The sequence below is a fragment of the Pseudomonas sp. I3-I5 genome (assembly GCF_022699445.1).
GTDB lineage: Bacteria > Pseudomonadota > Gammaproteobacteria > Pseudomonadales > Pseudomonadaceae > Aquipseudomonas > Aquipseudomonas fulva.
In genome coordinates this window covers 3,840,646-3,896,052 of record NZ_CP093940.1, presented here as the reverse complement: position 1 = coordinate 3,896,052, position 55,407 = coordinate 3,840,646, and the positions used below count along the sequence as shown (strand labels likewise).

Here is a 55,407-nt window from a genome sequence, read left to right as displayed (position 1 = left end):
ATCGTCAGCAGCGAAGCTGCCCAGACCTACGACGGCTACCTGCAGCGGCGCAGGGAAGGCGAGCCCGTGGCCTACATTCTGGGCCAGCAGGGCTTCTGGAAGATCGATCTGGAAGTGGCCCCGCATACGCTCATCCCGCGCCCGGACACCGAACTGCTGGTCGAGACGGCACTGGAGTTGCAGCCTGCGCTGCCGGCCAGGGTGCTCGACCTGGGGACCGGCACCGGTGCAATTGCCCTGGCCCTGGCCAGCGAGCGACCGGCGTGGCAGGTAACGGCGGTGGATCGCGTGCCCGAGGCCGCCGCGTTGGCCGAGCGCAATCGCCAGCGGCTTGGTCTGGCCAACGTCCGCATCCAGGTCAGCCACTGGTTTGGGGGGCTTGCCGACGAGCGCTTCGACCTGATCGTCAGTAACCCGCCCTACATCGCGGCTTCAGACCCGCATCTGGTCGACGGTGACGTGCGCTTCGAGCCCAGCAGCGCGCTGGTAGCCGGGGTCGACGGTCTGGACGACCTGCGTGTCATCGCCGCCCAGGCGCCGAGCCACCTCACCCCTGGCGGTTGGCTTCTGCTCGAGCATGGTTACGACCAGGCTGATGCCGTCCAGGTGCTGTTGCGGGAAAACGGCTTTGTCGAGGTGAGCAGCCGCATCGACCTGGGCGGTCACCAGCGCATCACCGTGGGGCGCTTGCCATGCTAAGCGACCAGGAGCTGCTGCGCTACAGTCGGCAGGTATTGCTGTCCCAGATCGACATCGACGGCCAGCTGCGCCTCAAGCAGAGCAAGGCCCTGATCGTCGGACTCGGTGGCCTGGGCTCGCCTGTGGCGCTGTATCTGGCAGCTGCCGGCGTTGGCGAGCTGCACCTGGCGGATTTCGATACGGTCGACCTGACGAACCTGCAGCGCCAGGTCATCCATGACAGTGCCAGCGTGGGCATGAGCAAGGTCGACTCGGCCCTGCAACGTTTGCAGGCGATCAACCCGGAAATCGACCTGATCGCCCACCGCCAGGCGCTGGATGAAGACTCACTGGCCGCTGCCGTATCGGCAGTGGACCTGGTCCTGGACTGCTCGGATAACTTCGGTACACGTGAGGCGGTCAACGCGGCCTGCGTGGCGGCCGCGAAGCCCTTGGTCAGTGGCGCCGCAATACGCCTGGAAGGCCAGCTGTCGGTATTCGACCCGCGCCGGGACTACAGCCCCTGCTATCACTGCCTGTATGGCCATGGCAGCGAGGCCGAGCTGACCTGCAGCGAGGCTGGCGTGATCGGCCCCTTGGTGGGTCTGGTGGGCAGCTTGCAGGCGCTGGAGGCCATGAAGCTGCTGGCCGGCTTTGGCGAACCCTTGGTAGGGCGACTGTTGCTGATCGACGCCTTGGGCACGCGCATCCGTGAGTTGCGGGTCAAACGCGACCCTGGCTGCGCGGTGTGTGGCAAGCGCGATGGCTGAGCGCGAGGGGCCGGTCGGGGTGATGGACTCCGGGGTGGGGGGGCTGTCAGTGCTTGCCGAGATTCGTCAACGCTTGCCCAACGAAACGCTCCACTACCTCGCGGATTGTGGCCATGTGCCGTACGGGGAAAAGTCGCCGGACTACATTCGTGAACGCTGCCGCCACATCGCCGCCTTCTTTCATCAGCAAGGCGCCAAGGCGATGGTACTGGCCTGCAACACGGCTACCGTGGCTGCGGTGGCTGATCTGCGCGCGCACTATCCTCGCTGGCTGATCGTGGGCATGGAGCCGGCGGTCAAGCCTGCCGCAGCGGCTACCCGTTCAGGGATAGTCGGCGTGCTGGCCACGACCGGAACCTTGCAAAGTGCCAAGTTCGCCGCCTTGCTCGATCGCTTTGCCAGCAACGTGCAGGTGATCACCCAGCCTTGCCCCGGGCTTGTCGAACTGATCGAAACGGGAGACCTGAACAGCCCAGTGTTACGCACGTTGCTGGGCAGGTACGTTGAACCGCTTCTGGCGGCGGGCTGCGATACCTTGATACTGGGCTGCACGCATTATCCGTTCTTGAAACCCTTGCTGGCTGAAACGGTGCCCTCCCACGTGGCCGTCATCGATACGGGCGCAGCCGTGGCGCGCCAACTCGAACGCCTGCTCGCGGGTGCTGATCTGCTGGCACCCGGCCCGGCTCGGCCAACGCGGTTCTGGACCAGCGGCGATCCACGCGCGTTGATGGATATCCTTCCGGTGCTGTGGCATACCTCTCAAGACGTGGAACGTTTCACGTCCTGAGCACGTTGCACTGCTTGACTGCACGGCGTGTTGAGCCTCGCAGCTAGTGCTGCGGCAGCGGCCAGAGATTCGACGGGTTCAGCGTCTCGAGCACCAGCTCAGGCTCACGTGCAGGCAAGCGCGCCAGAAGCTCCAGCGCCGCTGTGTCGGCGGTCCAGTCTTCAGGCACCGCGCTGGCAGCCGTCACAGGGTTTTTCAGGGACTGCGGCGCTACCACTGTCAGCGCTATGCCGTTGGCGAGCAACGATGAACGCTGCTCCCTTACCCACTGCACGGCGTTGTTCCAGCCGGCAGGAAACTGCGTCGGCGCATAGAGCTGCGTGGCGGAGTAGCGGCTGAAAACCGCCATTATCTGGGGCGTATCGCCCTTGGCCAGCAAGGGCGTGGCGTACTCGAGGCAGTGCTGTGCCGCCTGAAGGTTGGTGGTGATCAGATGCTCGAACAACTCGCTGTCCGAGGTACCAGGAAGCACGTAATCACAGGTGGCGGCATTCAGGATCAAGCCATCCAATGAGCCCCAGGCGTCGCCGATCATGCGGCCTGCCTCGTCAGCATCGGGCTGCTGATGTAATTGGCCTGGAAGCCGCAGCAAGCGATCGCCATGGTGCAAGCACAAGCGATCGAGTTCCTCGCTTGCACCTGCACTGGCGGCGACCCGCTGCCCATTAGCTAAAAGATTGCGGACCAGTGCCAGGCCCAGCCCATCCGTTGCGCCCGTAACCCAAAAACTGCGTGAGCCACCCACGGCATTGCCCTCTATACACGACTAGCGGGGCAACTCCTTGAAAGCCTGGAGCGCCCGCTGTCGACTACTGTGAAGATCGACGATAGGAGTGGGATAGAGATTAGCATCAATCAAGCCGTGGCATTTTCCGGGGTCGTGGATATTTTTGTCGTCAATGCCCTGCAATTCAGGTACCCACTGACGGATAAAGCGGGCCTTGGGGTCAAAACGTTGGGACTGCGACACGGGGTTGAAGATCCTGAAGTAGGGGACCGAGTCGGTGCCGGTGGATGCGCTCCACTGCCAGCCGCCGTTGTTGGCCGCCAGATCGCCGTCGATCAGATGGCGCATGAAGTGACGTTCCCCCAGCCGCCAGTCGATCAACAGGTTCTTGCTCAGGAACATGGCGGTCAGCATGCGTAGCCGGTTGTGCATCCAGCCGGTGGCCAGCATCTGGCGCATGGCCGCATCGATGATCGGGAAGCCGGTTCGGCCCTGCTGCCAGGCTTCGAATTCCTTGGGTGCTTTACGCCACGGCAACGCCTCGGTGTGCGCACGGAAGGCACGATGCCGAGACACCTGGGGATAGCCCGTCAAGATGTGCTTGTAGAATTCGCGCCAGAGCAGCTCGTTGATCCAGGTCTGGACGCCGCTGCTGCCGCTGTCGAACTCGCCTCGGTTGTGGGCCAGCGCGGCATGCAGGCATTGGCGGGGTGAGATGACCCCCGCTGCAAGGTAGGCTGACAGCTGACTGGTGCCCTCGCGAGCAGGAAGATCACGCAACGTCTCGTAATCGTCGATGACCTCGTCGGTGAATCGGGCAAGCCTTGCCTGAGCCTCCTGCTCGCCAGCAGGCCAATGCTTGCGCAGCGCGTCTGCGGGCTTTTCGAAGGGGTCGACATGGTGCGCAATCGGGTCGCTCTTGATTGATGTCGGGGCTTGACGTTTAACCGGTGAGGCCATTGAGGGCAGGCTGCGGTGCAAGTGTTCCAGGCAGTTTTTCTTGAATTGGCCGAACACCTGGAAGTAGCCGCCACTGCGGGTCAGCACCGTTCCGGGCCGGAACAGGAGCTGGTCGAGGTGGCTGTGAACCTGAACCTCGGAGGCTTCGAGCAATTGGCGCGTGGCCGTGTCGCGGCGGGCCTCGTTGATGCCGTATTCCTCGTTCCAGTGAACGCTCTGGACATGATGCTTCCGGCAGACGTCGAGCACAGCCTGAGGCGCATCATCCCAGGTGTCTATCGTGCGTATGAGCAATGGGATGTTGAGCGCATCAAGCGACTGGCGCATCTCGCGCAGGTTGCGTAGCCAGAAATCCACTTTGCAGGCCGCATCATCATGGGCCTGCCATTGACCAGGGCTGATAAGCCACAGGGCCAAGGTTGGGCCACGTTCACTGGCGGCGCTCAGGGCGGTGTTGTCGGTAACGCGTAGGTCACTGCGAAGCCAGGTCAAATGCATGAAATCGGAATCTCTCCAGGCTGGCAGTCACAGGCCTTGCAGTAACTGCAAGGCCGCTTGAGGGGTATCGAAGGTGTGCAGGTGAGGCAGGTCGAGCGAGCCCAGTTGGGCCTGATGCAGCGCCAGCAAGGCTCCCCCGGCAAGGGTGGGCAGCTGCAGGTTCTGGAGCGTGCGCTGCAACGCGCGGGTGTCGATGCGCGGGCCGAGGTTCAGGAGCACCGCGCGCGGCTTCAAGGCCGCAGCTGCACTCTGCAACTGCGCACCGGCCACGGCTTGCTCGAGGATTTCCACCGCAAAGCCATTGCTGGTGAACAGCCATGCGCAGAGCCACAGGCCAGGGTCGAAGCCTCGGTCACTGTCTTCGGCAAGCAGAACCGGTGGGCCCTGTAGCAGCTGATTGTCGTGATACACCCGCGCGCCCAGTTTGCTGCGCAACCACGTATGGAAGAACACCTGCTCAAGCCGGGCGTTGAAGTAATTGCGCCAGCGCAGTTCCAGCAGGTCCAGCAAAGGCAGCAGCAACTGCTCGCATAACGTGACGGCAGGGTAGAGCGCCATGGCCTGGTTCAACTGATGATCCAGCGCCCGTTGCGACAAGTTGGCGATGGCTTCGAGCATCTGGAACTGACGGGTTTGCCAATCCCCGGTGGGTGGGGTGCTGAGTGGCTTGTCCAGCAAATCCCCCACCTGGCTGACCGATGCACCACGCTGCAACCAGGCCAGGATCGCTTCCACTCTCTCGACCTGTTCGACCGGGTACAGTCGATGCCCCTTGGGTGTGCGCTGTGGCTTGAGCAGCCCGTAGCGCCGCTCCCATGCGCGCAGGGTGACCGGGTTGACGCCCGTGCGCCGGGCCAGCTCACCAATTGGTAGAAGAATCTCAGACCGCATTACGTAGTCCCAGGCGTTCAGGATGAGGCTGCAAGTAGGCTTGTTGCAGCAGGTAGGGGTCAGGGTGGTTGCGCAGATGATGCTTGAGCAGGGTCAGCGGTACGATCAAAGGCACGACCCCTTGCTGGTACTGTCCGATCAACGTCTGCAGCTCGGCTTTGTCGGCAGGGGTCAGGGCGTTTTTGAAGTAGCCGCTCAGATGCTGCAACACATTGCCGTGTGTGCCACGGCTGGCACAGCGGCGCAAAGCCTGCATCAGCTCCGAGAAATAGCGGGGGGCGACAACGGCCGTATCGTCGTCCTTGCTCATGCTGCCGAGCATGCGCCCCAAGGTGCGATAAGCCTGCGGGTTGTTCGCCATCAGCAGGTACTTGTAGCGGGAGTGGAAAGCCAGCAGCGCATGGCGACTCAAGCCTTGCTCAAGCAGATGTTGCCAATCGGCGTACGCGTACACGCGGCTGATGAAGTTCTCGCGCAGCACAGGGTCGTGCAGGCGGCCTTCCTCTTCGACCGGCAGGTCTGGCCTTAGCTCGCAAAAAGCCTGCGCATAGGCGCCGCGACCGCGGTTGATGGCCGGGTGACCATTGTCCTGGTAGACCTTGACACGCTCAAGACCGCACGAGGGCGACTTCTGCATGAAGATGTAGCCGCAAACATCATCAAGTTCGGCGGCCATCTGTTTACCGTAATCACGCAGCGGACCCGTATAGTCCAGGTCAGGGTTGCGCGTGCCCACGACTTCAGGATGTTCAGGGTCGCCCACCAGCCGGATTGGATCGCGCGGTACACCCAGGCCAATGGCCATTTCTGGGCACACCGTCGTCCATTCGAAATGTTCTTCCAGTTGGGTGCGGCACAGGTCCGAGGACTTGTGCCCACCGTTGTAACGCACGTTATGCCCGGTCAGGCAGGCACTGATAGCGATGCGCGGCTTGTGGTGAACTGCAGGGTCGTGCATAGCTGCCTCCGTATACCTGTACAACTTATCAGTCATGTACAGGAATATTCCAGCACATAGTGGGTCCGGTGCGAACCCTTAAGGTGTAGATAGCCGATCAGTCCAAGTGTTCAAGTAAACGGCGCGCGGCCTCTTGTCCACTCAACCAGGCACCTTCCACCCGTCCGGACAGGCACCAGTCCCCGCAGGCATATAACCCTTGGTCGGCATCGGCCAGGGCGCCGAATTCGTGATGGCTGCCGGGGCGGGCGTACAACCAGCGGTGGGCCAGGGCAAACGCGGGCTCAGGCACGGCGCAACCGACCAGTTCGGCGAACTCGCCGCGCAGGTGCTCGACGACGTCGTCCTTGGACAGGTCGATGTATTGTCGGCTCCAGTTGGAAGTGGCGTGCAGTACCCACGTGTCCAGCGTCTCGTCGCGCCCCGGCTTGCTGCGGTTGCGTGCCAGCCAGTCAAGCGGGCTTTCCTGGACGAAGCAGCCTTGCATGGGCGTATCCAGAGGGGCCTTAAAGCCCAGCGCCACCGCCCAGGTTGGCTCCATCTGCACCCCGGCGGCCACGGCTGCGAGCTTTGGCGTGGCTGCCAGCAGGGGCGTTGCCTGTGGCGCCGGTACGGCAACCACCACACGGCGGAATGGACCATGGCTGCAGCCCTCGGTGTCCTGCAGGTGCCAGTAGTCCTTGCCGCGAAAGACCTCGGTAATACGGCAGGCGAAGCTTACGGTCATGTCCTTGAGCAGGCCGCGGGTGATGGCGCTCATGCGTGGCACGCCCACCCAGCGGGTCTGTTCATCGGGGGAGGGGGTGAGTGACCCGTCGCGGTAGTGGTACAGCTGTGGTTTCCACTGCGCCGCCCAGCCGGCGGCTACCCAGTGCTGCAGTTCTTCGACGAAGCGGCGGTCACGGGCGGTGAAATACTGCGCCCCCAAGTCCAGTGCACCGGCTTCGCTGCGTTTGCTGGCCATGCGCCCGCCGCTGCCATGGCCCTTGTCGAAAAGGTGCACGGTCTGCCCGGCGCTCTGCAGTGCCTGGGCGGCTGACAGGCCGGCAATGCCAGCCCCGATGATGGCAATAGGTATGGTCATGATGGCCTCTTAAAACCTTGCTATGCGCAGATTACGCTGTCAGGCAAACCTGTACAATCATAAAAATATGTATAAGTATATTCCGCAAGTAACGATTGGTTGGCCTATGTTTATCGGAGAGCATGGGCGCTAGAAAGTGCCTTGATGTTAAAAATAGACCACTGCCTTATTCCATGAGGACACTGCCATGCACATCCTGCTGACAGGCGGCACCGGATTGATAGGCCGGCACTTGTGCCGTCACTGGCTTGCTCAAGGGCATCGGCTCACCGTGTGGAGTCGACGTCCCGAGGCGGTGGCGACGCTTTGCGGCGACGGTGTCAGAGGCATTGCCGAGCTCAATGAACTGGAAGCGGCCGACCCCATTGATGCCGTGGTGAATCTGGCCGGTGCGCCGATTGCCGATCGACCCTGGACGGCCTCTCGGCGCAACCTGCTGTGGTCAAGCCGCATCGCCCTTACGGAGCAATTGCTGGCATGGCTGGGCAGGCGTGAGCAGCGTCCGGGCGTGCTGATCTCAGGTTCGGCCGTGGGATGGTACGGTGACGGCGGCGAACGTGAGTTGACCGAAGACGCCCCGCCGGTGGTCGAAGACTTCGCCAGCCAACTGTGCATCGCCTGGGAGGAAACGGCGTGCCGTGCACAAGCGCAGGGCATTCGGGTGGTGCTGGTGCGTACAGGGCTGGTGCTGGCCAGCGACGGCGGCTTCCTGTCTCGCCTGCGCTTGCCCTTCAAGTTGGGATTAGGTGGGCCGATAGGCAACGGTCGGCAGTGGATGCCCTGGATCCACATAGACGACCAGATCGCCCTGATTGATTTTCTCTTGCAGCGCACCGACGCCAGCGGCCCTTACAATGCCTGTGCACCTGAGCCTGTGCGTAACCGTGAATTTGCCAAGCAGCTGGGCAGGGCGCTGCACCGACCTGCCGTGATACCCCTGCCTGGGTTGCTGCTGAAAGCTGGCCTGGGCGAGATGTCGAACCTGCTGCTCGGTGGCCAGCGCGCCTACCCCACGCGGTTGCTGGCAGCCGGGTTCACGTTCCGCTTCAACGATCTGCAATCGGCGCTGGGCAATTTGTCCAGCCGCCTCTGACATAGGATGCTGCATGACCGATCACGCTTTGCTGCTGGTCAACCTGGGTTCACCGGCCTCCACGTCGGTAGCCGATGTTCGCCGCTACCTCAATCAGTTTCTCATGGACCCCTATGTGGTCGACTTGCCCTGGCCCATCCGGCGCCTGTTGGTGTCGTTGATACTGATCAAGCGTCCCGAGCAGTCCGCCCACGCCTATGCCTCGATCTGGTGGGACGAGGGCTCGCCGCTGGTGGTGCTTACCCGTCGCCTGCAAGCGGCCATGGTCGATCACTGGCCTCACGGGCCGGTTGAAATCGCCATGCGCTACGGTGCGCCAGCCTTGCCCCAGGTACTGGAGCGGCTTGCGGCGCAGGGTATACGCAAGGTCACCCTGGCGCCCCTGTACCCACAATTTGCCGACAGCACAGTAACGACCGTCGTGGAGCTCGCCCGGCAGACCATCACCGAGCAGCAACTGCCGCTGCAGATGCGCGTGCTGCAACCGTTCTACGATGATCCAGACTACATCGACGCATTGGTCGCCAGTGCCCGGCCCTATTTGGAGCAGGACTATGACCACCTGCTGCTCAGCTTCCATGGCTTGCCCGAACGCCATTTGAAGAAACTCTTCCCTAGCGGTACGAAGCATGACCTGCGAGCGCCCGAGTGCTGCGAAGGTGCCAGCGCCCAAGTGCGTGCCGTGTGTTACCGCGGGCAGTGCCTGGCTACGGCCAGGGCGTTCGCGACGAAGCTGGGCATACCAGCGGGCAAGTGGTCGGTCTCCTTCCAGTCGCGGCTGGGCCGGGACAAGTGGATCGAACCCTATACCGAAGCGCGGCTGGACGAACTCGCCCAGGCCGGGGTAAAGAAGTTGCTGGTGATGTGCCCGGCCTTCGTGGCCGACTGCATCGAGACGCTCGAGGAAATCGGCATGCGCGGCAGCGAGCAATTCGTCGAAGCCGGTGGTCAGGAGCTGGTGCTGGTGCCCTGCATGAACGAACACCCGGAATGGGTGAGGGTGCTGGCCAAGCTCTGCGAAAACGCTTGATGGCCCGCCTGGTCTGGCCCCGTCGAGGACGGCGCCAGACCAGGCGACTCAGGCGTCAAGGCAACTGATCATCCTGCTGCTTGTGCTTCCAGGCATCGTTGCCTGGCAGGATGAGGTTGAGCGCGATCGCCACGATAGCGCACAACGCGATGCCCTTCAGGCCCCAGTCGTCGGGACCGTCACCGCTGCCGACCAGCACGCCGCCGATACCGAATACCAGGGTCACCGACACGATCACCAGGTTCCGCGCTTCGGCGAGGTCGACCTTGTGGCGGATCATGGTATTGAGCCCGACGGCTGCGATCGAGCCGAACAGCAGACAGAGGATGCCACCCATCACAGGCACCGGAATGCTCTGCAGCAGGGCGCCGAACTTGCCGATGAAGGCCAGGGTGATGGCGAACACCGCAGCCCAGGTCATGATCTTCGGGTTGTAATTCTTGGTCAGCATCACCGCGCCGGTCACCTCGGCGTAGGTGGTGTTGGGCGGTCCGCCGAACAGGCCGGCTGCCGTCGTGGCGATGCCGTCACCCAGCAGCGTGCGGTGCAGGCCGGGTGTCTTCAGGTAGTCCCGTCCCGTCACGCTGCCCACCGCGATGACCCCGCCGATATGCTCGATGGCCGGCGCCAAGGCCACGGGCACGATGAACAGGATGGCCTGCCAGTTGAAGGCAGGGGCGGTGAAGTTGGGCAATTCCAGCCAGGGCGCCGCTGCAATCTTCGCCGTGTCGACCACCCCGAAAGCGAACGACAGGGCAAAACCCACCAGCACGCCGGCGATGATCGGCACCAGGCGGAAGATGCCTTTGCCGAACACGGCCACGATCAGCGTCGTCAGCAGGGCCGGCATGGAAATCAGCATGGCGGTGCTGTAGGGCAGCAGCACGCTACCATCGCCAGCCTTGCCCATCGCCATGTTGGCCGCGATCGGTGCCATGGCCAGACCGATGGATATGATCACCGGGCCGATCACCACCGGGGGCAGCATACGGTCGATGAAGCCTGTGCCCTTGATCTTCACCATCAGGCCCATGAAGGTGTAGACGAACCCGGCGGCCATGACGCCACCCATGGTTTCTGCCAGACCGAACTGGCCCTTGGCGAGAATGATCGGGGTGATGAAGGCAAAGCTCGATGCCAGGAAAACCGGCACCTGACGCCCGGTCACCAGCTGAAACAGCAAGGTGCCAAGGCCTGCGGTGAACAGCGCGACGTTAGGGTCCAGGCCGGTAATCAAGGGCATCAGCACCAGCGCGCCAAATGCCACGAAGAGCATCTGCGCGCCTGAAACGACCTGACGCCAGAGCGGGTCGTTGTAGCCGTCCTGCATGGTCAGGCGTCCTTTTGCTTGGTGCCGAAGATCTTGTCGCCGGCATCACCCAGGCCTGGGACGATGTAGCCATGTTCGTTCAGGCGCTGGTCGATGGAGGCCGTGTAGATCTGCACATCCGGGTGGGCCTTGTGTACCACGTCAATGCCCTCTGGGGCAGCAACCAGGACCATGGCGCGGATTTCCCGGCAACCGGCCTTTTTCAGCAGGTCGATGGTGGCGACCATCGAGGCACCGGTGGCCAGCATCGGGTCGATGATCAGGGCCAGGCGCTGGTTGATGTCCGGCGCGAGCTTTTCCAGGTAAGTGTGGGCCTCAAGCGTCTCTTCGTTGCGGGCCACGCCCACCGCGCTGACCTTGGCACCCGGCACCAGGCTGAGCACGCCGTCGAGCATGCCGATGCCTGCGCGCAGGATTGGCACGACCGTGATCTTCTTGCCGGCGATCTTTTCCACGGCAACCTTGCCGCACCAGCCGTCGATTTCGTAGGTTTCCAGTGGCAGGTCCTGGGTGGCCTCATACGTCAACAGGGCGCCGACTTCCTGGGCAAGTTCGCGAAAATTCTTGGTGCTGATATCAGCACGGCGCATCAGGCCGAGCTTGTGGCGGATCAGCGGATGGCGGATCTCACGAGTGGGCATAGGGGGGGGGGGCTCCGAAAGGCGGGCAAAAAAACCGCGCTAGATTAATCTATTCAGCCTGTGCTGTCGTCTGATCATTTTGCACGTTAGTCCATAAACGCTTGATCTGTGACGAGCGGATGCGTACCTTTGCCCGCTTTTCCAAAATGCACCTCCTGGAGAGCGCCATGTCCGCCGATCTCGAGCATATCCGTCAAGTCATGCGTGAAGCAGACTGCCTGTACACCGAAGCCGAAGTCGAAGCGGCCATCGCCAAGGTCGGCGAGCAGATCTGCCAAGAACTGCACGACAAGAACCCCGTGGTGTTCTGCGTGATGAACGGCGGCCTGATCTTTGCTGGCAAGCTGTTGACCCACCTGCAGTTCCCGCTGGAAGCCTCGTACCTACACGCCACCCGTTACCGCAACCAGACCAGTGGCGGCGAGCTGTTCTGGAAGGCCAAGCCGGAAGTCTCGTTCATCGACCGCGATGTGCTGATCGTCGATGACATTCTCGACGAGGGCCACACCCTCAGCGCTATCATCGACTTCTGCAAGCATGCCGGCGCCCGCGCCGTGCACACGGCCGTGCTGATCGACAAGGACCACGACCGCAAGGCCAGCCCGGACCTCAAGGCCAACTACGTGGGCTTGCCGTGCATCGATCGTTACATCTTCGGCTATGGCATGGACTACAAGGGCTACTGGCGCAACGCCAACGGCATCTTCGCCGTCAAAGGGCTCTGAGCGCAGCCTGCCTGCCGCCCGCGTGTAGCATGCTAGAGTGCTCCTTCAAGCCAAGGAGCCTCACATGCGTGCGTTCATCCCGTTCCTGCTGGCAGTCAGCCTGCCCCTGGCTGCCGCGCCGATGCACAGCCAATTCCTGCCGCCCGACGACCAGTCCCTGCGCCAGGCAGCGCCCACCGCCCAGCAGCTCCTTCAGGTCACCGACTACACCGTGGTGGTCGGCGCCCAGCGCCAATCGGACCAGCAGCCCATTCCGATCACCTCTTCCCTGCAGGTGCGCCTCAAAGGCAAGCCTCTGAGCAAGGCGGCCAGCATCACCCAGGTGCTGCTGACCTTCGACGGCGAGGCGGCCAAGAGCCTGAAAAAGCCGCTGTACGACGAGAAGACACGCACGCTGAGCTTGAATTACCCGCTCAGCGATTACCGGGTCATCATGGACCTGCTGCGCAACGAGACCCTGTATGTGCAGTTTCTCACCTATGCCAACGGGCACATCTGGGCGGACCTGCACACCGGCACCGTACGTACGCGTTGAGGCTCGCGCGCGGCGGAAGGTACACTGCCGCCCTTTGAACATCGTGATGGTCCAGTTGGAGTCGGCAATGCGTAAAGACAAGAAACAGGTAATCGGTGACGAAATCAGCGACGACTACATCAAGGCGTTTCTCCAGTTCGAGCCCGCCGATGAGGTCACCTCGCCCTCGCTGCACAAGCTGGTAAAGGCTTACCGCGGCTTGCGCGTGGATGACTTCCGGCGTTTCGTTGGCTTCTTCGTCGAAGCAGGCTTGGACCTCGATGGCAAGGACGAGCACGGCAAGACGTTCGCCGAGCAGATCGCCGATCAGCGCAATGGCGAGGAGTACATCGAAATCATCGAAAACGCCCGCTCACGGGCATGAAAAAACGCCCCGAGGGGCGTTTTTCATTGGCCGGGCGGCTCAGGCGTAATGCTTGGCTGCCGGGCTGCTTTGCACCAGATCCAGTGCCGCATCGTTGTCGGCGCTGATCTTCTGGTAAAGCGCAGCGTCGGTGGCCAGGGTCTTCTCGCGCGCCGGGAAGATCTCCTTGAGCTTGGCTGCCCAGGCACCTTTTGCCTGCTCCGGGAAGCAGCGCTCGATCAGTTCCAGCATGATCGAGACCGTCACCGAAGCACCGGGCGATGCGCCCAGCAGCGCCGCCAAGCTGCCGTCCTGGGCAGACACCAACTCGGTACCGAACTGTAGAACGCCGCCTTTCTTCGGGTCCTTCTTGATGATCTGCACACGCTGGCCAGCCACTTCCAGGCGCCAGTCTTCGGCCTTGGCCTCGGGGTAGAAGCGGCGCAGGGATTCCAGGCGCTGCTCCATCGACTGCATCACCTCACTGACCAGGTACTTGGTCAGGTCCATGTTGTCTCGGGCCACCGCCAGCATCGGGCCAAGGTTGCCAAGGCGTACCGACAGGGGCAGGTCCAGCAGCGAACCGTGCTTGAGGAACTTGGTGGTAAAGCCGGCATACGGCCCGAACAGCAGGGATTTCTTGCCGTCGACCACGCGCGTGTCCAGGTGCGGCACGGACATGGGCGGCGCGCCAACGGCGGCCTGGCTGTAGACCTTGGCCTGATGCTGACTGACGATTTCCGGATTGTCGCAACGCAGCCACTGGCCACTGACCGGGAAGCCGCCAAAGCCCTTGCTTTCCGGGATGCCGGAGGCCTGCAGCAGCGGCAGGGCAGCGCCGCCGGCGCCGAGAAACACGAAGCGGGCGTCCACTTCGCGGCTGCCGCCGCTGTTGACGTCCTTGATGCTGACCGTCCAGCCGGCGCCGTTGCGACGCAGGCCCACGACCTTCTTGCAATACTTGACCTGCGCGTCGGGCGCGTCGCCCAGCAACTTGAGCAGTTTGTTGGTCAGGGCCCCGAAATTGACGTCGGTCCCCTTGAGCACCCGGGTGGCGGCAATGTGCTGGTCAGCCGGGCGGCCCGGCATCATCAGCGGCATCCACTCGTTCATCACGGCCTTGTCGTCGGTGTACTCCATCTCGGCAAAGGCGTGATGCTGCTTGAGCAGTTCATAGCGCTTTTTCAGGAAGGCGATGCCCTTGTCACCCTCGACGTAGCTCAGGTGCGGTACCGGGTTGATGAACGCCCGCGCCGGGCCGAAGTTGCCTTTCCTGCTCAAGTAGGCCCAGAACTGGCGAGACACCTCGAACTGGGTATTGATGTGCACGGCCTTCTTGATGTCGATGCTGCCATCAGCGGCCTGGGGCGTGTAGTTCAGCTCGCACAAGCCGGCGTGGCCGGTGCCTGCGTTGTTCCAGGGGTTGGAACTCTCTGCGGCCCCGGAATCCATCGCCTCGACCACTTCGAGTTTCAGGGTCGGGTCGAGCTCCTTGAGCAGTACGGCCAGGGTGGCACTCATGATGCCTGCGCCTACCAGTACTACATCAACCGATTCGTTCTGCGCCATTTAACGCGTCTCCACAATCTACAGCTACCTAATTGACAGCACAGGATCACCGGGTTCTCCAGGATCGCCATGTCCGACTTTTCGCAGTTCATGCAACGTCCGCGGACACCGCCAACCAGTCTTTGGGTTCGCCTATTGAACCCTGTTTGCCCCAGGTGCGGCAATTCGACTTATGGTCAACGACCGTCGGATGCGCTACGCAAGCCGCTCAGACACGCATCCAGCTTGGGGCCATTTGCCGCCTGTTCAGGGCTGTAGGGGACACACCTGCCGCTTTTGCACATGCCAGATTGTTCATTTGCTCGCCACACTCTTGTGAAGTAGTGAAAACCGTTTTTTCACGCTCTTTTGGAGACGTGAACCTCAAAAGGGGACTGCGCGATGGCAACCCACAGGTTCTTTGCAGTGTGACGGCCATGGAAGCAGGCACGACAGCCGATGCAAGACCTGAGTGGAAGGCTCTCTGTGGGCGAGGCGGGTAGATTTGCCGTGGTCAGACGGCGGATGCGGGGCCCGATCAGGAGACGTCCTTATAATCGGGGGGAGATTATAGCGATGTCGCAGCCAGAAATGTCGCCATTTCGCGGTTTTATTGCGGGGTTTTTCAGGCAGCCAGGATGCGTTGGTGCCAACGACGACTTGTCGGCTTGCAAACCCGGGCATCGTCCGGCAGTGCATGACCCAGCCAGGCAAGCTGCACCTCTTGCACCTGCACCCAGCCATCGCCCTCGGGTGCTTGCGAGCAATGCTTGAAGGCCAGGCACGTGCCATTCGCGTCGAGCAGGGCGTAGGCGGTGTGGCGAGGAGCAGGCAACAGCAGGTGCAAAAGCGAGGCCATGGCAGATGTCCTGTGCAGGTGAACGTGCTGCCACCTTAAGTGTCGCCGGTTAAGCGTTTGTGACAACCCCGGGCCTACCGGGCGCAAGCGGTGCAAGCCGCTTGTAGCCAGGCCCTTGCCGCTGGGTATACTGTGCGCCATCGCCGCATTTTCTGGAGAATCGCGCATGTTGCAACGACTGTTGTTCGGTTTGATCACCGTAGCCAGCCTCAGCCTGGTCGGTTGTGCCCACAGCCCGCAACAACTCAATCCGCAGCCCAAGCTCACGGCGCAACTCACCCCGGTGGGGCAGGGCCAGCCGGTGGTGGTGCGAGTGGTAGACGGCAGGCCTTCACCGTCGCTGGGCACCCGCGGTGGCATGTACCCGGAAACCAGCACCATCAGTGTCAGCGGCAACCAGGTGGTGCCCAAGCTGCAGGCCCAGGCCGAGGCTGCCGTGCGCCTGCTGGGCTTCACGCCCACCACCGCAGGCAACGCGCCCCAGTTGACCGTTACCCTGGCCGAGCTGAAGTACCAGTCGCCCAAGGACAAGCTGTACGTGACCGAAGCCACCATTGGCGCTACCTTCCGTGCTGACGTCGCCAACAACGGCCGCCGCTACACCGGTCGCTATGGCGCTTCGCTGGATCAGCGCTTTGGCATGGCGCCAAACCAGGACACCAACACCCAGTTGGTCAGCGATGTGTTGAGCGACGCACTGACCCGGTTGTTCAAGGACCCAAGCATCGGTCAGGTGCTGGCGCAGTAACGTTCAATGCTTCACTCAAACCGCTGCCCGGTGACGGCCAGCGGTTTTTTCATGCCGCGTGCCGGTATCATGCCGTCGCGATGCGCAGGTCCAGCAGGCTGATCCCGGTCTGGGTGTCCACCTCGGGCCAGTGCTCATGGGCATGCCCGCCCAAGGCGCAGTAGACCAGCCATTGGCGGTCTTGGACATTGATGGCCAAACCATCGATGAGCGCCTGTTGCTCATCACTCTGGGCAACGAGGTAGAGGCGGTCCTGGTTTTCGGCATGCAGCATGAACGAGCTCCGTTTCGAGGAAGGACGACAGGGTGGCCTGTTCTGATGACGAACCGATGACAGATGAAATTAAATGACACCCGGTCGCCGACGTGCAGGCAGTGCCAGGTGGCTTGGGTAGAATGCTGGCTTTTGTTCAGGTCAACGCCGAGGTAACGCGATGTCCATGCACATGTTCTGGGGGCTGATTGCCGCCCATCCCACCAAGCTCATCAATGTGCTGGCCTTGCTGCTGACGTGTCCGGGCGGCCTGCTGTTGCACAGCGCCAGGCGTGAGGCGGCCGATGCACGGCTAGGGTTGGGGGCGCAGCCGAGGACGTTTGCGCGATTCGCTGGGTGGGTGCCCAGGCAGCGCTACAGCCTGGGCTTCGCCTGCCTGGCCATTGCGCTGGTGCTGTCGTGGGTCAGCACCTGGGCCTGAGCACAATCGGGGGCTCAGGCCGAACGCGAGGCTCGCGTTCAACAGCGCCCCCTTGATGCTCAAGCAAGCGGTGCCTGCTGCCTGACCTGATACTGATTGCGCACCGGCGTCGCGTATTGCAACACCAGGTAAGGCCGCTGCTCTTCAGGGCAGGCATCCAGACGGCGCTGCCATTCTTCCTTGGCCTTGGCCAGTTCATCGGCTGGGAACACCTGCTCGGCGCTTGGCACCTGCAGCGTGTCATCCTGCTCGGCCCACATCGCATAGGCCAGGTAATGCACGGGGAACAGTCGATAACCGCCGAGGATCTGCCGGTCGATTTCCGCTGCCAGCTGCTTGGTGTCCTCGTAGTACTGGGTCACTGGCGGTGCAAAGTTGATGTGCACGCGGCCCTTGTAGCCGGTAATGCCCTTGGCGATGCTGTGATCGTCCTCTCCCGGCGCCTTCTGGTAAGTACCGGTGGTGGCGCGGATGTACAACTCACGGGCCTTGGCCTGGTCGCAGGGGTCGTATTCGTAGCTGATCGATACCGGCGTCAGGTTCAGGCTCTGGATGACCGCGCCGAATGCCTCGTCCTTGCGGCTCATGTGGAACATCTTGAGGATGGCCGAATCGGTGCGGTCGTCGCCATCCTTGGCCCGGCCTTCGGCCTGGGCGATCCAGATGGAGGTGCTGTCGTTGATGATGGAGTGACTGATATAGGCCGACAGTAGCTGGTAGGCGGCCAGTTTCTCGCGACGGCCGGTGATCGAGCGGTGCACGATGAAGCTCTTGTTGAGCCGCATGAGGTCGCTGACGAAGGGTTTTTGCAGCAGGTTGTCGCCGATGGCGATGCGCGGGGTGGGCAGGCCGGCGTGGTACACCGCGTAGTTGACGAATGCCGGGTCCATGACGATGTCACGGTGATTGGCCAGGAACAGATAAGCCGTGCCGGCCTTGAGCTGCTCCACACCCGAATAGGTCACGCCATCGGTGGCGCGGTCGATGGTGCGATCAACGTAGTGCTCGACCTTGTCCTGCAGGGTCGATACACAGGTCACGCCAGCGAACTCCTGGCGCAGGCGCCGGGCGATCAGCGGTTTCAGCAGCCAGCCAAAGGCACCGGCTGCGCGCGGGAAGCGGAAATGAGTCAGGATATCGAGGAATGCCGGGTCGCTGAGCAAGCGTGCCAGAACTCCAGGGACCTCAGCGTCGTCGTATGGTCGGATGGCATCGAATTCGCCCATCATGCTCTCTTGTTGGAAACGGCTAGGGTAATAATGAAGTACGGGCAGGCTCCGAAAAACGGCTCGGACGCACGTGGCCCTGTAAACAGAGCGGCAATTATACGCATAACTCGTCGTGGAGGCCCTGATGCTGGAAACAGAGTTCTACGATTGCCCTTATTGTGGCGAACGGGTGGAAACCTACGTCGATCTGTCCGGCGGCGATCAGGTCTACACCGAAGACTGTCAGGTGTGCTGCCGGCCGATCGTGTTCGTGCTGCAGGTGCATGACGACGAATGGATGCTCGATGTCAGACGTGAGGACGATGCGTGATGAGGCGTATCTACGAACCTGAAAGCCTGCTCGAGGCTGAGATGCTGGCCGGTATGCTTGCCAGCGAAGGGGTGCAGGCGCACCTGGTGGGCCGCGATCTTGTCGGGGCGACCGGCGAATTGCCTCTGCACGGTCTGCTGGGCTTGTCGGTGGCCGATGAGCAGGCCGAATACGCGCGGCAGTTGATCGATGCGTACAATGACGCCCAGCCACTGGTTGGCGACGAGCCGGAGAGCTTCCCCGGTACCTTGATCTGCTAGGTTCAGAATTACCTCATGTGTGGACGTTACGCCCTGTTCCGCTGGTCCCAGGCATTGGCCAACCTGCCTGGCTTTCCCGCCGGGCAACCCGCCCAGTGGAATATTTCGCCCGGCAATACTGTCCTTATCCAGCGCCAGCTGGATGGGCAGCTGCAAGTGGCCAAGGCACGCTGGGGGCTGACGCCGCCGTGGCTCACCGACCTTTCCCGCACTCCTGCGCACGCCCGCGCCGAAACGCTGGCCGAGCAGCCGATGTTTCGCGAAGCGTTTCGCCAACGACGCTGCCTGATACCGGCCAACGGGTTCTATGAGTGGCGGGGCAGTGTGCGCAAACGGCCCTTCTGGCTGACCCCGGGGGAGGGGGCATCGCTGTATTTCGCCGCTGTGTGGGAGGCTTATGCCGTACAGGAGCAGGTCTGGCTCAGTTGCGCCGTGGTCACCCAGGCGGCGATGAACCAACGCAGGCCCCTGATTCTGGATGAGGCAGGGCAGGCTGCCTGGCTGGATCCGCAAACGCCGCTGATCCGTTTGCAGGAATTGCTGGCCAGCCCCTCGGTGACGTTGCGCGAGCGGGCACTGGCGCCTTTCGTGAACGACCCGAAACTGGACGCTCCCGAGTGCCTCACCCCGGCCTGAGTGCCTGTCCATGCTTTGTGGCGCGCCGCGCAGAGGGCACGGGTGTGCAAAATCTTCCCTGCGGCTATGGCGGCCTACCCATGAGTCATCCTAGGATACGGCGCATGTAAAAAGGAGTGTTTCCATGCGTAAGTCTTTTGTCATCAGCCTATTGAGCGCTGGCATCCTGCTCGCCGGCTGCCAAGGGGTGAACACCACCAGCGGCGGTGCAGTGGGCGTTGAGCGCAAGCAGTACATGTTCAGCATGCTGTCGCCGGACGAGGTCAACACGATGTACGCCCAGTCGTACCAGCAGACCCTGGGCGAGGCGTCCAGCAAAGGCTTGCTCGACAAATCCAGTGCCGATGCCAGGCGCGTACAGGCCATTGCCAACCGATTGATTGCCCAAGCGCCCCAGTTCCGGCCGGACGCTGCGCAGTGGAAGTGGGAGGTCAACGTGATCAAGAGCGATGAGCTCAATGCCAACTGCGGACCAGGCGGCAAGATCATCGTCTACACGGGCCTGATCGATCAGCTCAAGCTCAACGACGCCGAGATCGCGGCCGTCGTGGGTCACGAAATCGCCCACGCCTTGCGCGAGCACAGCCGTGAAGCCATGTCCAAGGCCTACGGCGTGGAAATGGCGCGCCAGGGGGCCGGCGCCATCTTCGGCCTGGGTCAGGACAGCATGGCGCTGGCCGACACCGTGGTGAACTACGCCATGACCTTGCCCAACAGCCGGGCCAACGAGAACGAAGCAGACCTGATCGGTCTTGAGCTCTCGGCACGTGCAGGCTACGACCCGAACGCGGCCATTACCCTGTGGAACAAGATGAGCAAGGCCTCGGAAGGGGCGCCACCGGAGTTCATGAGTACGCACCCGGCCTCGGCCAGCCGTATTGCCGCCTTGCAGGCAGCCATTCCCAAAGTCATGCCACTGTATCAGGCAGCGGCCAAGCCCTGAGGCCGGCTGCAAGTGGGCAAGCTGGCGCCATGAAGGCGCCGGTCTGCCCGTCGGTGCGTCAACTTACCCAACCGCTGGCCTTCATGGCCGTGTAGACCGCAACGATCGCGAGCACGAAGAACGCGGCGGCCGCCAGGCGGCGAATCAGCGTCAGCGGCAGTTTGTCGGCGGCGAAATTACCCGCCAGCACCACGGGCACGTTGGCGATCAGCATGCCCAGCGTGGTACCGACGATGACCATGATCAGGTGTGGGTACTGCGCAGCCAGCATGACCGTGGCGACCTGGGTCTTGTCCCCGATCTCGGCAAGGAAGAACGCGATCAGCGTGGTCAGGAACGGCCCGAAGCGGCGCGCAGGGTTTTCGTCGTCGTCCATTTTGTCCGGCACCAGCGTCCACAGGGCCGTGGCGGTGAAGCTGGCGGCCAGGATCCAATGCAGCGCAGCGTCGCTGAAGAAACTGCCGAACCAGGCGCCCACGGCACCTGCTGCGGCATGGTTGGCCAGCGTGGCCGCGACGATGCCGGCAATGATGGGCCAGGGCTTGCGAAAGCGGGCAGCGAGGATGAGCGCGAGCAGCTGCGTCTTGTCGCCGATTTCGGCCAGGGCAACGATTGCGGTGGGGACCAGCAGAGATTCCAGCATCAGGGTTCCTACGGGGGCGGGTCGACACGGCTATGACACGTACGACCTCCCCGCCCCGGGTAAGGTGTGCGTGTCATAGGTCTTGTCAAACCCCGGGCCTGTCTGTGCAGGCCTGGCCATGCAGGTTTGCATGGTGGGTCGCACGCGCCATGGTCTGTGGACCAAGTATGTTGACGCGTACCGGGCGAGCGTGGCGCTCGCGGGAGACTACTCCCCTAGGACGGTGCGGATTCTGCCTAGGCGAAACGGTTTCGGCAAGCGCTGTTTTTATCAGCGTGTTGCCTGGTAGATCCTGAACCCGTCGGCTTCCTCCAGGACCTGACAGTTGCCCAACGCTGCTTCGATGATCGGTTTGTAGCGCAGGAAAGTGTTGGCTACCAAGCGTATCTGGCCACCTTTTCGCAGATGAACGGCAGATTTTTGCAGCAAGTTCTCCGATGCCTGGTAATCGGTATGGACCCCGGTGTGAAACGGCGGGTTGCTCAGTATCACGTCCAGGTCCAAAGGTGCTGCATCGATACCGTCACCTTGCACGACGTCGGCTTCCAGGCCGTTGGCCGCCAGGGTCAGACGGCTGGCGGCCACGGCGAAGGCATCCACATCGAGCATCGTTACCCGGCTGTCTGGGTAGCGCCGTTTCACTGCCGTCCCCAGCACGCCAGCGCCGCAGCCGAAGTCCAGCACATGACCTTCGGGCAGCGCCTCCAGGTGGCGCAGCAGCACCGCCGTGCCTCGGTCGAGGCGGCCGTGGCTGAAGACCCCAGGCAGGCTCACCACCTGCAAGGGACCCTCTGGCAGAGCCAGCTCGAACTGCTTGGCCAACGTGTGCAGCGCGACTGCCTCCGGCGCCTGCTCGATGCTGACTTGCCACAGTTGGCAGTGCCGGGCGCTGTCGAGTTTGCGCGGCTTGCCCAATGCCTGGAGGTGCCGTGCGACGCTTTCGATCCCCCCGCGCTTTTCACCCACCACGTACAACGTGCCGCCTTGCAGGCGTGCGGCCAGGGTGGTGAGCAGGTAGGCCGCCAGCTCGCGCGACTTGGGAAGAAACAGCACGGCAGTGGGCACGTCCACCGCTGGAGGCTCCACCGCGCAATGGCAGCGGCCGGCAAAGCGGCTTTCGAGCAGGGCGTGATCGCCTGCGTGCCAGGTCCAGGCATGAGCCTGGGGCAGTTGAGCCAACAGGCCATCGGCTGGGGCCCCTGCAATCAGCAGCGGGCCCTGGAACAGCTCTGCCTGGCGGAGCAACACTTCACTGCGCGGGTCCATGGACGACGCCTCCGAAAAATCGCGCAGTGTAGCAGAGCCGCGCTTGCGCCTCAGCCGACCACGCGGCGTGCCTGCCCGGCAAAGTACGCCTGGGCGTTTTCCGCCAGTTGGCCCACGATCCGCTGGCGCGCCTCGACCGCGCCCCAGGCGCTGTGAGGGGTAACGATCAGGCGCTCGATGCCAGGTTCGAGCAGGGGGTTGCCGTCAACCGGAGGCTCGACGCTCAATACGTCGGTTGCAGCCCCGCCCAGGTGGCCGCTGCGCAATGCATCGGCCAGCGCCTGCTCATCGATCAGCCCGCCACGGGCGGTATTGACCACCAGTGCACCGGGCTTGAGCAAGGCCAGCTCGCGCTCGCCGATCATGTGCCGGGTGTGCTCATTCAGGGGGCAATGCAAGGTCAGGGCGTCGACCTGTGGCAGCAGTTCATCCAGGGGCAGGCGGTCGGCACGGCTCGGCCGGCCTGGAATCTGCCCGCTCAGCACGCGCATGCCGAAGGCTTCGGCCAGGCGCGCCACTGCACCGCCCAGTTCGCCATGGCCCAGCAAGCCGAGGGTCTTGCCCTCCAGCTCGACGATTGGATAGTCCAACAGGCAGAACTGGCTAGCTTTGGCCCATCGCCCCTCGGCCACCGCCTGGTTGTAATCACACAGGCGCGTGGCCAGCGCCAGCAGCAGGCCCAGGGTGTGCTGGGCCACCGAAGGTGTGCCGTAGCCCTGGCAGTTGCAGACCGTGATGCCTTGCGCCCGTGCGGCAGCCAGGTCGACGTTGTTGGTGCCGGTGGCGGCCACCAGGATCAGCTTGAGCTGTGGGTTCGCTTCGAGGCAGGCGGCGTCGAGCACCACCTTGTTACTGATCACCGCAACAGCACCTTGAAGACGTTCCGCCACCTGTTCTGGCGTCGTGGCAGCGAACAGCGCCAGTGAATCGAACGACTGATGCAGCGGTGTCAGGTCCAGGTCGCCCAGGTCCAGGGAGTCTTGGTCGAGAAAAACGGCGTGGCGCGAGCTGGGCATAGATGGGCTCCGGTTACAGAGAAGGGGAGGAAGGTCTGGTTGACGCCTGTGGGCCAGTGTCCAGCCCCTGCTTGCCGCCCGTCAACGCCTGGCGCCTCAGGCTGCATTGGCCAAATCATTCCTTCGGCTGATTTGACCGGCGCAGTCGCACACTACAGTGACGCCACGCCTTGCAAGCCCTCGCCTCAATAAAAGGGATATTTATGCTGCAGACCCGTCTCCTCAAGCCCGCCGACGACGCCTATGCCTACCCCCTGCTGATCAAACGCCTGCTGATGTCGGCCAGCCGCTACGAAAAAACCCGTGAGATCGTCTACCGGGACCAGGTGCGGCTGACCTACGCCCAGTTGAACCAGCGCATCGCGCAGTTGGCCAACGTGCTGAGCGAAGCTGGCGTCAAGGCCGGTGACACCGTGGCAGTGATGGACTGGGACAGCCACCGCTACCTTGAGTGTATGTTCGCCATCCCGATGATCGGGGCGGTGGTGCATACCATCAACGTGCGCCTCTCGCCCGACCAGATTCTTTACACCATGAATCATGCCGAAGACCGGCTGGTGCTGGTCAACAGCGACTTCATCGAGTTGTACCAGTCCATTGCCGGCCAGCTGACCACGGTCGAGCGCACCGTGCTGCTGACCGATGGGGCGGACACCCAGGCGGCCTTGCCTAACCTGGTCGGCGAGTATGAACAGCTGTTGGCTGGCGCGAGCACGCAGTACGATTTCCCCGACTTCGACGAACACTCGGTCGCCACCACCTTCTACACCACAGGCACCACGGGCAACCCCAAGGGGGTGTATTTCACCCATCGGCAACTGGTCTTGCATACGCTGGCCGAAGCCTCGGTCATGGGCAGCATTGACAGTGTGCGGCTGCTGGGTAGCGATGACGTGTACATGCCCATCACCCCCATGTTCCACGTGCATGCCTGGGGTATTCCGTACGTTGCGACCATGCTGGGCGTCAAACAGGTGTACCCGGGGCGTTACGAGCCCGAGATGCTGCTCAAGCTATGGCGCGAAGAGCGGGTCACCTTCTCCCACTGCGTGCCCACCATCCTGCAGATGCTGCTCAACTGCCCTCACGGCAAAGGTGTGGATTTCGGCGGTTGGAAAATCATCATCGGCGGCAGTGCGCTGAACCGTTCGCTCTACGATGCGGCCTACGCCCGCGGCATTCAGCTGACAGCGGCCTATGGCATGTCCGAGACGTGCCCGTTGATCAGTGCCGCGCACCTCAACGACGAGCTGCAGGCCGGCACCGAAGATGAGCGCATCAGTTACCGCATCAAGGCCGGTGTACCGGTGCCGCTGGTGGAGGCGGCCATCATCGATGCACAAGGGCGTTTCCTGCCCGCCGACGGTGAAAGCCAGGGTGAACTGGTGCTGCGCGCGCCATGGTTGACGCAGGGCTATTTCAAAGAGCCGGAAAAGAGCCAGGCCTTGTGGGAGAACGGCTGGCTGCACACCGGCGACGTCGCCACGCTCGACAGCATGGGTTTCATCGACATCCGCGATCGCATCAAGGATGTGATCAAGACCGGCGGCGAATGGCTGTCTTCGCTGGATTTGGAAGACATGATCAGCGCGCATCCGGCTGTGCGGGAAGTGGCGGTGGTCGGGGCTGCCGACCCGCAGTGGGGCGAGCGCCCCTTTGCCCTGGTGGTGGTGCGCGAAGGCCAGGCGATCGACGCCAAGGCACTCAAGGAGCACCTCAAGCCGTTCGTGGAGCAAGGGCGCATCAATAAGTGGGCCATCCCCAGTCAGGTCGCCCTTGTTACTGAAATTCCCAAGACCAGTGTCGGCAAGCTCGACAAGAAACGCATCCGCCAGGACATTATCGAGTGGCAGGCCGGTAACAGTGCCTTCCTGTCCACCCTGTGAAAGCGGGCATGCGGCAATCTGTCCCGGGCCAACCCGCATGCCAGAGCGGTGCAGTGCTTGCCAAATTGCGCAAATGCGCCATTCTTCGGCACGGCCGGGGCGCAGTCGGAGCACACAGCACCGCCCTGGCGGCACGGAGCGCAAATCACACTTTAGAGGGATCGAGCGCCTGTGCCTTGCTGGCTATAGTCGGGGCCAGGGGCTTTCGGGAGGGGAGGGTGAGCAGGCGCAGGCTTGCACACCGGTCGTTCGGGCCGTTCCTTGAAGCACCACTGCCATAACAAAAAAGAACATGGAGTAGCGTCGATGAAATCTGCAAACCCGTTCTGGCGCAGGGCCAGGTTGCCCATGGCTGTAAGCCTGGCGTCCACCCTTGCCAGTCCCGCTTTCGCGGTCAGTTTCAACATCGGTGAAATCGAAGGCCAGTTCGACTCGTCGCTCTCCATCGGCGCCAGTTGGTCCACGGCCAACCCCAACCGCAACCTGATCGGGGTCAACAACGGCGGCAAGGGCCTTTCGCAAACGTCCGACGACGGCCACCTCAACTTCAAGAAGGGCGAGACCTTCTCCAAGATCTTCAAGGGCATCCACGACCTGGAGCTCAAGTACGGCGATACCGGCATCTTCGTGCGCGGCAAGTACTGGTACGACTTCGAACTCAAGGACGAGGGCCGGCGTTTCAAGGACATCAGCGACTCCAACCGCAAGGAAGGGGCCAAGTCCTCGGGTGCCGAGCTGCTCGACGCCTTCGTCTACCACAACTACTCCATCGGCGATCAGCCGGGCTCGGTGCGCCTGGGCAAGCAAGTGGTCAGCTGGGGCGAGAGCACCTTCATCGGCAGCGGCATCAATGCCATCAACCCGATCGACGTGTCGGCGTTTCGCCGGCCAGGGGCCGAGATCAAGGAAGGCCTGATTCCGGTCAACATGTTCTATGTGTCCCAGAGCCTGACCGACAACCTGTCGGCCGAGGCCTTCTACCAGCTCGAGTGGGACCAGACCGTCGTCGACAACTGCGGCACCTTCTTCTCACAGCCAGACATCATTGCCGACGGCTGCACCGACAACCTGCGCGTGCTCAACAGCAGCCGTACCGTGCCTGCCGCCGCTCGCCAGTTCCTGGCCACCCGCGGCGTAAACATCAACGAAGAAGGGGTGATGGTGCGCCGTGGCGGCGACCGCGATGCCCGTGACAGCGGTCAGTTCGGTGTGGCCATGCGCTACATGTTCGAACCGCTGGACACCGAGTTTGGCGCCTACTTCATGAACTACCACAGCCGTGCGCCGATCTTCAGCGCAACCGGCGCATCGCCTTCGGTCTTCTCCGCCATCCCGACCCTTCCAGCGCAGTTGCGTGCACTGGCACCGTTGATCGTGGCTGGCAACTCCAAGTACTTCGTCGAGTACCCCGAAGACATTCGCCTGTATGGCCTGAGCTTCTCCACCACGCTGCCCACCGGCACCGCCTGGAGCGGTGAGATCAGCTACCGCCCCAACGCACCTGTGCAGCTCAACACCACCGACATCCTGTTCGCCGGTGTGCGCCCGCTGGGCGGCGCCTTGAGCAACGCGTCGCTGCTCGATGGCGTGCCTGGTCAGGACCTGCATGGCTACCGGCGCAAGGAAGTCACTCAGTTCCAGACCACCCTGACCCACTTCTTCGACCAGGTGATGGGCGCCAGCCGCATGACCGTGGTAGGCGAGCTGGGCGTGACCCATGTGGGCGGCCTGGAAAGCGCCTACGACACACGCTACGGCCGCGATCCGGTGTTCGGCCCTGGCCCGTTGCCCGCCACCGGTGGGGCCAATACCTGCCAGGCGCTCAACACCAGCACCATTGCTGGCGCAGGTGCCGGTGCCTCGACGGCCAACCTGAACCGCAAGTGCGAGAACGACGGCTACACCACCAGCACCTCGTGGGGCTACCGCGCCCGGGTCATCTGGGACTACAACGATGTGTTCGCAGGCGTCAACCTCAAGCCGAGCGTGGCCTGGTCTCATGACGTCTCCGGTTACTCGCCAGGCCCAGGCGGCAACTTCGAGGAGGGCCGCAAGGCCGTCAGCCTGGGGCTCGATGCCGAGTACCAGAACACCTACACCGCCAGCCTGTCGTACACCAATTTCTTCGACGGCAAGTACAGCACCGTGGATGACCGCGACTTCCTCGCCCTCAGCTTCGGCGTGAACTTCTAAGCATACGGATCCAGGACGACACGACATGAACAACACCAGAAGTCTGCTGCAAGCCGGTGTGCTGGGCCTGTCCCTGCTGGCAACCAGCGTGATGGCGGCAGTACCGGCCGGCGAAGCGGCCAAATTGGGCAACACCCTGACCCCGATGGGCGCAGAAAAGGCCGGCAACGCCGATGGCTCCATCGGGCCCTGGCAGCCGCTTTCGAAGACGGCCGGCAGCGTCGATGGCAAAGGCTTCCTCGCCGACCCCTACGGTACCGAGCAACCGCTGTTCACCATCACCGCGCAGAACGCCGACCAGTACAAGGACAAACTGTCTCCAGGCCAGATGGCCATGCTCAAGCGCTACCCGGACACCTACAAGTTGCCTGTCTACAAGACGCACCGTGGGTCAACGGTACCGGCCGAGGTGTTTGCTGCAATCAAGGAAAACGCCACCCAGGCAACCCTGGTGGAAGGTGGTAACGGCCTGAACAACTTCCGCACGGCAGTGCCGTTCCCCATCCCACAGAACGGGCTGGAAGTGATCTGGAACCACATCACTCGCTACCGCGGTGGCAGTGTGAGCCGCCAGGTCATCCAGGCGACCCCGCAGCAGAATGGTTCCTTCAACCCGGTGTCTTTCTCTGATCAGTTCGTGTTCCGTGATCGGATGAAAGACTACGACCCCAACAATCCAGGCAACATCCTGTTCTACTTCAAGCAGGAAGTGACCGCGCCGGCACGCCTTGCAGGCACCGTGCTGCTCGTTCACGAAACCCTCGACCAGGTCAAGGAACCGCGCAAGGCATGGATCTACAACGCCGGCCAACGCCGCGTACGTCAGGCGCCGCAGGTGTCGTACGACGGCCCGGGGACGGCTGCCGACGGCCTGCGCACCTCCGATAACCTGGACATGTTCAACGGCGCTCCGGACCGCTATGACTGGAAGCTCGAAGGTAAAAAGGAGCTGTACATCGCCTCCAACGCCTTCAAGCTCGACGACCCGAAGCTCAAGTACGCCGACATCATCAAGGCAGGGCACATCAACCAGGACCTGGCCCGCTACGAGCTGCGCCGCGTCTGGCATGTGGTGGCCACACTCAAGCCCGGCCAGCGACATATCTACGCCAAGCGTGACTTCTACATCGACGAAGACACCTGGCAAGCTGCCGTGATCGACCAGTATGACGGGCGCAACCAGCTGTGGCGCGTCTCTGAAGCCCATTCGCAGCCGTACTACAACGTCGAGGTACCATGGATCACCCTGGAAGCCATCTATGACCTGCAATCGGGGCGCTACCTGGCCTTGGGCATGAAGAACGAAGAAAAGCGTGCCTACAACTTCAACTTTACTGCCAGCAAGGCCGACTTCCAGCCTGCGGCCCTGCGTCAGTCGGGCATCCGCTGACAGCGAAGCCATAAAATGATGGGGCCACGCTCGGTGGCCCCATCGCGCCCATGCAAGGGTGCCAGTCCCAGCAGATGCGCCAGGCCGGTGCGATAAACCGTCTGAATACCCCGCCAAAGCCCCCATCCCAGCCTGCGTCGACCGGCGCTGTTGCTTTTTGTCGTAGTCTTTTTCCGACGCAGTCTCCCCGCCAACTTCAAATGCAGGGCGTTAACCGCTAGTCTCGCAACCACCCTTACGCCGTATTTTTCCACCCAGAACGAGCCGGCCATGACAGATCTGTCCCGTACGCATGGATGCACCAGCCAGGCCGTGGGCCTGATGGACGAGCATTTCTTTCGACCGCCCTTGCCCGACGGCCATGTCCCGCGTCAGCGTCTGTGCCAGCGCCTGCAAGCCGGGCTGGGCGGGCGGTTGCTGCTGATCAGTGCGCCCGCGGGCTTCGGCAAGAGTTCACTGGCCATCGAGTTCTGCGAGACGCTGCCTGCCCACTGGCGCACGCTGTGGTTGGGCTTGAGCCAGCGAGATGCCGATCCCGGGCGCTTTCTGGAGCGTCTGCTCGACGGGTTGCAGCAGCACTGCCCAGCCATGGATGGGCAGGCGATGGCGCTGTTGAAGATGCGCCAGCGCCACCAGCCGTTCGCGTTCGAGCCGTGGCTTGGCACGGTGCTCGACGCGTTGGCGCTGAACCTGCGCAGTGAGTCGCCCTTGCTGGTGGTGCTGGACGACTACCACCTTGCCCAGGGGCCCGTCCTGGACCACTGCCTGCAATTCTTCCTGAACCACTTGCCCGCAGGCCTTGTGTTGCTGGTGACCAGTCGTCAGCGCCCGGACTGGCACCTGGCACGCCTTCGCCTCTGCCGGCAATTGGCCGAACTGAACGAGCAGGACCTGCGACTGACCGCCGAGGAGTCGCTGGCGGTGCTGGGGCGCAGGCCCACTGGCCTGCGTGGCCAAGCGCTGGACAACCTCATCCAGCGCAGCGATGGCTGGGTGGCCGGGCTGCGTTTCTGGCAGCTGGCCGCCAGCGAGTCGAGCGATGAAAACGTTCTGCCCCAGGCGTTGCACGGTGGCGAAGGCCTGATCCGCGATTATCTGCTCGAAGAAGTGATCGACATACTGCCTGCGCCTGTGCAGCGCTTTCTCGACGAGACGGCGTGCCTGGAACGCTTCTGCGCGCCTCTATGCGACGCGGTACGGCTGCAACAGGACAGCAACGCGATCCTGGATTTTCTGCAATCGCACCAGGTGTTTCTGGTGCCCCTGGATGAGCATGGCCGGTGGTTTCGCTACCACCACCTGTTCTCCGATCTGCTTCGCAGCCGCCAGGCACGCGAGCCTTTGACCGAGCGGCACCTGCGTGCCTCTTGCTGGTTCCAGGCCCAAGGCTTGCTGGATGAGGCGGTGGAGCAGGCGTTGCGCGGGGGCGACCTGAACGCGGCGGCCGACCTCGTGCAAAGCCTGTCCGAAGAGCAGTTGCTGGCCGAGCAGAACGTCGCCATGTTGCTGCGTTGGAAAATGGACCTGCCTGACAGCCTGCTGGTCAGCACACCGCGCCTGATCGTGTTGTACAGCTGGGCCCTTGGCCTGGCGTGCCAGCTCGACGCTGCCGAGGAACTGGCAAGCCATCTGGGGCGCTTTCTGCCGGCGCCTTCTGCCACTGCCCAGAAGTCCATGCTCGCCCAGTGGCTGGCACTGAGCGGCGTGATCGCCAGAGGCCGAGGCGATCGTGAACGCACCCTGACTTGCTGCACCGAAGCACTGCAGAGCCTGCCCTGCAAACGGTATGGCCAGCGCCTGGTGTGCCTGTCGACATTGTCGAACCTGGCAATCGCCGAGGGCGACTTCTGGCGTGCGCGCGGTTGGAACCGAGAAGCGCTGGAGCTGGCGCAGCGCGTGGGCAACCCATTGTTCGAGGCCTTGGCCCACTATGACAGGGCCCGGGTATTGCACGCCCGAGGCGAGGTTGTGCGAGCACTGGGCGAAGTGCGCGAAGGGCTACAGCGTTTGCACGGGTTGTCCGCACAGCGGTTGTATGCGATCCGGGCGCGGCTGACCTTGTACGAAGGGTATCTGCTGGTCGCACACCTGTGCCCGGAGCAGGGGCTTGCTCGGCTGCGTGGTGGCCTGGGCGAGGCACGTGCCTGCCGCGACATCAGTGTGCTCATCGGTCATTGCGTGATTGCCATGCTCGACGGCCGGGAAGGGCGCTTTGCCGAGGCGTTCACGGAACTCGCCGAAGCCGAACGTCTGATGCATATCTGGGATGTGCCCCCGGTGTACTACCTGGCGATGATCACCCTGGTCAAATGCGAGCTCTGGCTCGCGCAAGGGCGCATGGATCTCGCCGAATCCTGGCTGTCGCGCCTGGGGCAGACCTACGGCGGCGCGCAGGCGGCACTGGCGCCCGAATTTCACCCGTTGTTGCCCTGCCATGTCGCTTTGCAGCAAGCCGCGCTCGACCGCATTCAGGGGCGTGAAGCAGAGGCGGCGCGCAACCTTGAACAGCTTGCCGAGCGCGGCCAGGGTTGTGGGGGCATGATGCTGATGGTCAGCGCCTTGTGCCCCTTGATCGCCTTGCACCTGGATCAGGGGCATCAGGCGCAGGCAGCACGCTTGCTGCCGACACTGCTGCAGGCGGCCAGGGGCGGTGTGTTGCAGCCGTTTCAGGAGCTGCTGCAACGCTACCCGCAGTGGCTGCGCGATCAGGTCCAGAGCAGCGAAAACTGTCCGGTTAGGGCCCAGTTGCTTGAGCGCCTGCCCGGCTTGCCATGCACCAGCGCCAGTGCTGATGCGCTCAGTAGCCGCGAGCGGGCAGTGCTGGAGCTGATCGCCCAGGGCTGGTCTAACCAGCAGATCAGCGAGCGGCTGTTCATTTCGCTGCACACGGTCAAGACGCACGCCAGCCACATCAACAGCAAGCTGGGGGTAGAGCGCCGCACCCAAGCCGTGGCCAGGGCCAAGGCGCTTGGCTTGCTGGAGTGAGAGTGGCAGGGCATGCGGCGGGTAGCTAAAATGCTGGCCTGATGCCACCTTGCAAGTGGCGCGTACACCTCGCTTATCTTTTCCGACCGCCTGCCGATACAGCGTTCGGTGGTTCGCCTCGTGCCATCTTTCCATTTCTTCCAGGGCAGGTCGTGTTGATGCTGCAGTTCGGGCAAAAGAGTTTTCTGATCGTTGACGACTTCACCGACTTTCGCACGTCGACCCGCTCCATGCTGCGCGAGCTGGGCGTTCGCGACGTGGACACCGCCGACAGTGGCGAGCAGGCGCTGCGCATGTGCGCCCAGAAGCGTTATGACTGCATCCTGCAAGACTTTCACTTGGGGGATGGCAAGAAAAACGGCCAGCAGGTGCTCGAAGACCTGATCATCGACAAGCACATCAGCCACGAATGCGTGTTCATCATGGTCACCGCCGAAAGCAGCCAGGCCATTGTGCTCAGCGCCATCGAGCACGAGCCCGACGCCTACCTGACCAAGCCCTTCAACCGGGTAGGCCTTGCCCAGCGGGTGGAAAAACTCTACCAACGCAAGGCACTGCTAAAGCCGATCCTCCAGGCGCTGGACCGCAATCGCCCTGGTGAAGTGCTGGCAGCCTGCGCCGAGCTGTGCAAGCGCGACCCGCGCCTGGCGCCGCTGTGCCTGCGCTACCGGGCCGATGCGCTGCGCAACCTCAACCGCTTCGAAGAACTCGAGAAGTTTCTCAAGGCCATTCTCGCCAGCCGCCCGCAGCCCTGGGTGTACGCGGCATTGGGCAGCTTGATGCACAAGCGCGGGCAGCTTGCCCAGGCCCAGGCCGTCTACGAGCAGGCGCTCAAGGCCTTCCCGATCATGCCCAGTCTCTACGATGGCATGGCCGATGTGCTGGAGGCGCAAGGCGAAACCAAGCGCGCCCAAGGGCTGTTGGAGGAGGCCGTGCGCCTCTCGCCGTTATCGGTTCGGCGCCAATCGAAGCTGGGCAAGCTGGCGTTGGCCAACGAAGACTTCGACAGCGCGTCCAAGGCGTTCCGGCATGCCGTGAATCAAGGGCAGAGCTCACGCTACAAGGATGCCGAGAATAACCTGGGCCTGGTGCAGGCGTTGATGAGCCGCAATGCAGGCTTTGGCCTGGACGCGCGCACCCGGGTCGAGATCAACACCACGCTCAGCGAGGTGGCCAAGGAAAACCCGGAAGACCAGGGCCTTCAGGTGCGTGCCCGCATGATGAAAGCTGCCAGCCTGCAGCAGGCCGGTGACCCGGAGACCGCTGCCAAGCTGACCGACCAGGCCGTCCAGCGCCTGGAAAAGATGAACCAGTTCTTCTCGGTCGATGCGGCCCTGACCGTTGCTCGGCAATTACAGGCATCGGGGCAGGATGCCGCGGCCATCGGCGTGCTCAGAAGCTGTGTGGAGAGTTATGGCGACGACCCCAAGGTCATGGAACGAGTAGGCCAGCTGACGGATGACCCCAGCGTGCTGAACGCCATTACCGAAGCCGTCACGCTCAATCGTCAAGGCGTGCGCAGTTACCAGGGAGGTCAGCTCGGCGAGGCGTTGCAGCTGTTCCGTAAAGCGTTGGGCCTGCAGCCCAGGAACATCAGTATCGCCCTCAATACCGCCCAGGCGCTGCTGCGCATTGGCGGAGAGAATCCTCAGCCTGCGATCATGCAGGAGTGCCGCGACGCCTTGACGAGCGTGGCCGGTATCCCCGCCAGCGATAATCGCTATGACCGCTACCGCAAACTGCATACCCGGGTGTTCGGCGCATGAATCTTGATAATCAGGGGCTGGATTTTTCCACGGTGATCGCCTCCACCGTGCACGACCTGAAGAATTCGCTCTCGGCACTGATCCAGTCCCACAGCCAGTGGGTCCAGCGCTTGCCTGAAGAGCTGCGCGGTGGCGCGGAACAGGGGGTGATGGAACATGAGTTCCGGCACCTCAATGGCATGCTGGTGCAGTTGCTGGGCTTGTACAAGCTCGGCGTTAATCAACTGCCGGTGTGCCCGGACTACCACGAACTCGACGACTTCATCGAAGCGCAGTTGGCGGCCCATGAAGAAGTGCTGCAACACAATGCCATCGAGGCGAACTGGCGCATCGATACCGATAATCCCCTGGGCTTCTTCGACCGTGAACTGGTGGCCTCGGTGGTGACCAACGTCATCACCAATGCCACGCGGTTCGCCGAAAAGGCCCTGCTGATTACCATCGAAGAGGCAGACAACCAACTGGTCATCTGCATCAACGATGACGGGCCCGGCTACCCGGCGCGCATGATCGAACGGCAACAGGAATACATCCAGGGCATCGACTCCACCAGTGGTAGCACGGGCCTTGGCTTGTATTTCGCTGCGCGTATTGCGGCCTTGCATGAAAGCGGCGGCGTACAGGGCCGCATCGACATCTCCAACGGGGGTGCGCTTGGAGGCGGCCTATTCCGGTTGTACTTGCCCTGAGGAGTGAGCAGGGCGGTGCAGAAATGCGCAGGCGGGTGCGGAATTTTCACCCGGCAAGACACTCCAAGCCTGACATAGAGCCGTTCCAGACCTACGGCCTACATGATCAATACGAGGAGCTTGCCCATGTTCACCATGCGTCGCCTGATTATCGTCGCAACCACTGCTGCCCTGATGACCGGCTGTGCGGGGCAGAACCCCTATGAGAACCAGGGGCAAGATGGCGGCGGCATGAGCAAGACCGCCAAGTACGGAGGCCTGGGTGCCCTGGCCGGTGCCGTGGCCGGCGCCGCGATCGATCACAACCACCGTGGCAAGGGCGCACTGATCGGTGCTGCGGCCATAGGCGCCGCGGCGGCTGGCTACGGCTACTACGCCGACAAGCAGGAAGCCGAACTGCGCGCGAAAATGGCCAACACCGGTGTCGAGGTTCAGCGCCAGGGCGATCAGATCAAACTGATCATGCCCGGCAACATCACCTTCGCCACTGACTCGGCCAACATCTCGCCAAGTTTCTACGCGCCGTTGAACAACCTGGCCGGCTCGTTCAAGCAGTTCAACCAGAACAACATCGAAGTGGTGGGCTTCACCGACAGCACCGGTAGCCGCCAGCACAACATGGACCTGTCCCAGCGCCGTGCCCAGGCAGTCAGCAGCTACCTGACCTCCCAGGGTGTGGACGCCTCGCGGGTCACCGTGCGTGGCATGGGCCCGGATCAACCCATCGCCAGCAACGCCGATGCCAATGGCCGCGCGCAGAACCGCCGCGTGGAAGTGAACCTCAAGCCGATTCCTGGCCAGCAATACGACCAGCAGCAAGGCCAGGTTCAGCAGTATCCCTGACCGAGTTGGGGGGGCGCTTGATGGCCCCCCGCATTTAGCGCACTTCGCTCGCCTGGATGGCGGTCAGCGCAATGGTGTGCACGATGTCATCGACCTGCGCCCCGCGCGGTAGATCGTTCACTGGCTTGCGCAGCCCCTGCAGCATGGGCCCCAGGCTCACGCCGTCGGTGCTGCGCTGCACCGCCTTGTGCGTGGTATTGCCGGTGTTCAGGTCCGGAAACACGAACACCGTGGCGCGGCCGGCCACCTGACTGCCCGGCGCCAGGTCGCGTGCAACGGCAGGGTTCACGGCCGCATCGTATTGCAACGGCCCGTCGATCATCAGTTGCTCGCCGCCATCCCTGGCCATGCGTGTGGCCTCGCGCACCTTCTCCACTTCCTCGTCGCTTGCCGAATCGCTCGAATAGCTGATCATCGCTACCCGTGGCGTGATACCGAAGGTGAGCGCCGATGCAGCGCTCTGGCGCGCGATTTCGGCGAGTTCGGCGGCATTGGGGTGGGGGTTCATCACGCAGTCGCCGTAGACCAGCACTTGGTCCGGGAACAACATGAAGAAGACCGAAGAGACCAGGCTGGCGCCCGGTGCGGTCTTGATCAACTGCAATGCAGGGCGGATGGTGTTGGCCGTCGAGTGCACCAGGCCCGAGACCAGGCCATCGACTTCATCCAGGGCTAGCATCATGGTGCCGATGACCACCGGGTCTTCGAGCTGTTGCTCGGCCATCGGTGCGTTGAGGTTCTTGCTTTTGCGCAGCGCCACCATGGGCTCGACATAGCGCTGGCGGATCAGGTCCGGGTCCAAAACTTCCAACCCTTCGGGCAGGGTGATGCCCTGTGCGCGGGCCACGGCATCGACCGCTTCAGGCTTGGCGAGCAGCACGCAGCGGGCAATGCCGCGAGCCTGGCAGATGGCCGCTGCCTGCACCAGCAGCGGCTCGGCACCTTCGGGCAGGACGATACGTTTGTTGGCCTGCTGCGCGCGCTGGATCAGTTGATAGCGGAACACGGCTGGCGACAGGCGCATCTCGCGCGGCGCGCCGCAGCGCTGGCTCAACCAGGCGCCGTCGAGGTGGCTGGCTACGAAGTCGGTGATGAACTCGGCACGCTCGCGGTCATCGACCGGGATTTCCCGGTTCAGGGCATTGAGCTGGTTTGCGGTGTCGTAGGACCCTGTGCTGACCGACAGGATCGGCAACCCGGCCTGTAGCGCCCCGCGGCACAGCCCCAGGATACGCGCATCGGGCTTGCTGTCGCTGGTCAGCAGCAGGCCTGCCAACGGCACGCCGTTGATGGCTGCCAGGCTCACGGCAAGGATGATGTCGTCGCGATCGCCGGGCGTCACCACCAAGGTCCCGGATGTCAGCAGCGGCACGGTGTTGGCCACCGTGCGGGCGCAGATGATGATCTTGGTCATGCGCCGCTGTTCGTAGTCACCGGCATTGAGGACCTGAGCCCCGAGCAGCTCTGCCACATCGCGCGTGCGCGGGGCGTTGAGCTCTGGTTGATAGGGAATGCAGCCGATCAAGCGGAAGTCATCGCCGCGCAGCAGCGGCGAGTGCTCACGCAGGCGCGTCGAGAATTGCTCCATGCTCTGGTCGGTGCGCACCTTGTTCAGAATCACGCCCAGCACCTTGGGGTCGCGCGGACCTCCGAACAGCTGGGCCTGTAGCTCGACCCTGCCGGACAGTTCACTGAGCACTTCCTGTTCGGCGGCAGATACCAGGATCACTTCGGCATCCAGGCTCTTGGCAAGGTGCAGGTTTACGCGTGCTGCGTAGCTGGCGTGACGGGTAGGGACCATGCCCTCGACCACGACCACGTCGTTGCCCACACACGCCTGCTGGTACAAGCGAACGATCGACTCGAGCAGTTCGTCCAGCTGGCCATCGCCCAGCATCCGTTCGACCTGGGCAAGGCTCAAGGGCGTCGGCGGCATGATGCCATGGGTACGTGCGATCAGCTCGGTGGAGCGCTCCGGGCCGGTGTCGCCTGGGTGGGGCTGGGCAACAGGCTTGAAGAAGCCCACTTTCAGGCCGGCGCGCTCCAGCGTGCGCACAAGGCCCAGGCTGATGGACGTAAGGCCGACGCCAAAGTCGGTTGGTGCGATGAAAAAAGTCTGCATGCGTGCTTCTCGAAATAAGCGGTGCAAGGGATCAGCGATCAAGGGTAGCGCTATCGGGACCCTGTGCGCACCAACCGCACGGGAACGCCTGGCCGATGCGCTGCGCACGCTGTTCGGGGTCGAGCACCCATGGGCGCAGTTGCCAGGGCGGCACGTGGCGCAGGTGCTGGGTGTGGCCACAGCTCAACTGGAAGAACCAGTGGCCTTCGGCATCCTGGGAAAAACCGATGATCCGACTGATGGACATGGGCGGATCCAGGCGAGGTTCGCAATCGGGCGATGGCTTGGTTACACTTGTGCGTTCTACATTCTTTTGCAAAAGGTCTTGCCCCATGCTGATCGCCGCCAACAAGGCTGTCTCCATCGACTATACCCTGACTAACGACGCCGGGGAGACCATCGACAGCTCCGCCGGTGGCGCGCCGCTGGTTTACCTGCAAGGTGCCGGCAACATCATCCCAGGCCTGGAAAAGGCCCTGGAAGGCAAGCAGGCCGGCGACGAGCTGACCGTTTCCATCGAGCCTGAAGACGCCTACGGCGAATACCTGGCCGAGCTGGTCAGCACCCTGAACCGCAGCCTGTTCGAAGGCGTCGACGAGCTGGAAGTGGGCATGCAGTTCCACGCATCGGCCCCCGATGGCCAGATGCAGATCGTGACCATCCGTGACGTGGACGGCGACGACGTGACCGTCGATGGCAACCACCCACTGGCCGGCCAGCGCCTGAACTTCCAGGTCAAGGTCGTTAACGTGCGTGACGCCAGCGAAGAAGAAATTGCTCACCGTCACATCCACGGTGAAGGTGGCCATCACCACTGATCTTTCTGCGCTAAGCTCAGAAAGTCGCCAGGCGTTCGGGCAAGCCGCCCTGCCTTCCCAAGGAAGGCGACGGCTTGAACGAACGCCTTTTTAGTGGGCGCAATTTGCCCAGGTGCCGTCGGCGACCTGAAAAGGGGATTACAGCATGAGTGCATTTCACGACCTGAAGTTGAACGCGCTTGACGGTGGCGATCTGTCCTTGAAACCGTACAAGGGGCAGGTAGTGCTGGTGGTCAACGTGGCCTCCAAGTGCGGCCTGACACCTCAGTACGCGGCGCTTGAGCAGCTCTACCAAACGTACAAGGACAAAGGTTTCACGGTCCTTGGCCTGCCCTGCAATCAGTTCGCAGGGCAGGAGCCGGGCAGCGAAGCGCAGATCCAGGCGTTCTGCCGCGTGAACTATGGCGTGAGCTTTCCGCTGAGCGCCAAGCTCGATGTGAATGGGCCCCAGCGTCACTCGATGTATCGCCTTCTGGCGGGCGAGGGCGCGGAGTTTCCGGGGGACATCACCTGGAATTTCGAGAAATTCCTGGTGGGCAAGGACGGGCGGGTATTGGCGCGCTTCTCTCCACGCACGGCGCCGGATGATCCTGCGGTGGTCCAGGCCATCGAGAAGGCCCTTGGCTAATCACGCACCGGGTGCTCGCCTTGGCCGCGGCGGTGGCTTCACAGCGGCGGCAGTGGCTGCATCGAGGTAGCTTGGCGCCCATGAGTGCTCAGTGAGGCGCTGAGCAGGTGCGCTTCGAACTGATCGACGATTTTCGACCACCCCTGATGGCTGGCATGCTGCCGCGCATTGAGCCTCACCCGCCGCAGGGTCTCGCTGTCTTGCAGCAGCCAGCAAGCAGCATCGATGAATGCTGCCACGTCGCCTGGCATGGCCAGCGCACCATTGTGGCCATGGCCGATGTGCTGCGCGGCCGTTGCCTGGTCATAAGCGACCACCGCCAACCCTGACGCCATGGCTTCGAGCACCACATTGCCAAACGTCTCGGTCAGGCTCGGAAACAGAAACAGATCACTGCTGGCATAGTGCTCGGCCAGTTGTTCGCCTCGCTGGACCCCGCATAAGACAGCCTCGGGGACCTGCTGCAGCAGCTTCCCCCGCAGTGGCCCGTCCCCCACCAGGATCAGGCGTAATCTTCGCTGTGGCAGAGCCCGCTGCAGAGCTTCGAAACAGCTTTGCAAAAGCCCCAGGTTTTTCTCCGGTGCCAACCGTCCCACATGCAGGACGGCGATATCATCGTGGCCCAGCCCCCAGCGTTCGCGCAGCGCCTGGCTGCGACGAGCCGGGTTGAACAGCTCCGCATCTACGCCGCGCTCCATGTGCACCAGCCGCTCGAAGCCGCGGCGCTCGAGCCAACGCTGTTGGTTCAAGCTGGGCACGAGGGTCAAGACGGCCCGGTGATGAAACCAGCGCAGGTAAAGGCTTAGCAGGCGTGCTACCACGCCCATGCCGTATTGCCCTGAAGGGTGCGCAACGTGGGTATGCAATCCGCTGACAACGGCGATCCCTAACCGCCGAGCGGTGCGCAATGCGCTCAGCCCCACGGGGCCTTCAGTGGCGATGTAGATGACATCAGGCCGTTGCCGGCGCCAGTGCCTTGTTAGCGTATGCAGGGAGACCCCGCCGCGTTGCAACCCCGTGTAGCCGGGCAGTGGCCAATCGCGCCACAGTCGCACACCAGGGTTGTGGCCCGAAGCCTGCTCCCCTGGCTGGCGGGGGCGGACGACGCTGACCTGATGGCCACGCAGGCGCAGCCCTTCGCTCAGGTTCAAAAGAATGCAGGCCACGCCGTTGATGTGCGGGGCGAAGGTGTCGCTGACCAGGCAGATGTGCAGAGCAGGTGTGTTCATGAACTGACTATCCACTTGCTGCATTGCCGGGGTATGACGGCGAGGTGACGCCTGCATGATGCATGGCTCACGACGGCCGATGACGCGCACGAATATTCATCGAGGCTGCACTCAAGAGGCGCAGTTCCCCGCCGATGCAGTTGCATTCGCCCCCACGCTCCAGGAGAGCGGTGATGTTCAACAACAAGCTCAAGCAAGAAATCCGGCAGTTGCGTGAAGAACTGATGATCATCGACCAAATCAAGAGCAGCCTTGACAGCGAAATGCTGGTGCTGCAACTCGATCCGGCCGGTCGAATCGAACTGGTCAATGGCAATTTCGAAACCGAGATGCTGTATAGGGCCGACCAGTTGCTTGGGCGCAACATCGAAGACATCGTGCCTGCCCACGTCAAGTCGCTGGATTTTCACCAGCGCATGAAAAATGCCATCAGCCGGGGCGAGCATTTCAATGGCGCGTTTCGCCTGCTGCGCGGGGACGGCCAGGAAGCCTGGCTGCGTACGATCCTGCAACCTGTGAAGGGTAGCGACGGGCGCATCAAGTATTTCACCCTGCATTCGAGCGACCTGACCCGAACCATCGTCACCTCCCGCGAGCACGAGAGCCTGATCAAGGCGTTGATGCGCTCGACGGCGGTCATCGAGTTCGACCTCGATGGCATGATCCTGACCGCCAACGAACGCTTCCTGTCGGCAGTGGGGTACCGGCTGGATCAAATCCGTGGCAAGCACCACCGTATGTTCTGCGAACCTGCCGAGGTCAATGCACCGGGCTACCAGGCATTCTGGGACAAGCTTCGTCGCGGTGAATACATTGCCGAGCGCTTTCGGCGGATCGATGCTCACGGCCGGGTAATCTGGCTGGAAGCGTCCTACAACCCGATCTTCAACGCCCACGATGAGCTCTACAAAGTGGTCAAGTTCGCCACGGTCATCACCGAACAGGTGAACCAGGAGCAAGCAGTGGCCCAGGCGGCGGACGTTGCCTACAACACCTCGCGGGAAACGGACACCAGCGCCCGCCGGGCCACCGAGGTGGTCGGGCAGAGCGTCAGCGTCATGCGCGGGCTGGAAGCCTCGATGCTTCAGGCTGCCGAAGGCATCCAGGCGCTGGACACCCAGTCGCGGGTCATTGGTTCGATCATCAAGACCATCAGCGATATCGCCGGGCAGACCAACCTGCTGGCGCTCAACGCCGCCATCGAAGCCGCCCGCGCTGGCGAGCAGGGGCGGGGCTTTGCGGTGGTGGCCGATGAGGTGCGTCAGCTGGCCTCGCGCACCAGTACGGCTACCGAGGAAATAGCCCGTGTGGTGCAGCAAAACGAGCAGTTGGCCCAGGCTGCGGTGTCGATCATCGACACCAGCAAGCGTCAGGCCGAAGAAGGCCGCGCGCTGGCGGACCAGACCGGAAGCGTGATCGAGGAAATCCAGGAAGGGGCCAGGCGGGTGGTGGATGTGGTGGGGCAGTTCTCCAGCCGCCTGGGGCAGTGATGCTGGGCAGTTTTGCAGGCCAGTGGTGACCCTGAACCAAGCGACACGCAGCCGTCTGCTTGGACACGTACAAGGTTAGCCGCTGCCTGAAAGGCACACGGCCGGTTTACGCGCTCACCGCCAGCCCATCGCCCACACCTGGGCGTCGCGCAGCACCCGCCAATCCAGCCACTCGCTGCGCCCACTGTGCACCGCCTGCAGTTCCACGCGCAGCAGCACGCCCGCTTCGTCATGCTCCAGGTCGGTGACCAGGAAGTGCTTTTCACGGTTTACCGGCTGCGTTGCGGTCCATTTCGACAGCTTGAGTTTGGCGGGGCTGAAGCGGTTCATGGTCTGCTCCTGTAGATGGGGTAGGGTTACGCCTGGGGCAGGCTCAGGCCCGATGCGCAGGGGTGCTCACGACACGTGCATTGCCGTTCTCGCGCACCCAGAACAACGTCGCCCCCGCCACCGCCGCCGGCATCATCACCACATTCACCCCCGGGATCAGCAACGCCAGGTAAGTCACCCCGCCAAAGCCCAGGGACTGCCAGCGCTTCTCCCGCAGCCAGGCGAGCATGTCTTGCCAGCTCATCTTGTTGTTGTCGGCCGGGTAGTCGATGTACTGGATGGCCATCATCCATACGCCGAAAATCAGCCAAAGCGGCGCGGCGACCACGTTGACCACCGGGATCAACGACAGGATGAACAAGGCGGTGGCGCGTGGCAGGAAGTAGCCGAGCTTGCGCATTTCGCGGCCCAGTGTGCGGGGGATCATCGCCAGCAGCTCTGCCCAGCTGAAGGCTGGGAAATGATCGTCGCCGCGCACCACCACTTCCACCTTTTCAGCCAGGAAGCCATTGAACGGTGCCGCGATGATGTTGGCCACCAAGGTGAAGGTGAAGAACACCATCAACACCAGCAGCACCACGAACAAGGGCCAGAGGATGTAGGTCAGGAAGCTCAGCCAGCTTGGCAGCGTGGGCACCAGCGCGTCCAGCCACTGGCTGAACTGGTGGCCGGCAAAATAGATGAGACCACCGAACAGCAGCAGGTTGATGGTCAGCGGCAGCAGCACGAACAAGCGCAGGCCAGGGCTCAGGATCAGCTTCAGGCCTTCGCGCAGGTACTGTGGCCCGGAAAGAACGGGGGCTTGCATGTATCACTCCGCAGAAAAGGTAGTCGGCAGACATTACCGAGTTTCGGGGTGATGCGGAAGCTGCGCCATCTGGGTGAAACCGGCGGTAACAAAAGCCAAGGTTCGACCCTGCCAACGCAAAGACGCACATAGACGATGGCTATGAGGTGGATTGTCTAAGGATATTTCCTTACTCTTTGCCACCTCGCTACAGTGCGCTCATATTTCAGCGTCACAGGCCTGCCCGTGGTGCAGGCCCTACTTCATTTGCACAGCTGGCCCTTACAGCCCGCTCGACAGGAGTTCGACATGTCCGAAGCACGTCATTCGCGCGTCATCATTCTGGGCTCCGGCCCTGCCGGTTACAGCGCAGCGGTCTACGCGGCCCGTGCCAACCTCAAGCCGCTGCTGATCACTGGCATGCAGGCCGGTGGCCAGTTGACCACCACCACCGAAGTCGACAACTGGCCGGGCGACCCGCACGGCCTGACCGGCCCTGCACTGATGCAACGCATGCAGGAACACGCCGAGCGTTTCGAAACTGAAATCGTCTTCGACCACATCAACGCCGTAGACCTGGCCAACAAGCCGTTCACGTTGACCGGCGACAGCGGCACCTACACCTGTGACGCCCTGATCGTGGCCACTGGTGCCAGCGCTCGTTACCTGGGCCTGCCGTCGGAAGAAGCGTTCATGGGCAAGGGTGTATCGGCCTGCGCCACCTGCGATGGCTTCTTCTACCGCAACAAGCCGGTCGCGGTGGTTGGCGGCGGCAACACGGCCGTTGAAGAGGCGCTGTACCTGGCCAACATCGCCAGCAAGGTAACCCTGGTGCACCGCCGCGATACCTTCCGCGCCGAGAAGATCCTGATCGACAAGCTGCATGCCCGCGTTGCCGAAGGCAAGATCGAGCTCAAGCTGAACGCTACCCTGGATGAAGTCCTGGGCGACAACATGGGTGTGACCGGCGCGCGCTTGAAGAACAACGATGGCAGCAGCGACGAGATCAAGGTAGACGGCGTGTTCATCGCCATCGGCCACACCCCGAATACCTCGCTGTTCGAAGGCCAGCTGACCCTCAAGGACGGCTACCTGGTGGTCAGCGGCGGCCGTGAAGGCAACGCCACTGCCACCAACGTCGCGGGCGTATTCGCCGCAGGTGACGTGGCTGACCATGTCTACCGTCAGGCCATCACCTCGGCCGGTGCGGGCTGCATGGCTGCGCTGGACGTCGAGCGCTACCTGGACGGCCTGGCCAACGCCTCGTTCTGATCCTTCGATCGGGGCCGCCTGGCGGCCCCGTGTTACAAGCTAAGGCGCATCGACAGGTCGACCGCTCGCACATCCTTGGTCATCGAACCTATCGAGATGTAATCCACACCGGTTTCGGCAATGGCCCGCAGGGTCGTTTCGCTGACGCCGCCGCTGGCCTCCAGCTTCGCCTTGCCGGCTGTGATGCCGACGGCTTGCTTCATCTCATCGAGCGTCAGCTCATCGAGCATGATGATGTCGGCGCCAGCACTCAGCGCCTGATGCAATTCCTCCAGGCTTTCCACCTCGATTTCCACCGGCTTGCCGGGGGCGATGCGGTGGGCGGCGTGTACCGCTTCAGCGACGCCACCACAGGCTGCAATATGGTTTTCCTTGATCAGGAAAGCGTCATACAGGCCTATGCGGTGGTTGTAGCAGCCGCCACAGGTCACTGCGTATTTTTGCGCCAGGCGCAAGCCAGGCAAAGTCTTGCGGGTGTCCAGCAACCGTACCTGCGTGCCTTCTACCAGATCCGCCAATGTGCGCGCACGCGTGGCAACCCCGGACAGCATCTGCAGGAAATTGAGCGCACTGCGCTCGCCGCTGAGCAGCGCCCGCGCCGGGCCTTCCAGATGAAACAGCGGCTGGTTGGGCTGGGCGCGATCGCCGTCGACCACCTGCCAGTGCACGGCTACGCGTGGGTCGAGTTGACGAAACACCGCATCGACCCAAGCCGTACCGGCTACCACACACCCTTCGCGAGTAATGATCGTTGCCTTGGCCAGCCGCTCGGCCGGGATGAGCTGGGCGGTGATGTCGCCGCTACCGATGTCCTCCAGCAACGCGCGGCGCACGTTGGCTTCGATTTCGGCGGTGAGGTCGGCAAGGCGTAGATTAGGCATGGTTGGCTCCACAAGCGAGATGCCCGCGATTATAGGGCAGGGCGCAGGTGTGTACAGCCGGTGGTCGGTTGCCATGACGCAGCGGGTTGAGCAATCACTGCCTATTCAGGGTCAAGACTTACCAAGGGAAACGTATCTGGCAGTAAAAGGAATTATTCCTGATAATGCTGTCTGATATTTGGCGTCATGCTATTGGCGAAATCGGCCGTGTCTGGGCCCGACACCCTGCAAGGAGTACAGGATGCACAAAGAGGGCAAGGTAGTGCCCTTGGCGGCGGCTGAACATGGACGGCGCACGCCCCCTTCGAGTCTGCCCATTGCGCTGCTGCAGGTGCGCGATCAGGCCGCCTTGCAGCTGCGTCAGGGTTTGCAGGCGCTGTTCGACAATGCCGACGATACGCTGTTCGAAATGGCGGACAAGGCCGCTGACCGGTTCGCTCAGCACCTGTATTTCGAAGCCATGCGCGACTTGCGGCTCAAACGCAAGAGCATCGAGCGGCTGTTTCTCGATACCGTCCATGAAGCCTTCGCGCGCTTGGTCGAGCCTGAGCCTGAACGTGCCCCGGCAACCATCGTTCACGCCTTGTCTTCTACCCCCGGTCAGTCCGAGCGCGCAGCAGCGGTGGAAGCGATGGTTGCCAGAGTGAAGGCCCGTGATGGCGTCGCCTTACAGCAACTGGGCCTGCGCTTGCAGACGCTGCTCGAACGTCATGTGCCTGAGCAGTGCAACCCTTTGAACCCTATTGCCCTGTGCCGCTGCTTTCTCGAAGCCGGGCAAAGCCTGGGTGTAGGGCCGCGCGTAAAGCTGGTGCTGCTCAAGCTGTTCGAACGGTACGTGCTGTGCGACGCGCAAGTCATCTATGGCGAAGCCAACAGGGTACTGATTGCGGCAGGTGTGCTGGGGCAGCTGCCACCGACGCCTTGCCGACGAGCTGGAGACAGTTGCTTGCTGGCGGAGCCGGACGAGCGTTCCTATCATGAGCCTGAAGCGGCCGACGATACCGCAGGCGAGGCCTTGTTCGCCTCCCTGCAGCCGCTTCTGCGATCGACACGTGGGGTGTTGGCGCCTCGCCTGGGTGCACCGGCCGGCGCCCAGCAGGTCAGCAGGGCCGATCTGCTGCGGCTGCTTTCACACCTGCAGCACTATGTGCCGGAGCCCGGCGCGGCTGATGACTTCGTCCTTGGCCAGCAACTGGAGCAGTTGCTGCTGACCATCAGCGTGCGTAGCGGTACCCGCCGCTTCATTGGCGGTGACGACGAAGACATGATCAACCTGATCGAGCAGGTGTTCAGGTTCATTGCAAGTGATGACAATCTGCCCATTTGCCTGCGAGCAGTGCTGGCGCGCCTGCAGATCCCGCTGCTCAAGGTGGCGCTGCTGGACAGGGGGCTGCTCAGCCGCGCCAGCCATCCCGCCCGACGGCTGCTCAACGAATTGGCGGCGGCGGGGCTCGGCTGCGACCCGCGCGAGCAAGGGCAGGGTGATGCCTTGCAACTGCGCGCAGAACATGTGGTTCAGCGCTTGCTCATCGATTTTGCCGAAGACTCGCGTCTGTTCGGTGAGCTGCTCGAGGACTTTCTCGGGCAGACCCAGCATGAACGGCGGCGTACCGAGCTGTTCGAGCAGCGCACTCGGGACGCCGAAGAAGGGCGGGCCAATGCCTCGCTCGCCAGGCGACAGGTGCAACAGGTGCTCAGCCAGCGTCTGCGCGGACGTGTGTGGCCGCAGGCAGTGGTACAGATGCTGAGCAACAACTGGAGCCAGGTCATGATGCTGGCCTGGCTCAGGCACGGAGAAACCTCTCTGGGCTGGCGCAATGCTTTGCAGACCCTCGATACGTTGCTGGCCAGTGTGATGCCATCGCTTGCGCCGCAGATCCTGATGCATCAGGTACCACCGTTGCTCAAGTCACTGCGCGATGGGCTGGCCAGTGTTGGCACCGATTCGCTGGTGACCCGTGAATTTTTCCGCAAACTCCAACAACTGCACCTACGTGCTTATGCAGGTGACGCCGAGATAGACGAGAACGACATCCTGGTTACCCAGGACATCCTGGTGACGTTGGCCGAAGAGGCAGACGGGCCTGGGCTGCAACCGGCCGGTGAGCAGGGCAAGGTCTCGCAGAAGGTGCAACGCTTGCGCATGGGCACCTGGATTGAAGTGTCCGATGACGGTGGCATCCAGCGCTGCAAGTTAGTGGCTCGCCTGGACAGCTGCGACAAGCTCGTCTTTGCCAATCGCAGCGGCATGAAAGTGCGGGAGTGGAGTGGCGCCGGCCTTGACCAGGCCCTGGAAGCCGGCACTGTCCGCGTACTGGATGACGGCCCTTTATTCGAGCGCGCCCTGGAAGCGGTCATAGAGACTTTACGCAGGAGCGGGCAGGCCGCCTTGTGACGATTACCGTGTCAACGACAGCGGCGGCAGGGCATACTGACGCTCTGTGCAGCACTTTTCAGGACAGGCCCCATGCAATTGGACCGTGCCACTGGCTGGTTCCACGGAGACGGAATCACCCACTGCCCCTCACCGAATTTCAATGTTCGCCCGCAAGGTGAGCACATTTCTCTGCTGGTGCTTCACAACATCAGCTTGCCGCCGGCCGACTTCGGCGGCGGTTACGTCCAGGCGTTCTTCCAGAACCGACTCGATCCGAACGCTCACCCCTATTTCGCCACCATCGAGCACCTGAAGGTATCTGCGCACCTGTTCATCGAGCGTGGAGGCGCGGTGACCCAGTTCGTCTCGTTGCACGACCGCGCCTGGCATGCGGGCGTCTCCTGTTTCGACGGCCGTGAGGGATGCAACGACTTCTCGATCGGCATCGAGCTCGAGGGCACTGACCAGATACCCTATACCGAGGCGCAGTACCTGACCCTCGACCGCTTGACGCGTCACATCCGTAAGGCCTGGCCGGCCATTACCCCCGAGCGTATTCAAGGGCACAGCGACATCGCCCCCCAGCGCAAGACCGACCCCGGCCCTGCCTTCGACTGGGAGCGGTACCGCCAGGCGTTACAGCGCAATGAGGGCTGAAGTATGAGTTTTCTGGTATTGATCCTGGTGCTGTGGTTCGAGAAGTTTTCGGGCTTGCGCCATCTGGTCCAGCGTGACGGTTTCTTCCTTGGCGAACTGGCGCGCCTTGAGCGCAGAGGTGGGCTGCCTGCAGGGTGGGTGCTGGCCGCTGTGGTGCTGGCGCCGGTGGTGGTGGTGTCACTGCTGTTGCATGTGCTTGAACCCGTTGCCTACGGCCTGCTGGCCTTGCCAGTGCATCTTCTGGTGCTGGTCTATAGCCTGGGGCGTGGCGATGCCAAGGCTTCCCTCGGGCCTTTGCGTGACGCCTGGCACAGGGGCGATGAACAGGCCGCGCTGCACGTGGCCGCACGTGACCTGGGGGTCGTGGCCGATGGGCCCCGCAGCCTGCGCGAACGCCTGCAAAGCAGGCTGCTGTGGGAGGCCTATCAGGGCTTTTTCGCCGTCATCTTTTGGTACTTCCTGCTGGGCCCGGCCGTCGCGCTAGCTTACCGCCTTCTGGCGTTGTGCCAAGCGCACAGTCAGCGACCCGCACTCCAGCAACGTGCCGAGCAGCTTCGCCATCTCATGGACTGGGTGCCGGTCAGGGTGGTGGCATTGAGCTTTGCTTTGGTCGGCAACTTCGTCGCCGTTGCCCGCGAAATGTTGCACGAACTGTTGAACTGGCATATCAGCGCCGCGCACCTGGTGGCCCGCATCGGGCGCATTGCAGATGACGGCAGTCATGCCGGCACTGCCGGCGACAATGAAGGTGGGGCGCGGCGCCTGGACAGCCTGTGGGACCTGGTGCTGCGTTGCGGTGTGCTGTGGTATGCCGCTTTCGCGTTGTGGACCGTGTTGGCCTGACCCCGTAGGCCGGGCCTGTGCGAGTCAGCCCAGGGCTTGCCAACCAAACAGCTCGCAGGCGTTGCGCGTGCTCGCTTCGGCCAATTGCTCGACGGGCACGCCCATCGACTCGGCCAGCGAGTGGGCGATGTCTGGCAGGTGCTCGGGACTGTTGCGCACCCCAGGATGCATGACCGGCGCCATGTCCGGTGCGTCGGTCTCCAGCACCACGCTGTCGAGCGGTAAGCGGGCAACCGTACGGCGCAGCCGCACGGCCTGGGGCCAGGTCGCCGCGCCGCCCAGCCCAAGCCGAAAGCCTAGCTTGATGTACTCACGTGCCTCTTCGTAACTGCCGGCGAACGCATGGATGATACCCGCCCGCATCGGCCTGTAGCGCTTGAGGGCGGCAATCACCTGGGCGTGGCTGCGGCGTACGTGCAGCAGGGCCGGTAACTGGAAATCGCACGCCATTTGCAACTGTGCCTCGAACAACCGTTGCTGACGGACCTTGTCCAGTTCAGGCAGGTAGTAATCCAATCCGAACTCGCCTACCGCACACAGACGGCTGTCGCCACGCAAGCGCTCCAACCAGGCGCGCAACTGCTCGATGTGGCAGGGTTGATGCTCTTCAAGGTAGACCGGGTGCAGGCCAAGCGCCGCCGCCAGGCGCGAGTCGCTGCAGGCCAGGTCCCATACCCGCTGAAAGTTGGCCTGATGAACCCCCAGCACCACCATTTGCTCGACGCCTCGCGCGCTTGCGCGGGCCATCAGGCTCGGGCGGTCGGCGTCGAAGTCAGGGAAGTCCAGGTGCGTGTGGGTGTCGATCAGGCGCAGGTTCATGGTGCGTCGATTCGCTGCTTGAAGGTACGCGCTACCGCATGCACGCCGGGTTCATAGCGTTTGTCTTCGATTGCGGCAAGTGCCAGCTCCAGTGCCTTGGCGGCCATGTCACCATGACGCTGGGCCATGGCATTGACCGGCAGCGGCAAGAAATCGAGCAGTTGGTTGTCGCCGAAAGTGCCCAGCTGCAACCGGCGCGATTCGATGGGCTGGGCGTGCAGCGCGTCGAACACCCCCTGCAGGAGCACGTACGAGGTGGTGATCAAGGCATCGGGCAGGTGGCCCAGCTCATCGATCAATTGCTGCATGAGCCGCTGCCCGCACTCTCGGCTGAACGCTTCGCCCTGGTAGCGGCGCACCTCACCGGCAAAGCCCTGCAGCGCATCGTCGAAACCACCGGCGCGGGCCTGGCTGACCGACAGTTCAGGGCGTGCGCCGATCAGGGCGATGCTGCTTGGCGCGGTGCTCAACAGGCTGGCCGCCAGACGACGACTGGCATCATGGTCATCGCTGATCACCGAGCAAAAATACCGGGGGTCCAGACCGCGGTCGATGGCGATGACCGGCAGGCCCTTGTCTTGCAGTTCGCGGTAGCTCTGGTCTTGCGGCGGTAGGCAGCTGGCGACGAACAAGGCATCGCAGCGGCGTGCCCGGAACAGCTGCTGCAACTGGCGTTCGCTGTCGGGCTGGTCGTCACTGCTGGCGATCAGCAACTGATAGCCCCGGGCCCGGGCGCCTTGCTCAAGGCGCTTGGCAATACGCGCATAGCTGGGGTTCTCAAGGTCCGGGAGAATGAAGCCGAGCGTACGGGTGTGCCGGCTGCGCAAACCAGCGGCCTGGGGGTTGGGCGTGAAGCCATGGGCCTGCACCACCGCCTGCACGCGCTCCACGGTGCTGTTGCTGATGCGTTGCTGTTCGGCCTTGCCATTGATGACGTAACTGGCGGTGGTGACGGACACACCGGCCAGACGGGCGATATCGCTGAGTTTCACCGAGTTTTCCTTGTTATGACCAAAGCTGGCTGTGGGCGATGACCAGGCAGTTTGACCCTGATACCCCAGCGAGCGCAGGCGACCATTGTCGCAATTGTCCGACAGGATGGGGCTTTTTCATCAGCAGATTATCGAGTAACGTGGCCGCCTGGTCAGATTAAACGTTTCAGCCTCCTGATTTTCTGCATCTGCTGCCCACTGTGCAAGGCGGTTGAACTGGCCATTTCCGTGAATTTCACAACAATACTCCAGTACCCATCCGGGAACTGCAAAGGGAGAAGGTCATGTTCGAGCTCGCCAAGGAGCAGATAGCCATGGGCCAGACGGCCCCCGACAAGGCGCACGCATTGCGCCTGCTGGCGGATCGCCTGGTCGCCGACGGACTGGTCGCCGAGGGCTACCTGCAAGGGTTGCAGGACCGCGAGGCGCAAGGTTCCACGTTCCTTGGCCAGGGCATCGCCATCCCCCACGGTACGCCGCAGACCCGCGACCTGGTGCACACCACAGGCGTGCGTCTGTTGCAGTTCCCCGAGGGTGTGGACTGGGGCGATGGGCAGATTGTGTACTTGGCCATTGGTATCGCTGCGCGCTCTGACGAGCACTTGCGCCTGCTGCAATTACTGACCCGCGCCCTGGGCGAAACCGATCTGGCCGAGGCCCTGCGCCGTGCCGGCTCGGCCGAGGCCTTGCTCAAACTGCTGCAGGGTGCACCGCAGGAGTTGGCGCTCGATGCGCAGTTGGTCGCCTTGAACCTTCCAGCCGAAGATTTCGATGAGCTAGCCTGGCGCGGTGCGCGCTTGTTGCAGCGCGCCAACTGCGTGGACAGCGGCTTTGCTGCCGTACTGCAACAGGCAGAGCCGCTGCCGCTGGGAGAGGGTTTGTGGTGGCTGCACAGCGAACGTCAGGTTCGCCAGCCAGGGCTGGCCTTCGTCACCCCGGCACAACCTGTGCGCTACCGCGATCAACCCCTGACGGGTCTGTTCTGCCTGGCCAGCCTGGGGGCTGCCCACCAGGCCTTGCTCGAACGGTTGTGCGAAGTGTTGATCGAAGGCCGTGGGCAGATGCTCTACCAGGCCACCAGCAGCCGCGCCGTGCTCGAAGTGCTCGGCGGCGAGGCGCCTGCCGACTGGCCGAGCGCGCGCATCCTGCTGGCCAACGCCCACGGCCTGCATGCTCGCCCAGCCAAGGTGCTGGCGCAGCTGGCCAAACGTTTCGAGGGCGACATTCGCGTCCGCGTGGTCGACAGCGGTCAGCCTGGCGTGTCGGTGAAAAGCCTGAGCAAGCTGTTGAGCCTTGGCGCGCGCCGCGGCCAGGAACTGGAGCTGGTGGCCGAGCCTGCTATCGCCGCCGATGCCCTGCCTGCGTTGCTGGCAGCCATCGAGCAGGGTTTGGGTGAGGAGGTGGAAGCGCTGCCGCTTGTTGCAGAGGCCCCTGCGCAGCCAGCAGTCGAAACGGCGAAGGCGCCGGCGGCCGGCAGCCGCGTGCAGGGTGTGGGCGCTGCCCCAGGTATCGCATGCGGCCCTGCCCACGTCGTGACCGAACGCACGTTCGACTACCCGCTGCGCGGCGAGTCGTACGATCAGGAACGACACAAACTGACCCAGGCCGTGGCTACCGTCAGTGCCGACCTTCAGGTGCTGGTGCAGCGCAGCGACGCGGCCATCGGCGAGATTTTCGTCACCCATCAGGAAATGCTGGCCGACCCGGCCCTGACCGACGACGTCGAGCAGCGCCTGGCCCAAGGGGAAAGTGCCGCCGCCGCGTGGATGGCGGTGATCGAATCAGCGGCCAGCCAGCAAGAAGCGCTGCACGACGCGTTGCTGGCCGAACGGGCCGCTGACCTGCGCGATGTGGGTCGCCGCGTATTGGCCCAGCTGTGCGGCGTCCAGACGCAGAGCGAGCCTGACCAACCTTACGTGCTGGTGATGAGCGAGGTTGGACCCTCCGATGTCGCCAGGCTCGACCCGGCGCGGGTTGCCGGTATTGTTACAGCCCAGGGTGGCGCCACCGCGCACAGCGCCATCGTCGCCCGGGCGCTGGGTATTCCTGCCGTAGTCGGAGCAGGCCCCGGCGTGCTGCTGCTGGAGAATGGCACACCGCTGCTGCTCGACGGCCAACGCGGTGTGGTCAACGTCGCGCCGCCAGCCGAAGAGCTGCAGCGTGCCCTGGCCGAGCGTGACGTGCGCGAGCAGCGTCTGCAAGCCGCCTGGGCCAACCGTTTCGACCCGGCAGTGACCCGTGATGGCCATGCCATTGAGGTCTTCGCCAACATCGGTGAAAGCAGCGGTATCGACAAGGTGGTGGAGCAGGGGGCCGAAGGCGTCGGCCTGTTGCGCACCGAACTGATTTTCATGGCCCACTCTCAGGCGCCGGATGTGGCCACCCAAGAAGCCGAGTACCGCCGCGTGCTCGATGGCCTGGACGGGCGCCCGCTGGTGGTGCGAACCCTGGACGTAGGCGGCGACAAACCGCTGCCGTACTGGCCGATCGCCGCAGAAGAGAACCCGTTCCTCGGCGTGCGCGGCGTGCGTCTGACCCTGCAGCGCCCGCAGGTGATGGAAGACCAACTGCGGGCCCTGCTGCGCGCCGCAGATCAACGCCCTTTGCGCATCATGTTCCCCATGGTCGGGCAGATACACGAGTGGCGCGAGGCCCGTGCGATGGTCGAGCGCCTGCGCACGGAAATAGCCGTGGCAGACCTGCAGGTGGGCATCATGGTCGAGGTGCCTTCGGCAGCCCTGCTGGCGCCGCAACTGGCGCGCGAGGTGGACTTCTTCAGCATCGGCACCAATGACCTGACCCAATACACCCTGGCCATCGACCGTGGCCACCCCAGCCTGTCTGCCCAGGCCGATGGGCTGCACCCTGCGGTCCTCAGCCTGATCGACATGACGGTGCGCGCCGCCCACGCCCATGGCAAGTGGGTGGGGGTGTGCGGCGAACTGGCGGCTGACCCGCAGGCCGTCGCGGTGCTGCTGGGGCTTGAAGTGGATGAGCTGAGCGTGGCATCGCGCAGCGTTGCCGAAGTCAAGGCCCTGGTGCGCCAGGCCGATTCCCGTACAGCCCGCGCCTTGGCGCGTGAGGCCTTGCAACAAGACAGCGCCGCCGCGGTTCGCGCGCTGGTGGAGCGTTATTGAATGGCCAAGATCCTGACCCTGACCCTTAACCCCGCCGTGGACATCACCATCGGGCTCGACAGCCTGCGCCCCGGTCACGTCAACCGCAGCCAGGCCCAGCACAGTCACGCGGCTGGCAAGGGCCTGAACGTCGCCCAGGTGCTGGCCGACCTGGGCCATAGCGTGACCGTCAGTGGCTTTCTCGGGCAGGACAACCTGCCGGCGTTCGAGGCGCTGATCGACTGGCGCGGCTTCTGCGATTGCTTCGTGCGCGTGCCTGGGGAAACCCGCAGCAACCTCAAGCTGGTCGAGGCCGATGGCCGCGTCACCGACATCAACGGTTTGGGCCCGGAAGTGGACGCGGCCGCTTGCGATGCCTTGCTGCGCCTGTTGCGCCAGCACGCGCCGGGGCACGATGCCGTGGTCGTTGCTGGCAGCCTGCCACGCGGGATCAGCCCTCAATGGTTTGGTGACTTGCTCGATGAACTCAAGGCGATGGGTTTGAAAGTGGCCCTCGACACCAGCGGCCAGGCGCTGCGCGTCGGTCTGCAAAGCCTGCCCTGGCTGGTCAAGCCCAATACCGAAGAATTGGGCGAAGCCCTGGGCACGCCCGTGGACGATGCCGGCCAACAGCGACGGGCTGCCCGCCAGCTACTGGACGAGGGCGTCGAGCACGTGGTGGTCTCAGCCGGCGAGCACGGGGTGCGCTGGTTCGCCCGTGACTTCACCCTGGTGGCGGTACCGCCCAAGGTGAACGTGGCCAGCACGGTCGGTGCCGGGGACTCCCTCGTGGCCGGCATGGTTCACGGGCTGTTGCAGGGTGAAGCCGCGTCGCGCACCTTGGCCCGCGCCACCGCCATCGCCGCACAGGCCGTCACCCAGGTGGGTTTCGGCATCAATGACCATGACCAGTTGGCCCGCCTGCAAGCCGCCGTGAGCCTGACAGAACAACAAGAGGGTTGCCAATGAACATTGTCATTCTCACCGCCTGCCCCAATGGCCAGGTATCGAGCGTACTCAGCGCTCGCCTGCTGGCGGCTGCGGCCCAGCGCCGTGGCTGGACCACCCAGGTCGAGGTGCAGGATGCCGAGCATCCCGAACGACAGCTCGACGCAGCACAGATCGCTGCCGCCGACTGGGTGCTGGTGGTCAGCACCGGCCCGGTGGACCTGAGCCGTTTTGTCGGCAAGCGTGTGTATCAGAGCACGCCGTCCCAGGCATTGGCTGACCGCGAAGGCTTTCTCGACGAAGCAGCCGCCAATGCGCAGCCGCTGACGGCCGTAGCACCGGATGTCGCTACCCGCGATGAAGTGCGCATCGTTGCAGTCACTGCGTGCCCGACTGGCGTCGCCCACACCTTCATGGCGGCCGAAGCCCTGCAACAGGCCGCGCAGCAGATGGGGTACCAGCTCACTGTTGAAACCCAAGGCTCGGTCGGGGCACGCAACCCGCTTTCGGCCGAAGCCATCGCAGCGGCCGACGTGGTGCTGCTGGCCGCTGACATCGAGGTGCCCGCCGCGCGCTTTGCGGGCAAGCGCATCTACCGCTGCGGTACTGGCATTGCGCTCAAGCAGGCCCGCGCCACCCTGGACAAGGCGCTGGCCGAAGCCAAGGTGGAGGAGGGTGGGGCTGCTTCGGCCAGCGCCGCCGCCAGCAAGGGCGAAAAGACCGGCGTCTACAAGCACCTGCTGACCGGTGTCTCGTTCATGCTGCCCATGGTCGTGGCCGGGGGCCTGCTGATCGCCTTGTCGTTCGTGTTCGGCATCGAAGCTTACAAGGAAGCGGGGACGCTACCGGCTGCGCTGATGCAGATCGGCGGCGAAGCGGCGTTCAAACTGATGGTGCCACTGCTGGCAGGCTATATCGCCTGGTCCATCGCTGATCGGCCAGGGTTGGCCCCAGGCATGATCGGCGGTCTGCTGGCCAGCACCCTGGGCGCCGGCTTCATTGGCGGCATCGTGGCAGGCTTTCTGGCCGGCTACAGCGCCAAGGCCATTGCCCGCTGGGCGAAGCTGCCCACCAGCCTGGAGGCGCTCAAACCGATCCTGATCATTCCTTTGCTGGCGAGCCTGTTCACCGGGCTGGTGA

Annotated in this window: 52 protein-coding genes, 1 pseudogene and 1 riboswitch (2 of these 54 cut by a window edge); of the genes and pseudogenes, 31 read left to right on the top strand and 22 right to left on the bottom strand. The window is 63.2% G+C overall.

Features of this window, described 5'->3' with window-relative positions; translation table 11 throughout:
• The 3 genes in view from prmC to murI are tightly spaced (each overlapping or abutting the next) and all read left to right on the top strand, a layout consistent with a single transcriptional unit that may run on beyond the window.
• Nucleotides 1–699: the 3' portion of a peptide chain release factor N(5)-glutamine methyltransferase gene (gene prmC, locus MOP87_RS17370; RefSeq protein WP_242809849.1), read on the top strand. It extends 132 nt beyond the left edge of the window; the window shows 699 of its 831 coding nt (coding positions 133–831); its start codon lies off the left edge, out of view; it ends in the stop codon at nt 697–699.
• On the top strand, nt 693–1,448 hold the full coding sequence (locus tag MOP87_RS17365; RefSeq protein ID WP_059183640.1) for a molybdopterin-synthase adenylyltransferase MoeB: 756 nt from the start codon (nt 693–695) through the stop codon (nt 1,446–1,448). Before prmC ends, MOP87_RS17365 begins: the two co-directional genes overlap by 7 nt.
• A complete protein-coding gene (murI, locus tag MOP87_RS17360; RefSeq protein ID WP_145281035.1) occupies nt 1,441–2,238 on the top strand; it encodes a glutamate racemase in 798 nt (265 codons plus the stop codon). Before MOP87_RS17365 ends, murI begins: the two co-directional genes overlap by 8 nt.
• Before the next feature lie 43 nt (nt 2,239–2,281).
• On the opposite strand, the gene MOP87_RS17355 is transcribed toward murI, so the two are convergent.
• The 5 genes and pseudogenes from MOP87_RS17355 to MOP87_RS17335 all read right to left on the bottom strand — a co-directional run bounded on the left by MOP87_RS17355 (nt 2,282) and on the right by MOP87_RS17335 (nt 7,356).
• A complete protein-coding gene (locus MOP87_RS17355; protein WP_033695226.1) occupies nt 2,282–2,983 on the bottom strand; it encodes an SDR family oxidoreductase in 702 nt (233 codons plus the stop codon).
• Between the two features lie 21 nt (nt 2,984–3,004).
• Nucleotides 3,005–4,423 carry a deoxyribodipyrimidine photo-lyase gene (phrB, locus tag MOP87_RS17350; protein WP_145281037.1) on the bottom strand — a complete coding sequence of 473 codons (1,419 nt, stop codon included), beginning with the start codon at nt 4,421–4,423 and terminating at the stop codon, nt 3,005–3,007.
• Nucleotides 4,414–5,314, bottom strand: a pseudogene (locus MOP87_RS17345) (MerR family transcriptional regulator). Before MOP87_RS17345 ends, phrB begins: the two are co-directional and overlap by 10 nt.
• On the bottom strand, nt 5,304–6,272 hold the full coding sequence (locus MOP87_RS17340; RefSeq protein ID WP_027916618.1) for a DUF523 and DUF1722 domain-containing protein: 969 nt from the start codon (nt 6,270–6,272) through the stop codon (nt 5,304–5,306). The pseudogene MOP87_RS17345 and the gene MOP87_RS17340 overlap by 11 nt, the downstream one beginning before the upstream one ends.
• Nucleotides 6,273–6,369: 97 nt before the next feature.
• Nucleotides 6,370–7,356, bottom strand: a complete 987-nt coding sequence (locus tag MOP87_RS17335) for an NAD(P)/FAD-dependent oxidoreductase (protein WP_242809848.1) — start codon at nt 7,354–7,356, stop codon at nt 6,370–6,372.
• 187 nt (nt 7,357–7,543) lie between these two features.
• Here MOP87_RS17335 and MOP87_RS17330 point away from each other — a divergent pair, with 187 nt between their 5' ends.
• Both MOP87_RS17330 and hemH read left to right on the top strand, forming a co-directional pair.
• A complete protein-coding gene (locus MOP87_RS17330) occupies nt 7,544–8,449 on the top strand; it encodes a TIGR01777 family oxidoreductase (RefSeq protein WP_027916616.1) in 906 nt (301 codons plus the stop codon).
• Between the two features lie 13 nt (nt 8,450–8,462).
• Nucleotides 8,463–9,479, top strand: a complete 1,017-nt coding sequence (hemH, locus tag MOP87_RS17325) for a ferrochelatase (RefSeq protein ID WP_242809847.1) — start codon at nt 8,463–8,465, stop codon at nt 9,477–9,479.
• 55 nt (nt 9,480–9,534) lie between these two features.
• Here hemH and MOP87_RS17320 read toward each other — a convergent pair whose 3' ends face one another.
• Nucleotides 9,535–10,809, bottom strand: a complete 1,275-nt coding sequence (locus tag MOP87_RS17320) for a uracil-xanthine permease family protein (protein ID WP_023534705.1) — start codon at nt 10,807–10,809, stop codon at nt 9,535–9,537.
• Between the two features lie 2 nt (nt 10,810–10,811).
• Nucleotides 10,812–11,450, bottom strand: a complete 639-nt coding sequence (gene upp / locus MOP87_RS17315) for a uracil phosphoribosyltransferase (RefSeq protein WP_027916614.1) — start codon at nt 11,448–11,450, stop codon at nt 10,812–10,814.
• Between the two features lie 167 nt (nt 11,451–11,617).
• Here upp and MOP87_RS17310 point away from each other — a divergent pair, with 167 nt between their 5' ends.
• From MOP87_RS17310 to MOP87_RS17300, 3 genes are all read left to right on the top strand, one after another.
• Nucleotides 11,618–12,175 carry a hypoxanthine-guanine phosphoribosyltransferase gene (locus MOP87_RS17310; RefSeq protein WP_027916613.1) on the top strand — a complete coding sequence of 186 codons (558 nt, stop codon included), beginning with the start codon at nt 11,618–11,620 and terminating at the stop codon, nt 12,173–12,175.
• Between the two features lie 64 nt (nt 12,176–12,239).
• A complete protein-coding gene (locus tag MOP87_RS17305) occupies nt 12,240–12,710 on the top strand; it encodes a hypothetical protein (RefSeq protein WP_028688106.1) in 471 nt (156 codons plus the stop codon).
• A gap of 67 nt (nt 12,711–12,777) precedes the next feature.
• Nucleotides 12,778–13,074: a PA4642 family protein gene (locus MOP87_RS17300; RefSeq protein ID WP_027916611.1), complete on the top strand. Its 297-nt coding sequence runs from the start codon at nt 12,778–12,780 to the stop codon at nt 13,072–13,074.
• A gap of 39 nt (nt 13,075–13,113) precedes the next feature.
• On the opposite strand, the gene mqo is transcribed toward MOP87_RS17300, so the two are convergent.
• Nucleotides 13,114–14,622 carry a malate dehydrogenase (quinone) gene (mqo, locus tag MOP87_RS17295; protein WP_242809846.1) on the bottom strand — a complete coding sequence of 503 codons (1,509 nt, stop codon included), beginning with the start codon at nt 14,620–14,622 and terminating at the stop codon, nt 13,114–13,116.
• Between the two features lie 604 nt (nt 14,623–15,226).
• Nucleotides 15,227–15,460, bottom strand: coding sequence for a hypothetical protein (locus MOP87_RS17290; RefSeq protein WP_027916610.1), 234 nt, complete (start codon nt 15,458–15,460; stop codon nt 15,227–15,229).
• A 166-nt stretch (nt 15,461–15,626) separates the two neighbouring features.
• Between MOP87_RS17290 and MOP87_RS17285 the strand changes: the two genes are divergently transcribed.
• A complete protein-coding gene (locus MOP87_RS17285) occupies nt 15,627–16,208 on the top strand; it encodes a YajG family lipoprotein (protein WP_023534676.1) in 582 nt (193 codons plus the stop codon).
• 67 nt (nt 16,209–16,275) lie between these two features.
• Here MOP87_RS17285 and MOP87_RS17280 read toward each other — a convergent pair whose 3' ends face one another.
• The gene (locus tag MOP87_RS17280; RefSeq protein WP_027916609.1) at nt 16,276–16,482 is read right to left on the bottom strand and encodes a hypothetical protein; all 207 of its coding nucleotides are present in this window, start codon (nt 16,480–16,482) and stop codon (nt 16,276–16,278) included.
• A gap of 160 nt (nt 16,483–16,642) precedes the next feature.
• Between MOP87_RS17280 and MOP87_RS17275 the strand changes: the two genes are divergently transcribed.
• Nucleotides 16,643–16,903, top strand: coding sequence for a hypothetical protein (locus MOP87_RS17275; RefSeq protein WP_242809845.1), 261 nt, complete (start codon nt 16,643–16,645; stop codon nt 16,901–16,903).
• A gap of 59 nt (nt 16,904–16,962) precedes the next feature.
• Here the strand turns inward: MOP87_RS17275 and MOP87_RS17270 are convergent, their stop codons facing one another.
• Nucleotides 16,963–18,129, bottom strand: a complete 1,167-nt coding sequence (locus MOP87_RS17270) for a 1-acyl-sn-glycerol-3-phosphate acyltransferase (protein WP_027916607.1) — start codon at nt 18,127–18,129, stop codon at nt 16,963–16,965.
• Nucleotides 18,130–18,256: 127 nt separating this feature from the next.
• Here MOP87_RS17270 and MOP87_RS17265 point away from each other — a divergent pair, with 127 nt between their 5' ends.
• The 4 genes from MOP87_RS17265 to MOP87_RS17250 all read left to right on the top strand — a co-directional run bounded on the left by MOP87_RS17265 (nt 18,257) and on the right by MOP87_RS17250 (nt 20,281).
• The gene (locus MOP87_RS17265; RefSeq protein ID WP_023534664.1) at nt 18,257–18,442 is read left to right on the top strand and encodes a CPXCG motif-containing cysteine-rich protein; all 186 of its coding nucleotides are present in this window, start codon (nt 18,257–18,259) and stop codon (nt 18,440–18,442) included.
• Nucleotides 18,442–18,702, top strand: coding sequence for a DUF2007 domain-containing protein (locus tag MOP87_RS17260; RefSeq protein ID WP_027916606.1), 261 nt, complete (start codon nt 18,442–18,444; stop codon nt 18,700–18,702). Before MOP87_RS17265 ends, MOP87_RS17260 begins: the two co-directional genes overlap by 1 nt.
• 15 nt (nt 18,703–18,717) lie before the next feature.
• Entirely contained in the window at nt 18,718–19,338 is a 621-nt protein-coding gene (locus MOP87_RS17255) for an SOS response-associated peptidase (protein WP_027916605.1), read from the top strand.
• Nucleotides 19,339–19,462: 124 nt separating this feature from the next.
• Nucleotides 19,463–20,281: a M48 family metallopeptidase gene (locus MOP87_RS17250; RefSeq protein ID WP_023534677.1), complete on the top strand. Its 819-nt coding sequence runs from the start codon at nt 19,463–19,465 to the stop codon at nt 20,279–20,281.
• 58 nt (nt 20,282–20,339) lie between these two features.
• On the opposite strand, the gene MOP87_RS17245 is transcribed toward MOP87_RS17250, so the two are convergent.
• From MOP87_RS17245 to MOP87_RS17235, 3 genes are all read right to left on the bottom strand, one after another.
• Complete coding sequence (locus tag MOP87_RS17245) at nt 20,340–20,924, bottom strand: TMEM165/GDT1 family protein (protein ID WP_242809844.1); 585 nt, start codon at nt 20,922–20,924, stop codon at nt 20,340–20,342.
• Between the two features lie 88 nt (nt 20,925–21,012).
• Nucleotides 21,013–21,152, bottom strand: a riboswitch (yybP-ykoY riboswitch).
• Nucleotides 21,153–21,194: 42 nt separating this feature from the next.
• Nucleotides 21,195–22,190, bottom strand: a complete 996-nt coding sequence (locus tag MOP87_RS17240; RefSeq protein WP_104926519.1) for a class I SAM-dependent methyltransferase — start codon at nt 22,188–22,190, stop codon at nt 21,195–21,197.
• 50 nt (nt 22,191–22,240) lie between these two features.
• Complete coding sequence (locus MOP87_RS17235) at nt 22,241–23,206, bottom strand: 2-hydroxyacid dehydrogenase (protein ID WP_242809843.1); 966 nt, start codon at nt 23,204–23,206, stop codon at nt 22,241–22,243.
• Between the two features lie 203 nt (nt 23,207–23,409).
• On the opposite strand from MOP87_RS17235, the gene MOP87_RS17230 reads away from it, so the two are divergent.
• The 7 genes from MOP87_RS17230 to MOP87_RS17200 all read left to right on the top strand — a co-directional run bounded on the left by MOP87_RS17230 (nt 23,410) and on the right by MOP87_RS17200 (nt 34,958).
• Nucleotides 23,410–25,092 carry a fatty acid--CoA ligase gene (locus MOP87_RS17230; RefSeq protein WP_027916602.1) on the top strand — a complete coding sequence of 561 codons (1,683 nt, stop codon included), beginning with the start codon at nt 23,410–23,412 and terminating at the stop codon, nt 25,090–25,092.
• A 306-nt stretch (nt 25,093–25,398) separates the two neighbouring features.
• On the top strand, nt 25,399–27,285 hold the full coding sequence (locus MOP87_RS17225; RefSeq protein WP_028688110.1) for a DUF1302 domain-containing protein: 1,887 nt from the start codon (nt 25,399–25,401) through the stop codon (nt 27,283–27,285).
• A gap of 25 nt (nt 27,286–27,310) precedes the next feature.
• Nucleotides 27,311–28,675 carry a DUF1329 domain-containing protein gene (locus MOP87_RS17220; RefSeq protein ID WP_027916600.1) on the top strand — a complete coding sequence of 455 codons (1,365 nt, stop codon included), beginning with the start codon at nt 27,311–27,313 and terminating at the stop codon, nt 28,673–28,675.
• A 270-nt stretch (nt 28,676–28,945) separates the two neighbouring features.
• The gene (locus MOP87_RS17215; protein ID WP_028688111.1) at nt 28,946–31,660 is read left to right on the top strand and encodes a LuxR C-terminal-related transcriptional regulator; all 2,715 of its coding nucleotides are present in this window, start codon (nt 28,946–28,948) and stop codon (nt 31,658–31,660) included.
• Nucleotides 31,661–31,818: 158 nt separating this feature from the next.
• Nucleotides 31,819–33,426 carry a tetratricopeptide repeat-containing response regulator gene (locus MOP87_RS17210; protein WP_027916598.1) on the top strand — a complete coding sequence of 536 codons (1,608 nt, stop codon included), beginning with the start codon at nt 31,819–31,821 and terminating at the stop codon, nt 33,424–33,426.
• Nucleotides 33,423–34,115 carry a HAMP domain-containing sensor histidine kinase gene (locus MOP87_RS17205; RefSeq protein WP_027916597.1) on the top strand — a complete coding sequence of 231 codons (693 nt, stop codon included), beginning with the start codon at nt 33,423–33,425 and terminating at the stop codon, nt 34,113–34,115. Before MOP87_RS17210 ends, MOP87_RS17205 begins: the two co-directional genes overlap by 4 nt.
• A gap of 126 nt (nt 34,116–34,241) precedes the next feature.
• Nucleotides 34,242–34,958: an OmpA family protein gene (locus tag MOP87_RS17200; RefSeq protein ID WP_028688113.1), complete on the top strand. Its 717-nt coding sequence runs from the start codon at nt 34,242–34,244 to the stop codon at nt 34,956–34,958.
• A 34-nt stretch (nt 34,959–34,992) separates the two neighbouring features.
• Here the strand turns inward: MOP87_RS17200 and pta are convergent, their stop codons facing one another.
• Together pta and MOP87_RS17190 are read right to left on the bottom strand one after the other, a co-directional pair.
• Nucleotides 34,993–37,080, bottom strand: a complete 2,088-nt coding sequence (gene pta, locus MOP87_RS17195) for a phosphate acetyltransferase (RefSeq protein ID WP_027916595.1) — start codon at nt 37,078–37,080, stop codon at nt 34,993–34,995.
• A gap of 31 nt (nt 37,081–37,111) precedes the next feature.
• Nucleotides 37,112–37,414, bottom strand: coding sequence for a DUF3565 domain-containing protein (locus MOP87_RS17190; RefSeq protein ID WP_242809842.1), 303 nt, complete (start codon nt 37,412–37,414; stop codon nt 37,112–37,114).
• On the opposite strand from MOP87_RS17190, the gene MOP87_RS17185 reads away from it, so the two are divergent.
• The gene (locus tag MOP87_RS17185) at nt 37,413–37,898 is read left to right on the top strand and encodes a peptidylprolyl isomerase (protein ID WP_027916593.1); all 486 of its coding nucleotides are present in this window, start codon (nt 37,413–37,415) and stop codon (nt 37,896–37,898) included. The genes MOP87_RS17190 and MOP87_RS17185 overlap by 2 nt on opposite strands.
• Nucleotides 37,899–38,043: 145 nt before the next feature.
• The gene (locus MOP87_RS17180) at nt 38,044–38,526 is read left to right on the top strand and encodes a glutathione peroxidase (RefSeq protein WP_027916592.1); all 483 of its coding nucleotides are present in this window, start codon (nt 38,044–38,046) and stop codon (nt 38,524–38,526) included.
• Nucleotides 38,527–38,564: 38 nt separating this feature from the next.
• Here MOP87_RS17180 and MOP87_RS17175 read toward each other — a convergent pair whose 3' ends face one another.
• Nucleotides 38,565–39,755 carry a glycosyltransferase family 1 protein gene (locus MOP87_RS17175; protein WP_242809841.1) on the bottom strand — a complete coding sequence of 397 codons (1,191 nt, stop codon included), beginning with the start codon at nt 39,753–39,755 and terminating at the stop codon, nt 38,565–38,567.
• A 173-nt stretch (nt 39,756–39,928) separates the two neighbouring features.
• Between MOP87_RS17175 and MOP87_RS17170 the strand changes: the two genes are divergently transcribed.
• A complete protein-coding gene (locus MOP87_RS17170) occupies nt 39,929–41,245 on the top strand; it encodes a PAS domain-containing methyl-accepting chemotaxis protein (RefSeq protein WP_028688115.1) in 1,317 nt (438 codons plus the stop codon).
• 114 nt (nt 41,246–41,359) lie between these two features.
• On the opposite strand, the gene MOP87_RS17165 is transcribed toward MOP87_RS17170, so the two are convergent.
• Entirely contained in the window at nt 41,360–41,575 is a 216-nt protein-coding gene (locus MOP87_RS17165) for a TIGR02450 family Trp-rich protein (protein WP_023534670.1), read from the bottom strand.
• 43 nt (nt 41,576–41,618) lie between these two features.
• Complete coding sequence (gene cysZ, locus MOP87_RS17160; protein ID WP_110606933.1) at nt 41,619–42,383, bottom strand: sulfate transporter CysZ; 765 nt, start codon at nt 42,381–42,383, stop codon at nt 41,619–41,621.
• Nucleotides 42,384–42,671: 288 nt separating this feature from the next.
• On the opposite strand from cysZ, the gene trxB reads away from it, so the two are divergent.
• On the top strand, nt 42,672–43,634 hold the full coding sequence (trxB, locus tag MOP87_RS17155) for a thioredoxin-disulfide reductase (protein WP_027916588.1): 963 nt from the start codon (nt 42,672–42,674) through the stop codon (nt 43,632–43,634).
• Between the two features lie 32 nt (nt 43,635–43,666).
• Here the strand turns inward: trxB and nadC are convergent, their stop codons facing one another.
• Nucleotides 43,667–44,515: a carboxylating nicotinate-nucleotide diphosphorylase gene (nadC, locus tag MOP87_RS17150; protein WP_028688118.1), complete on the bottom strand. Its 849-nt coding sequence runs from the start codon at nt 44,513–44,515 to the stop codon at nt 43,667–43,669.
• A 241-nt stretch (nt 44,516–44,756) separates the two neighbouring features.
• On the opposite strand from nadC, the gene MOP87_RS17145 reads away from it, so the two are divergent.
• The 3 genes from MOP87_RS17145 to ampE all read left to right on the top strand — a co-directional run bounded on the left by MOP87_RS17145 (nt 44,757) and on the right by ampE (nt 48,392).
• Nucleotides 44,757–46,910 carry a DUF1631 domain-containing protein gene (locus MOP87_RS17145; RefSeq protein WP_242809840.1) on the top strand — a complete coding sequence of 718 codons (2,154 nt, stop codon included), beginning with the start codon at nt 44,757–44,759 and terminating at the stop codon, nt 46,908–46,910.
• Nucleotides 46,911–46,982: 72 nt separating this feature from the next.
• Complete coding sequence (ampD, locus tag MOP87_RS17140; RefSeq protein ID WP_242809839.1) at nt 46,983–47,549, top strand: 1,6-anhydro-N-acetylmuramyl-L-alanine amidase AmpD; 567 nt, start codon at nt 46,983–46,985, stop codon at nt 47,547–47,549.
• Between the two features lie 3 nt (nt 47,550–47,552).
• Nucleotides 47,553–48,392: a regulatory signaling modulator protein AmpE gene (gene ampE, locus MOP87_RS17135; RefSeq protein ID WP_242809838.1), complete on the top strand. Its 840-nt coding sequence runs from the start codon at nt 47,553–47,555 to the stop codon at nt 48,390–48,392.
• Nucleotides 48,393–48,416: 24 nt separating this feature from the next.
• Here ampE and MOP87_RS17130 read toward each other — a convergent pair whose 3' ends face one another.
• Together MOP87_RS17130 and cra are read right to left on the bottom strand one after the other, a co-directional pair.
• Entirely contained in the window at nt 48,417–49,205 is a 789-nt protein-coding gene (locus MOP87_RS17130) for a TatD family hydrolase (protein ID WP_242810555.1), read from the bottom strand.
• A 2-nt stretch (nt 49,206–49,207) separates the two neighbouring features.
• A complete protein-coding gene (cra, locus tag MOP87_RS17125) occupies nt 49,208–50,203 on the bottom strand; it encodes a catabolite repressor/activator (protein ID WP_023534675.1) in 996 nt (331 codons plus the stop codon).
• Between the two features lie 284 nt (nt 50,204–50,487).
• Between cra and ptsP the strand changes: the two genes are divergently transcribed.
• The 3 genes in view from ptsP to MOP87_RS17110 are tightly spaced (each overlapping or abutting the next) and all read left to right on the top strand, a layout consistent with a single transcriptional unit that may run on beyond the window.
• Nucleotides 50,488–53,340 carry a phosphoenolpyruvate--protein phosphotransferase gene (gene ptsP / locus MOP87_RS17120; protein ID WP_242809837.1) on the top strand — a complete coding sequence of 951 codons (2,853 nt, stop codon included), beginning with the start codon at nt 50,488–50,490 and terminating at the stop codon, nt 53,338–53,340.
• Nucleotides 53,341–54,288 carry a 1-phosphofructokinase gene (pfkB, locus tag MOP87_RS17115; RefSeq protein ID WP_028688123.1) on the top strand — a complete coding sequence of 316 codons (948 nt, stop codon included), beginning with the start codon at nt 53,341–53,343 and terminating at the stop codon, nt 54,286–54,288. It abuts the gene before it with no gap.
• Nucleotides 54,285–55,407, top strand: the 5' portion of a protein-coding gene (locus MOP87_RS17110; RefSeq protein ID WP_242809836.1) for a PTS fructose-like transporter subunit IIB. It continues 611 nt past the right edge of the window; the window shows 1,123 of its 1,734 coding nt (coding positions 1–1,123); its start codon is at nt 54,285–54,287; the stop codon falls past the right edge of the window. Before pfkB ends, MOP87_RS17110 begins: the two co-directional genes overlap by 4 nt.

What these genes read in the sequence shown, in the direction of transcription:
- MOP87_RS17365 (WP_059183640.1), top strand. Translation starts at nt 693, where the DNA reads ATGCTAAGCGACCAGGAGCTGCTGCGCTACAGTCGGCAGGTATTGCTG.
- murI (WP_145281035.1), top strand. Translation starts at nt 1,441, where the DNA reads ATGGCTGAGCGCGAGGGGCCGGTCGGGGTGATGGACTCCGGGGTGGGG.
- phrB (WP_145281037.1), bottom strand. Translation starts at nt 4,423, where the DNA reads ATGCATTTGACCTGGCTTCGCAGTGACCTACGCGTTACCGACAACACC.
- MOP87_RS17340 (WP_027916618.1), bottom strand. Translation starts at nt 6,272, where the DNA reads ATGCACGACCCTGCAGTTCACCACAAGCCGCGCATCGCTATCAGTGCC.
- MOP87_RS17335 (WP_242809848.1), bottom strand. Translation starts at nt 7,356, where the DNA reads ATGACCATACCTATTGCCATCATCGGGGCTGGCATTGCCGGCCTGTCA.
- MOP87_RS17330 (WP_027916616.1), top strand. Translation starts at nt 7,544, where the DNA reads ATGCACATCCTGCTGACAGGCGGCACCGGATTGATAGGCCGGCACTTG.
- hemH (WP_242809847.1), top strand. Translation starts at nt 8,463, where the DNA reads ATGACCGATCACGCTTTGCTGCTGGTCAACCTGGGTTCACCGGCCTCC.
- MOP87_RS17320 (WP_023534705.1), bottom strand. Translation starts at nt 10,809, where the DNA reads ATGCAGGACGGCTACAACGACCCGCTCTGGCGTCAGGTCGTTTCAGGC.
- upp (WP_027916614.1), bottom strand. Translation starts at nt 11,450, where the DNA reads ATGCCCACTCGTGAGATCCGCCATCCGCTGATCCGCCACAAGCTCGGC.
- MOP87_RS17310 (WP_027916613.1), top strand. Translation starts at nt 11,618, where the DNA reads ATGTCCGCCGATCTCGAGCATATCCGTCAAGTCATGCGTGAAGCAGAC.
- MOP87_RS17305 (WP_028688106.1), top strand. Translation starts at nt 12,240, where the DNA reads ATGCGTGCGTTCATCCCGTTCCTGCTGGCAGTCAGCCTGCCCCTGGCT.
- MOP87_RS17300 (WP_027916611.1), top strand. Translation starts at nt 12,778, where the DNA reads ATGCGTAAAGACAAGAAACAGGTAATCGGTGACGAAATCAGCGACGAC.
- mqo (WP_242809846.1), bottom strand. Translation starts at nt 14,622, where the DNA reads ATGGCGCAGAACGAATCGGTTGATGTAGTACTGGTAGGCGCAGGCATC.
- MOP87_RS17290 (WP_027916610.1), bottom strand. Translation starts at nt 15,460, where the DNA reads ATGGCCTCGCTTTTGCACCTGCTGTTGCCTGCTCCTCGCCACACCGCC.
- MOP87_RS17285 (WP_023534676.1), top strand. Translation starts at nt 15,627, where the DNA reads ATGTTGCAACGACTGTTGTTCGGTTTGATCACCGTAGCCAGCCTCAGC.
- MOP87_RS17280 (WP_027916609.1), bottom strand. Translation starts at nt 16,482, where the DNA reads ATGCTGCATGCCGAAAACCAGGACCGCCTCTACCTCGTTGCCCAGAGT.
- MOP87_RS17275 (WP_242809845.1), top strand. Translation starts at nt 16,643, where the DNA reads ATGTCCATGCACATGTTCTGGGGGCTGATTGCCGCCCATCCCACCAAG.
- MOP87_RS17270 (WP_027916607.1), bottom strand. Translation starts at nt 18,129, where the DNA reads ATGGGCGAATTCGATGCCATCCGACCATACGACGACGCTGAGGTCCCT.
- MOP87_RS17265 (WP_023534664.1), top strand. Translation starts at nt 18,257, where the DNA reads ATGCTGGAAACAGAGTTCTACGATTGCCCTTATTGTGGCGAACGGGTG.
- MOP87_RS17260 (WP_027916606.1), top strand. Translation starts at nt 18,442, where the DNA reads ATGAGGCGTATCTACGAACCTGAAAGCCTGCTCGAGGCTGAGATGCTG.
- MOP87_RS17255 (WP_027916605.1), top strand. Translation starts at nt 18,718, where the DNA reads ATGTGTGGACGTTACGCCCTGTTCCGCTGGTCCCAGGCATTGGCCAAC.
- MOP87_RS17250 (WP_023534677.1), top strand. Translation starts at nt 19,463, where the DNA reads ATGCGTAAGTCTTTTGTCATCAGCCTATTGAGCGCTGGCATCCTGCTC.
- MOP87_RS17245 (WP_242809844.1), bottom strand. Translation starts at nt 20,924, where the DNA reads ATGCTGGAATCTCTGCTGGTCCCCACCGCAATCGTTGCCCTGGCCGAA.
- MOP87_RS17240 (WP_104926519.1), bottom strand. Translation starts at nt 22,190, where the DNA reads ATGGACCCGCGCAGTGAAGTGTTGCTCCGCCAGGCAGAGCTGTTCCAG.
- MOP87_RS17235 (WP_242809843.1), bottom strand. Translation starts at nt 23,206, where the DNA reads ATGCCCAGCTCGCGCCACGCCGTTTTTCTCGACCAAGACTCCCTGGAC.
- MOP87_RS17230 (WP_027916602.1), top strand. Translation starts at nt 23,410, where the DNA reads ATGCTGCAGACCCGTCTCCTCAAGCCCGCCGACGACGCCTATGCCTAC.
- MOP87_RS17225 (WP_028688110.1), top strand. Translation starts at nt 25,399, where the DNA reads ATGAAATCTGCAAACCCGTTCTGGCGCAGGGCCAGGTTGCCCATGGCT.
- MOP87_RS17220 (WP_027916600.1), top strand. Translation starts at nt 27,311, where the DNA reads ATGAACAACACCAGAAGTCTGCTGCAAGCCGGTGTGCTGGGCCTGTCC.
- MOP87_RS17215 (WP_028688111.1), top strand. Translation starts at nt 28,946, where the DNA reads ATGACAGATCTGTCCCGTACGCATGGATGCACCAGCCAGGCCGTGGGC.
- MOP87_RS17210 (WP_027916598.1), top strand. Translation starts at nt 31,819, where the DNA reads ATGCTGCAGTTCGGGCAAAAGAGTTTTCTGATCGTTGACGACTTCACC.
- MOP87_RS17205 (WP_027916597.1), top strand. Translation starts at nt 33,423, where the DNA reads ATGAATCTTGATAATCAGGGGCTGGATTTTTCCACGGTGATCGCCTCC.
- MOP87_RS17200 (WP_028688113.1), top strand. Translation starts at nt 34,242, where the DNA reads ATGTTCACCATGCGTCGCCTGATTATCGTCGCAACCACTGCTGCCCTG.
- pta (WP_027916595.1), bottom strand. Translation starts at nt 37,080, where the DNA reads ATGCAGACTTTTTTCATCGCACCAACCGACTTTGGCGTCGGCCTTACG.
- MOP87_RS17185 (WP_027916593.1), top strand. Translation starts at nt 37,413, where the DNA reads ATGCTGATCGCCGCCAACAAGGCTGTCTCCATCGACTATACCCTGACT.
- MOP87_RS17190 (WP_242809842.1), bottom strand. Translation starts at nt 37,414, where the DNA reads ATGGGGCAAGACCTTTTGCAAAAGAATGTAGAACGCACAAGTGTAACC.
- MOP87_RS17180 (WP_027916592.1), top strand. Translation starts at nt 38,044, where the DNA reads ATGAGTGCATTTCACGACCTGAAGTTGAACGCGCTTGACGGTGGCGAT.
- MOP87_RS17175 (WP_242809841.1), bottom strand. Translation starts at nt 39,755, where the DNA reads ATGAACACACCTGCTCTGCACATCTGCCTGGTCAGCGACACCTTCGCC.
- MOP87_RS17170 (WP_028688115.1), top strand. Translation starts at nt 39,929, where the DNA reads ATGTTCAACAACAAGCTCAAGCAAGAAATCCGGCAGTTGCGTGAAGAA.
- MOP87_RS17165 (WP_023534670.1), bottom strand. Translation starts at nt 41,575, where the DNA reads ATGAACCGCTTCAGCCCCGCCAAACTCAAGCTGTCGAAATGGACCGCA.
- cysZ (WP_110606933.1), bottom strand. Translation starts at nt 42,383, where the DNA reads ATGCAAGCCCCCGTTCTTTCCGGGCCACAGTACCTGCGCGAAGGCCTG.
- trxB (WP_027916588.1), top strand. Translation starts at nt 42,672, where the DNA reads ATGTCCGAAGCACGTCATTCGCGCGTCATCATTCTGGGCTCCGGCCCT.
- nadC (WP_028688118.1), bottom strand. Translation starts at nt 44,515, where the DNA reads ATGCCTAATCTACGCCTTGCCGACCTCACCGCCGAAATCGAAGCCAAC.
- MOP87_RS17145 (WP_242809840.1), top strand. Translation starts at nt 44,757, where the DNA reads ATGCACAAAGAGGGCAAGGTAGTGCCCTTGGCGGCGGCTGAACATGGA.
- ampD (WP_242809839.1), top strand. Translation starts at nt 46,983, where the DNA reads ATGCAATTGGACCGTGCCACTGGCTGGTTCCACGGAGACGGAATCACC.
- ampE (WP_242809838.1), top strand. Translation starts at nt 47,553, where the DNA reads ATGAGTTTTCTGGTATTGATCCTGGTGCTGTGGTTCGAGAAGTTTTCG.
- ptsP (WP_242809837.1), top strand. Translation starts at nt 50,488, where the DNA reads ATGTTCGAGCTCGCCAAGGAGCAGATAGCCATGGGCCAGACGGCCCCC.
- pfkB (WP_028688123.1), top strand. Translation starts at nt 53,341, where the DNA reads ATGGCCAAGATCCTGACCCTGACCCTTAACCCCGCCGTGGACATCACC.